This is a genomic window from Streptomyces sp. NBC_01445 (assembly GCF_035918235.1).
Taxonomy (GTDB): Bacteria; Actinomycetota; Actinomycetes; order Streptomycetales; family Streptomycetaceae; genus Streptomyces.
Genome location: NZ_CP109485.1, coordinates 8553137 through 8610807 on the forward strand (window position 1 = coordinate 8553137; position 57671 = coordinate 8610807).

Annotated in this window: 50 protein-coding genes and 2 pseudogenes (2 of these 52 running past the window's edge); 26 read left to right on the forward strand and 26 right to left on the reverse strand. The window is 67.8% G+C overall.

What is annotated here, in order from left to right; genetic code table 11:
* From OG574_RS38935 to OG574_RS38960, 6 genes are all read left to right on the forward strand, one after another.
* Positions 1-972 carry the 3' portion of an MmgE/PrpD family protein gene (locus OG574_RS38935; RefSeq protein ID WP_266667696.1) on the forward strand. It extends 417 nt beyond the left edge of the window, so 972 of the gene's 1389 nt are visible here — the last part of the coding sequence; its start codon lies beyond the left edge, outside the window; it ends in the stop codon at positions 970-972.
* A 1-nt stretch (position 973) separates the two neighbouring features.
* Complete coding sequence (locus tag OG574_RS38940; RefSeq protein ID WP_266667694.1) at positions 974-1795, forward strand: mesaconyl-C4 CoA hydratase; 822 nt, start codon at positions 974-976, stop codon at positions 1793-1795.
* Between the two features lie 3 nt (positions 1796-1798).
* Positions 1799-3004 (forward strand): NAD(P)/FAD-dependent oxidoreductase, encoded by a 1206-nt coding sequence (locus OG574_RS38945; protein WP_266667692.1) that lies wholly within the window; start codon positions 1799-1801, stop codon positions 3002-3004.
* Positions 3005-3057: 53 nt separating this feature from the next.
* Complete coding sequence (locus tag OG574_RS38950) at positions 3058-3852, forward strand: SDR family NAD(P)-dependent oxidoreductase (RefSeq protein ID WP_266667690.1); 795 nt, start codon at positions 3058-3060, stop codon at positions 3850-3852.
* 72 nt (positions 3853-3924) lie between these two features.
* Positions 3925-4644: an alpha/beta fold hydrolase gene (locus tag OG574_RS38955; RefSeq protein WP_266667688.1), complete on the forward strand. Its 720-nt coding sequence runs from the start codon at positions 3925-3927 to the stop codon at positions 4642-4644.
* Positions 4641-5705, forward strand: a complete 1065-nt coding sequence (locus OG574_RS38960) for a maleylacetate reductase (RefSeq protein WP_326777015.1) — start codon at positions 4641-4643, stop codon at positions 5703-5705. The genes OG574_RS38955 and OG574_RS38960 overlap by 4 nt, the downstream gene beginning before the upstream one ends.
* Positions 5706-5785: 80 nt before the next feature.
* Here the strand turns inward: OG574_RS38960 and OG574_RS38965 are convergent, their stop codons facing one another.
* The 11 genes from OG574_RS38965 to OG574_RS39015 form a co-directional block, all read right to left on the reverse strand.
* Positions 5786-6643 carry a bifunctional 5,10-methylenetetrahydrofolate dehydrogenase/5,10-methenyltetrahydrofolate cyclohydrolase gene (locus tag OG574_RS38965; RefSeq protein WP_405602476.1) on the reverse strand — a complete coding sequence of 286 codons (858 nt, stop codon included), beginning with the start codon at positions 6641-6643 and terminating at the stop codon, positions 5786-5788.
* A gap of 64 nt (positions 6644-6707) precedes the next feature.
* Positions 6708-7580, reverse strand: coding sequence for a formyltetrahydrofolate deformylase (purU, locus tag OG574_RS38970; protein ID WP_326777016.1), 873 nt, complete (start codon positions 7578-7580; stop codon positions 6708-6710).
* A gap of 103 nt (positions 7581-7683) precedes the next feature.
* Positions 7684-8982 carry an aminomethyl transferase family protein gene (locus tag OG574_RS38975; protein ID WP_266667680.1) on the reverse strand — a complete coding sequence of 433 codons (1299 nt, stop codon included), beginning with the start codon at positions 8980-8982 and terminating at the stop codon, positions 7684-7686.
* A 128-nt stretch (positions 8983-9110) separates the two neighbouring features.
* Positions 9111-10052 (reverse strand): SDR family oxidoreductase, encoded by a 942-nt coding sequence (locus OG574_RS38980; RefSeq protein WP_326777017.1) that lies wholly within the window; start codon positions 10050-10052, stop codon positions 9111-9113.
* An 85-nt stretch (positions 10053-10137) separates the two neighbouring features.
* Positions 10138-11343 carry a VOC family protein gene (locus OG574_RS38985; protein WP_266667676.1) on the reverse strand — a complete coding sequence of 402 codons (1206 nt, stop codon included), beginning with the start codon at positions 11341-11343 and terminating at the stop codon, positions 10138-10140.
* 11 nt (positions 11344-11354) lie between these two features.
* The gene (locus tag OG574_RS38990; protein WP_266667674.1) at positions 11355-12365 is read right to left on the reverse strand and encodes a fumarylacetoacetate hydrolase family protein; all 1011 of its coding nucleotides are present in this window, start codon (positions 12363-12365) and stop codon (positions 11355-11357) included.
* Between the two features lie 54 nt (positions 12366-12419).
* Positions 12420-12800, reverse strand: coding sequence for a nuclear transport factor 2 family protein (locus OG574_RS38995; RefSeq protein ID WP_266667672.1), 381 nt, complete (start codon positions 12798-12800; stop codon positions 12420-12422).
* 39 nt (positions 12801-12839) lie between these two features.
* Positions 12840-14318 carry an aldehyde dehydrogenase gene (locus OG574_RS39000; RefSeq protein ID WP_326777018.1) on the reverse strand — a complete coding sequence of 493 codons (1479 nt, stop codon included), beginning with the start codon at positions 14316-14318 and terminating at the stop codon, positions 12840-12842.
* Between the two features lie 172 nt (positions 14319-14490).
* Positions 14491-15309, reverse strand: coding sequence for an HpcH/HpaI aldolase/citrate lyase family protein (locus OG574_RS39005; RefSeq protein WP_266667668.1), 819 nt, complete (start codon positions 15307-15309; stop codon positions 14491-14493).
* Positions 15310-15318: 9 nt separating this feature from the next.
* On the reverse strand, positions 15319-16491 hold the full coding sequence (locus tag OG574_RS39010; RefSeq protein WP_266667666.1) for a CaiB/BaiF CoA transferase family protein: 1173 nt from the start codon (positions 16489-16491) through the stop codon (positions 15319-15321).
* Between the two features lie 35 nt (positions 16492-16526).
* Positions 16527-17732 carry an FAD-dependent oxidoreductase gene (locus tag OG574_RS39015; RefSeq protein ID WP_326777019.1) on the reverse strand — a complete coding sequence of 402 codons (1206 nt, stop codon included), beginning with the start codon at positions 17730-17732 and terminating at the stop codon, positions 16527-16529.
* Positions 17733-17849: 117 nt separating this feature from the next.
* Here OG574_RS39015 and OG574_RS39020 point away from each other — a divergent pair, with 117 nt between their 5' ends.
* On the forward strand, positions 17850-18803 hold the full coding sequence (locus tag OG574_RS39020; protein WP_266667662.1) for a LysR family transcriptional regulator: 954 nt from the start codon (positions 17850-17852) through the stop codon (positions 18801-18803).
* A 277-nt stretch (positions 18804-19080) separates the two neighbouring features.
* Here the strand turns inward: OG574_RS39020 and OG574_RS39025 are convergent.
* The 3 genes and pseudogenes from OG574_RS39025 to OG574_RS39035 form a co-directional block, all read right to left on the reverse strand.
* A pseudogene (locus tag OG574_RS39025) lies at positions 19081-20486 on the reverse strand (IS1380 family transposase).
* Between the two features lie 139 nt (positions 20487-20625).
* A complete protein-coding gene (locus OG574_RS39030; RefSeq protein WP_326777020.1) occupies positions 20626-21213 on the reverse strand; it encodes a winged helix-turn-helix transcriptional regulator in 588 nt (195 codons plus the stop codon).
* A 118-nt stretch (positions 21214-21331) separates the two neighbouring features.
* Positions 21332-22687 (reverse strand): oxidoreductase, encoded by a 1356-nt coding sequence (locus OG574_RS39035; RefSeq protein WP_326777021.1) that lies wholly within the window; start codon positions 22685-22687, stop codon positions 21332-21334.
* A 473-nt stretch (positions 22688-23160) separates the two neighbouring features.
* Between OG574_RS39035 and OG574_RS39040 the strand changes: the two genes are divergently transcribed.
* Positions 23161-24114, forward strand: coding sequence for a LysR family transcriptional regulator (locus OG574_RS39040; RefSeq protein WP_266667656.1), 954 nt, complete (start codon positions 23161-23163; stop codon positions 24112-24114).
* Positions 24115-24218: 104 nt separating this feature from the next.
* Positions 24219-26552 carry an ATP-binding protein gene (locus OG574_RS39045; protein ID WP_266667654.1) on the forward strand — a complete coding sequence of 778 codons (2334 nt, stop codon included), beginning with the start codon at positions 24219-24221 and terminating at the stop codon, positions 26550-26552.
* Here the strand turns inward: OG574_RS39045 and OG574_RS39050 are convergent.
* Together OG574_RS39050 and OG574_RS39055 are read right to left on the reverse strand one after the other, a co-directional pair.
* Positions 26538-27443: an intradiol ring-cleavage dioxygenase gene (locus tag OG574_RS39050; RefSeq protein ID WP_266667652.1), complete on the reverse strand. Its 906-nt coding sequence runs from the start codon at positions 27441-27443 to the stop codon at positions 26538-26540. The two genes, OG574_RS39045 and OG574_RS39050, sit on opposite strands and share 15 nt — an antisense overlap.
* Complete coding sequence (locus tag OG574_RS39055; RefSeq protein ID WP_326777022.1) at positions 27427-28731, reverse strand: NAD(P)/FAD-dependent oxidoreductase; 1305 nt, start codon at positions 28729-28731, stop codon at positions 27427-27429. The genes OG574_RS39050 and OG574_RS39055 overlap by 17 nt, the downstream gene beginning before the upstream one ends.
* A 607-nt stretch (positions 28732-29338) precedes the next feature.
* Here OG574_RS39055 and OG574_RS39060 point away from each other — a divergent pair.
* Both OG574_RS39060 and OG574_RS39065 read left to right on the forward strand, forming a co-directional pair.
* On the forward strand, positions 29339-29785 hold the full coding sequence (locus tag OG574_RS39060) for an MBL fold metallo-hydrolase (RefSeq protein ID WP_266667648.1): 447 nt from the start codon (positions 29339-29341) through the stop codon (positions 29783-29785).
* Between the two features lie 45 nt (positions 29786-29830).
* Positions 29831-30292 carry an MBL fold metallo-hydrolase gene (locus OG574_RS39065; protein WP_266667646.1) on the forward strand — a complete coding sequence of 154 codons (462 nt, stop codon included), beginning with the start codon at positions 29831-29833 and terminating at the stop codon, positions 30290-30292.
* A gap of 425 nt (positions 30293-30717) precedes the next feature.
* On the opposite strand, the gene OG574_RS39070 is transcribed toward OG574_RS39065, so the two are convergent.
* Positions 30718-32469 (reverse strand): FAD-dependent oxidoreductase, encoded by a 1752-nt coding sequence (locus OG574_RS39070; RefSeq protein WP_326777023.1) that lies wholly within the window; start codon positions 32467-32469, stop codon positions 30718-30720.
* A 196-nt stretch (positions 32470-32665) separates the two neighbouring features.
* A complete protein-coding gene (locus OG574_RS39075; protein WP_266667642.1) occupies positions 32666-33997 on the reverse strand; it encodes an MFS transporter in 1332 nt (443 codons plus the stop codon).
* 202 nt (positions 33998-34199) lie between these two features.
* Between OG574_RS39075 and OG574_RS39080 the strand changes: the two genes are divergently transcribed.
* Both OG574_RS39080 and OG574_RS39085 read left to right on the forward strand, forming a co-directional pair.
* A complete protein-coding gene (locus OG574_RS39080) occupies positions 34200-35054 on the forward strand; it encodes a sugar phosphate isomerase/epimerase family protein (RefSeq protein ID WP_266667640.1) in 855 nt (284 codons plus the stop codon).
* Positions 35054-35821 (forward strand): SDR family NAD(P)-dependent oxidoreductase, encoded by a 768-nt coding sequence (locus OG574_RS39085; RefSeq protein WP_266667638.1) that lies wholly within the window; start codon positions 35054-35056, stop codon positions 35819-35821. Before OG574_RS39080 ends, OG574_RS39085 begins: the two co-directional genes overlap by 1 nt.
* A 12-nt stretch (positions 35822-35833) precedes the next feature.
* Here OG574_RS39085 and OG574_RS39090 read toward each other — a convergent pair whose 3' ends face one another.
* Together OG574_RS39090 and OG574_RS39095 are read right to left on the reverse strand one after the other, a co-directional pair.
* A complete protein-coding gene (locus OG574_RS39090) occupies positions 35834-36835 on the reverse strand; it encodes a LacI family DNA-binding transcriptional regulator (RefSeq protein WP_266667636.1) in 1002 nt (333 codons plus the stop codon).
* A 405-nt stretch (positions 36836-37240) separates the two neighbouring features.
* Positions 37241-37483, reverse strand: a pseudogene (locus tag OG574_RS39095) (ATP-binding protein); the annotation flags it as partial.
* 245 nt (positions 37484-37728) lie between these two features.
* On the opposite strand from OG574_RS39095, the gene OG574_RS39100 reads away from it, so the two are divergent.
* From OG574_RS39100 to OG574_RS39115, 4 genes are all read left to right on the forward strand, one after another.
* Positions 37729-38919: an acyl-CoA dehydrogenase family protein gene (locus tag OG574_RS39100; RefSeq protein WP_266667634.1), complete on the forward strand. Its 1191-nt coding sequence runs from the start codon at positions 37729-37731 to the stop codon at positions 38917-38919.
* Positions 38916-39485: a flavin reductase family protein gene (locus OG574_RS39105; RefSeq protein ID WP_266667632.1), complete on the forward strand. Its 570-nt coding sequence runs from the start codon at positions 38916-38918 to the stop codon at positions 39483-39485. The genes OG574_RS39100 and OG574_RS39105 overlap by 4 nt, the downstream gene beginning before the upstream one ends.
* Complete coding sequence (locus OG574_RS39110; protein ID WP_266667630.1) at positions 39482-39790, forward strand: antibiotic biosynthesis monooxygenase family protein; 309 nt, start codon at positions 39482-39484, stop codon at positions 39788-39790. Before OG574_RS39105 ends, OG574_RS39110 begins: the two co-directional genes overlap by 4 nt.
* 225 nt (positions 39791-40015) lie before the next feature.
* Positions 40016-40957 carry an NAD(P)H-binding protein gene (locus tag OG574_RS39115; protein ID WP_266667628.1) on the forward strand — a complete coding sequence of 314 codons (942 nt, stop codon included), beginning with the start codon at positions 40016-40018 and terminating at the stop codon, positions 40955-40957.
* On the opposite strand, the gene OG574_RS39120 is transcribed toward OG574_RS39115, so the two are convergent.
* Complete coding sequence (locus tag OG574_RS39120) at positions 40919-41920, reverse strand: hypothetical protein (RefSeq protein ID WP_266676855.1); 1002 nt, start codon at positions 41918-41920, stop codon at positions 40919-40921. The two genes, OG574_RS39115 and OG574_RS39120, sit on opposite strands and share 39 nt — an antisense overlap.
* Positions 41921-42062: 142 nt before the next feature.
* A complete protein-coding gene (locus OG574_RS39125) occupies positions 42063-42662 on the reverse strand; it encodes a TetR/AcrR family transcriptional regulator (RefSeq protein WP_266667626.1) in 600 nt (199 codons plus the stop codon).
* 375 nt (positions 42663-43037) lie between these two features.
* On the opposite strand from OG574_RS39125, the gene OG574_RS39130 reads away from it, so the two are divergent.
* The 5 genes from OG574_RS39130 to OG574_RS39150 all read left to right on the forward strand — a co-directional run bounded on the left by OG574_RS39130 (position 43038) and on the right by OG574_RS39150 (position 48977).
* Positions 43038-43877 (forward strand): ABC transporter substrate-binding protein, encoded by an 840-nt coding sequence (locus OG574_RS39130; protein ID WP_266667624.1) that lies wholly within the window; start codon positions 43038-43040, stop codon positions 43875-43877.
* A gap of 128 nt (positions 43878-44005) precedes the next feature.
* Positions 44006-45532, forward strand: a complete 1527-nt coding sequence (locus tag OG574_RS39135) for a bifunctional 3-(3-hydroxy-phenyl)propionate/3-hydroxycinnamic acid hydroxylase (RefSeq protein WP_266667622.1) — start codon at positions 44006-44008, stop codon at positions 45530-45532.
* Entirely contained in the window at positions 45525-46481 is a 957-nt protein-coding gene (locus OG574_RS39140) for a VOC family protein (protein ID WP_266667620.1), read from the forward strand. The genes OG574_RS39135 and OG574_RS39140 overlap by 8 nt, the downstream gene beginning before the upstream one ends.
* A gap of 165 nt (positions 46482-46646) precedes the next feature.
* A complete protein-coding gene (locus OG574_RS39145) occupies positions 46647-47603 on the forward strand; it encodes a fumarylacetoacetate hydrolase family protein (protein WP_266667618.1) in 957 nt (318 codons plus the stop codon).
* Positions 47604-47684: 81 nt separating this feature from the next.
* Positions 47685-48977, forward strand: coding sequence for an MFS transporter (locus OG574_RS39150; protein WP_266667616.1), 1293 nt, complete (start codon positions 47685-47687; stop codon positions 48975-48977).
* Here OG574_RS39150 and OG574_RS39155 read toward each other — a convergent pair.
* Both OG574_RS39155 and OG574_RS39160 read right to left on the reverse strand, forming a co-directional pair.
* On the reverse strand, positions 48912-50138 hold the full coding sequence (locus OG574_RS39155; RefSeq protein ID WP_326777024.1) for an MFS transporter: 1227 nt from the start codon (positions 50136-50138) through the stop codon (positions 48912-48914). The two genes, OG574_RS39150 and OG574_RS39155, sit on opposite strands and share 66 nt — an antisense overlap.
* Before the next feature lie 305 nt (positions 50139-50443).
* Positions 50444-51379 (reverse strand): LysR family transcriptional regulator, encoded by a 936-nt coding sequence (locus tag OG574_RS39160; protein ID WP_266667612.1) that lies wholly within the window; start codon positions 51377-51379, stop codon positions 50444-50446.
* 130 nt (positions 51380-51509) lie between these two features.
* Between OG574_RS39160 and OG574_RS39165 the strand changes: the two genes are divergently transcribed.
* From OG574_RS39165 to OG574_RS39180, 4 genes are read left to right on the forward strand one after another with little or no spacing between them, the layout of a single operon-like run.
* Entirely contained in the window at positions 51510-52703 is a 1194-nt protein-coding gene (locus tag OG574_RS39165) for a cytochrome P450 (RefSeq protein WP_266667610.1), read from the forward strand.
* Positions 52700-53035 carry a bifunctional 3-phenylpropionate/cinnamic acid dioxygenase ferredoxin subunit gene (locus OG574_RS39170; protein ID WP_266667609.1) on the forward strand — a complete coding sequence of 112 codons (336 nt, stop codon included), beginning with the start codon at positions 52700-52702 and terminating at the stop codon, positions 53033-53035. The genes OG574_RS39165 and OG574_RS39170 overlap by 4 nt, the downstream gene beginning before the upstream one ends.
* Positions 53032-54216 carry an NAD(P)/FAD-dependent oxidoreductase gene (locus OG574_RS39175; RefSeq protein ID WP_266667608.1) on the forward strand — a complete coding sequence of 395 codons (1185 nt, stop codon included), beginning with the start codon at positions 53032-53034 and terminating at the stop codon, positions 54214-54216. Before OG574_RS39170 ends, OG574_RS39175 begins: the two co-directional genes overlap by 4 nt.
* Positions 54217-54241: 25 nt before the next feature.
* Positions 54242-55324 (forward strand): S-(hydroxymethyl)mycothiol dehydrogenase, encoded by a 1083-nt coding sequence (locus OG574_RS39180; RefSeq protein ID WP_266667607.1) that lies wholly within the window; start codon positions 54242-54244, stop codon positions 55322-55324.
* A 193-nt stretch (positions 55325-55517) separates the two neighbouring features.
* On the opposite strand, the gene OG574_RS39185 is transcribed toward OG574_RS39180, so the two are convergent.
* Positions 55518-56222 (reverse strand): TetR/AcrR family transcriptional regulator, encoded by a 705-nt coding sequence (locus tag OG574_RS39185; RefSeq protein WP_266667605.1) that lies wholly within the window; start codon positions 56220-56222, stop codon positions 55518-55520.
* A 239-nt stretch (positions 56223-56461) separates the two neighbouring features.
* Positions 56462-57671 carry the 3' portion of a glycoside hydrolase family 3 protein gene (locus OG574_RS39190; RefSeq protein WP_326777025.1) on the reverse strand. It continues 578 nt past the right edge of the window, so the window shows 1210 of its 1788 coding nt (coding positions 579-1788); the start codon falls outside the window, past its right edge; the stop codon is at positions 56462-56464.

Here is a 57671-nt window from a genome sequence, read left to right on the forward strand (position 1 = left end):
CGCACCCTGCAGTCGCTCGGCGGCTTCGCCGCGCACACCGACCGTGGATGGCACTCCAGCGGCACCATGGGCAGCTTCGCCGCAGCTGCGGCGAGTGCCAAGGTGCTGGGCCTGGATGCCGAGCGCTTCGCCGATGCCCTGGGAATCGCCGGCTCCTTCACCGGCGGCGTCTGGGCGTTCATCGACGACGGGGCCTGGACCAAGCGGATCCACCCCGGCAAGGCGGGGGAGACCGGAGCCGACGCCGCACTTCTCGCCCGGGCCGGGATCACCGGCCCGCGCCGGATCTTCGAGGCCGAATGGGGCGGCCTGTTCGCCCTGTACAACGGCGGCGAGGGCTTTCCCGAGAAGGCGCTGAAGGAACTTGGAGTCGACTTCAACGTGGCGAGCGCGTACATCAAGCCGTACGCCTGCTGCCGAGGCAGCCACTCGACCATCGACGCTGTGCTCGCGATGGTCGACGCGCGGGACATCCGGCCCCAGGATGTGCACCGGATTGTGATCACCGCCGGTGAGACAGCGGTGAACATGCTCTCCGTCGACCCCATCGAGTCGGTCTTCGATGCGCAGTTCAGCCTTCCGTACGCGGTCGCCGTCGCCCTCCATCACCGGCGCGTCGGGCTCGACCAGTTCGACCCGCCCCGTGTCGGCGAGCCTGCCGTCCGCGCAACGCTCGACAAGATCTCGATGCAGGTGGACATCGACATCCAGCTGGAGGACGGGCCGCTGCTGGAGGTCGAGTTCACCAACGGGGAGAAGGTGACCCTGGTCGCCGGCAACCCCACCACCGCCAAGGGGTCGGCCGAGAGCCCGCTCACGCATGCCGAAGTCGTGGGCAAGGCGGAGGAACTGCTCGCACCGTACGGGCCGTCGGTCGCAGACGGCCTGGTGCGTGCAGTGGAGAACCTGGACAACTCTCGGGACCTGACCGAGCTGCTGCGCGCGCTGCGCGCAGGAACACGAGGAGACTGACGTGGCCACGCGCGAAGCGACGCAGACCGTCGAACGGACCGAGGTCATCGCGGCCGAGCAGACGGAATCCCTGGCAGCGGCGCTGGACATCGACGTCCCTCACGCCGCGGGAGACATGGTGCCTCCACTGTGGCACTGGACCTACCTGCTGGAGAGGGGACCGGAACGGGAGCTCGGCGAGGACGGCCATCCCGAGACCGGAGTTCCCGCCCCGCCCGGTCCGGGACGCCGCCGCATGTTCGGCGGGGGGCGGGTGACGACCCATGGCGGGCTGGTGATCGGGGCGCCCGCCACCAAGGTGACCTCGATCGCGCGGTCCGTCGAAAAGGAGGGCAGGACAGGCCCGCTCACCCTCACCACGGTTCGTCAGGACATCCTTCAGCACGGTGAACTGGTGATCCGGGAGGAGCAGGACATCGTCTACCGGGCACCCGGCTCCAGCGCCCTGCCGCGCCCCGCCGTGAAGCCGCCCCGGAACGACGGTCCGAAGCTGGAGCTGGTCGTCGACGAGCGGCTGCTGTTCCGGTTCTCGGCGCTTACGTACAACTCTCACCGCATCCACTACGACGTGGACTGGTGCAAGCAGGAGGGGTACGACGGCCTTGTCATCCATGGCCCGCTGCTGGCCCTCATGATGGGCGAACACTTCCGCCGCCAGGGCATCGACCTGCGGGGCAAGACCTTTGCCTACCGGTTCGTCTCGCCGCTGACCAAGCCGCAGAAGATCACGATCGCCCCTTCTGCCAAGGGACTCGAGCACGGCGCCGAGGCCCGTGGCGCCGATGGCACCGTCGCCGCGGTGAGCACCCTCACGGAGGCATGAGCCGTGAGCCCATCCACCACCACCGACGTCGCCGTCATAGGCGGTTCCACTGCCGGCCTCCGCGCCGCAGAAGCCGTCGCACGCCACGCACCCGAGCTGAGCGTGACCGTGATCAGCGACGAATCCCACCTGCCCTACGAGCTGCCACCGCTGTCCAAGATCCCGCTGCACGACCGCGTCGACATCGACACGCTCGTCTACCCCCTGGCTCGCGACTTGCGGGACAAGGGCGTCGACTTCCGGCTGGGCACCCGTGCCAGGTCGCTCGACACCGGCTCGAACACCGTCCATCTGTCATCAGGTGGAGCACTGACCTACCGCGCTCTGGTCATCGCCACCGGATGCGAGGCCGTTGTTCCGCCGCCGTTCGCAGACCAACGCGGTGTGCACGTACTGCGCCGCTTCGAGGACGCGACGGCCCTGCGCGCCGCGGTCACCGACCCCAAGGCTGCCGTCGCCGTAGTCGGGGCCGGATTCATCGGTGGCGAATTCGCCTCGACACTCGCCAAGGCGGGGCGCACGGTCTCGCTCATCGACCTGGCTGCCAAGCCACTGGGGCGGTTCGGCGAACCTGTCGCCGACGCCTATACGGCGTTGCACCGCGGGGCCGGTGTCGGCCTGCATCTGGGCAGTGCCGTCACCGACGTCGTCGAACGGGACGGACGCCGTTCGTTGCTGCTGACCGACGGCACATGGGTACCGGCCGACGTCATCGTCGTCGGCGTCGGAGTGCGTCCTGCGATCGACTGGCTGAACGGATCAGGGCTGACCTTCGACAACGGCATCCTGGCCGACGCCACCCTGCGTGTCTCGCGCAACGTGTTCGCTGCCGGGGACGCGGTCCGCTGGCCCAACGCACGATTCGGCGCCCCCATGAGGATCGAGCACTGGACGAGTGCCGCCGAACAGGGCCGTGCGGCGGGAATCAACGCGGCGAAACTGATCCACGGCGACACGGGCGACGGTTTCGCCAACGTGCCCTACTTCTGGTCGGACCAGCACGGGGTCCGCATCCAGTTCGCGGGCTGTCTGACCGGAGATGAGGAGATCGAGGAGAGCAGTACCGGGGACGGGACGCTCTTCCTCTACCACCGCGGTGGCGTGGTCAACGGTGTGCTGGCGTTCGATCGCCGTGCCGACTTCGTGAAGCTGCGGGCCCTGCTGCGCCGGGAACTCACCCGGCGGGCAGCAGACGAGTTCCTGCGATGAACAGCCCCGCCAGGATCCGGCGGGCAAGCAACTGGCGAGGAGAAGGACGAGTCATGAGTGACGAGACAGACCGCCGCAGCGCGGTCATCACCGGCGCGGCACAGGGCCTGGGCGCGGACATCGCCCGCCGGCTGGCGGATGGCGGGTTCGACCTCGCCCTGCTGGACCTGAACAAGGAGGGACTGGACCGTACGAAGGAGGAAATCGAGAGCAGCCACGGCGGTGCCAGGATCGAGACGATGCCCCTGGACCTCTCCGAGGACACGAGTGTTGCAGAGGCATTCCGCGACATCGACGCCGCGTTCGGACGCATCGATGTGCTCGTGAACACGGCGGGCGGCAGCGGGACCTTGCAGGTCCGGGACATCGAGGAGCTCTCCCCGCAGGTCTGGCACACGGTGTTGGGCAACAACGTCACCAGCACCTTCCTTTGCTGCAAGTACGCGGTGCCGGTCATGCGCCGCAACGGCTACGGCCGGATCGTCAACTTCTCCTCAGCGGTATCCCGCGGACTGTCCGGCCCGTCCGGGACGATCGGAGCGCGGCTTCCCTACGCCGCGTCAAAGGCGGCGATCAACGGCTTCACCCGGCAGCTCGCCAAGGACCTCACTCGCAGCGGGATAACCGTCAACGCGGTCTCTCCGGGCCTCATCCTGCCCGATGAGGGGCGGGTGCGGTCGGTGTTCGACTCCCTGGCGGCAGCGGACCAGGCCGCCATCCGCGCGGCCATTCCGGCGGGCAGGACCGGCACGGCTCAGGAGATTTCCGCGGCCGTCGCCTACCTCGTCTCAGAGGGAGCCGGCTTCACGTCCGGCACCGTTCTGGACGTCGACGGCGCAGCTTCCTAGCCGTTCCGCCCTCCCGGCGCGGGCCATGGCCGGCGCTTCCGCACCACCAGAGTGAAGAAGGAGAGCGAACCGTTGCTCCAAGATCCGTTGGTCCTCATACCGGCACTTGGTTCGGACGCCCGGCTGTGGCAGCCGGTCATCGACCACCTCCACGAGCGCCTCGAAGTCGAATGCCTGGTCATCCGGGGCGTCGGAGACTCCATTGAGTCCATGGCGGACAGCATCCTGGCCCAGGCGCCGGACCGGTTCTGCCTGGCCGGGATCTCTATGGGCGGCTACGTTGCGCTGGACATCGTGCTGCGCGAGCCCGAGCGAGTCGTCGGGCTCGCGTTGCTGAACACCTCCGCGTTCGCCGCCCCGCCCGACCGGAAGAAGGGTGGCCACCAGGCGATCTCCCTGACGGAGTCCGGCCACTTCGCAGAGGCCGTGCGCAACGTCAGCGGCGCCGTCGCGCCAGGCCGGCCCGAGGTGACGGCCGTCGCCGCCACCATGGCCCATGACCTGGGAGCCGACGTCTTCAAGGCGCAGCAACTCGCCGTCCTCAACCGCGACGACCGCACGATGGAAACGCCGGGGATCAAGGCCCCGACGCTGATCGTCGCCGGAGACGCCGACGCCATCACTCCACTCGCGCTCAGCGAGGAGATGGCCGGCTCGGTACCCAACGCGCAGCTGCACGTACTCGAAGGAGTCGGACACCTGTCTACCCTCGAAGCGCCCGCCCTCGTCGCCTCACATCTGGCGGACTGGCTGCTGCGTACCGACGATCAAGAGCGGAGGCGCAGGTCATGACGATCACCTTCGACCACACGACGCAGGGCCAGCGGGTGCTGTTCGGAACCGGCGACGCAGCCGCCCATACGGTCGCGGCGCTCAACGGTCTGGGTGCCGAGCGCGTCCTGCTCATCGCGGACGCGTTCGTATCGGAACTCTCCGACGCCGTGGCGGAACGGGTCTGTGTGGTGGCACGTATCCACGAGATCGTCCAACACGTCCCTGCCGAGAACGCCGCCAGGGCAGTGGAGGTCGCGCAGACGCACGACGCAGACGCGATCGTCACGATCGGCGGCGGCTCGGCAGTGGGCCTCGCGAAGATCGTCGCCCGCGACGCCGGCCTGCCGATCGTGGCGGTACCCACCACCTTCGCAGGCTCCGAAGCCACGAACGTCTGGGGCATCACCGAGGCCGGACGCAAGACCACCGGCATCGACGACAAGGTGCTGCCGAAGATCGTCGTCTACGACGCCTCCCTGATGGCGAGTCTGCCGGGGCAACTGGCCGTCTCCAGCGGGCTCAACGCCCTGGCCCACGCGGTCGACGGCTTCTGGGCCCCGCGAAGCAACCCGATCAACAAGGCGATGGGCACCGAAGGGCTGCGCGCCCTCGTCCCGGGCCTGCGTGCCCTGCACGCCGACCCGGACGATATCGCGGCTCGCGAACAGACCCTTTACGGCGCCTACCTCGCGGCCGTCGCCTTCGCCTCGGCCGGATCGGGCCTGCACCACAAGATCTGCCACGCCCTCGGCGGCGCTTATGCCATGCCGCACGCCGAGACCCACTCCGTCGTGATCGGCTATGTCACGGCCTTCAACGCCCCGTTTGCCGTCGATGCAGCCGAGCGCGTCGCCGCCGCTGTTGGCGACGGCCTTTCCGCCGCCGCAGGAATCCACGCGCTGGGCCGACAGATCGATGCCCCGAGTTCCCTGAAGGAACTCGGCCTCAAGGAGGAGGACCTGCCGGCAGCGGCGGGCCTCATCCTCCCTGCTGTCCCGCCTTCCAACCCCCGGCCGGTGACCAGGGAAGCGCTGGAGGAATTGCTGCGCGCGGCGTGGGCTGGTGATCCGATCACGTAAGGAAACGCGCAGGGCCTGAAACGCTGTGTGGGCCGGACCTCATCAAGAGGTCCGGCCCACATTCCGTATGTCCGCCGCAGTCAGCCGACCGACACCTTCGTGGCCGACCGCAGCCGGGCCGCGCGGAGGGTCTGTACGAGGAGCGTCGCGATGGTCATCGGGCCTACGCCACCGGGTACCGGGGTGATGAGGGAGGCGTGCTCCGCGGCCGCCTCGAACTCGACATCGCCGCGATTGTCGGCGTAACCCGCGTCGATCACGACAGCCCCCGGCTTGATCCACTCGCCCTTGACCAGACCCGGCGATCCGACCGCCGCCACGACGATGTCGGCCTGCTCGACCTGGGCACGTAGGTCGGTGGTGCGCGAGTGGCAGTACGTCACGGTCGCATCGCGACCCAGCAGGAGCATCCCCATGGGCTTGCCCAAAATGGCGCTGCGGCCGACGACCACCGCGTGCCGGCCGACCAGCGGCACGTCGTAGGCGTCGAGCAAGGCCATGATGCCGCCCGGCGTCGCGGAGGCGAAGCCTTCCTCGGTGAAGGCCATGGCGGCGAACGACGTGCGGGTCACACCGTCGACGTCTTTGGCCGGGGAGATCGCCTCGAACGCGGCGCGCTCGTCGATGTGGCCGGGGACTGGGTGCTGCAGAAGGATGCCGTCGACCTCGGGATCGGCCGAGAGGCCGCTGATGACCCGACACAGGTTCTCGGTGTCGATGTCGGCGTCGAGATCGATCCGCCGGGATTCGATGCCGACATCCCGGCAGCGGTTGACCTTCATGCGCACATAGGTGTGCGAAGCGGGGTCGTCGCCCACGAGTACGGTCGCCAGTACCGGCCGGCGGTCGTGCTCGAGGACGAACTGGTCGACCTGCTTCGTGAGGTCCTGGAGCACCGCCTTCGATGTAGCGCGGCCGTCCAGGAGTTGTGCAGTCACGCGTGTACCTCGCTTCATTCGCGATCGGGGAATGACGGGAGACATTTCAGTGATGGGCGACCGTTCAGAACACGACGGTCTGATTGCCGTTGAGCAGCACCCGGTCCTCGCAGTGCCATGTCACCGCCCGGGACAGGACCTGCCGCTCCACGTCGGCGCCTCGCCGTTGAAGGTCGGGGGTCGTCTCGTGGTGCGAGACCCGTACGACGTCCTGCTCAATGATGGGGCCTTCGTCGAGGTCCTCGGTCACGTAGTGGGCGGTGGCACCGACCAACTTCACACCCCGGTCCCTGGCCTTCTGGTACGGGCCGGCGCCGACGAACGCCGGCAGGAAGGAGTGATGGATGTTGATGACAGGAGCGCCGACCTCCTCGAGGAAGTCGCCGGAAATGATCTGCATGTAGCGGGCCAGCACGAGCAGATCGATGTTGCCCTTGAGCAGCTTCAGGTGCTCCTTCTCGGCGACATCCTTGGCCCCCTTCTCCACGGGAACGTGGATGAACGGGATACCGAAGCCGCGTACGTCCTCGCCCAGGTCGGGGTGGTTGGAGATGACCATGGCGATGTTCATGGGGATCTCGCCGCGGCGCTGTCGCCACAGCAGGTCGAGAAGGCAGTGGTCGGACTTCGAGGCCATGATGGCGACCCGCTTGGGCTTGCGCGCTTCTATGAGGCGGTAGCTGAGGCCCAGCGAGCCCAGCGCTTCATCGAGCTCGGCGGAGAGCGTGGGCAAGTGGCCTGCGAGCCCGTCCAAATGGAAGGCGGTGCGCTGGAAGAACCGGCCGCCGGCGGAGCCGGTCGAGTACTGGTCGAGGGAGACGACGTTTGCGCCGGCCCGGGCGAGTACGGACGACACCGCCGAGACGATGCCCGGCTGGTCCGCGCCCTGGACGATCAGACGGCCGAGGTCCGGGGTGGGTTGATCGGGTGCGGGCATGAAGGTAGATCCTTTCGAGGCATGAGGCCTGGCCTCGGCGGGGGCGTGCGGGGAACGGTCCGCGGCTTCGGAGTTCCCGGCACGCCCCGTGGTACGGCTCCGATCACGGAGCGGCGACGCCGGAGGGGATGGAGCTGAGGTCGAAGTCCTTGTTGGAGGCCAGTTCCAGGTACGGGAACCGCTCGACGGTGGCGCGGATCTGCTTGATCCGGCCGCCGTGGTCGCCCCACTGCACGACGACCTCCGTGCCGATCTCGGCGAGGTCCACATCGATCGTGGAGTGCGAGATCATCTCGCGGTAGTAGTAGGAGTACACCGCCACGGAAGAGATCCCGACCGTCTCGCCGTCCCGGGTGACCAGATCGGCATGGCCGCCGGCCGGAGCCTGCGGTGTGGTGGGGAATTCGAAGTGCTTGTACTCCTCGCCGGACTCGAACTGCGAGGCGAAGACGTCGAGTACGTCTTCCTTGTTCCACCGCAGCACAACCGTCTTGCGACGGCGGTTGGCGGCCTCGGTCTCCAGAGCTTCGCGGCCGATGAAGTCGTGGTCGAACTTGGCCATCCAGCCCCAGTTCACCTCGAACGGGGTGCGCAGCCGAGTGCTCAGGTCGTCGGGCTCGGCGCTGCCCGGCAGCGGCCCCTGCACGTGGCCCGGTGGAAGCCCGGCCCCGAACACCGGGTGCGTGACGAATCCCCGGTCGGCGAACGCGGCCGGTAGGAAGGTGCAGCCCTGCTGCGGAAAGCCGCCCTCGGTGTGATTGACGAGGTAGGTGCGCCAGCCAAGACGCTTGAGCCCGAACTCCTTCCCCGCCCGGTACGTCGCGTCGAACGCCGCGGGGCCGTGCTCGACCGGTCCGCGAAGCTCGTACGCCAGGGTTCCGGCCATGCCGATCCGGGAAAGTTCGATCTCCGCCGTTCCGTCGATCCCCGGGATGGTGATCGGCTTGACGCCGAGGAACTTCAGGTCGCGCAGCGACTCACCGGTCAGCCGCTCCAGGACCTGTAGCGAGGTCGGACCGGCGATCTGGAACAGGAAGATGTCCCGCGTCTCGAAGTCCACGTCCAGCCCCACCGATGGCGCAATGTACTGCGGCCAAGGCATGGCGGCGAACATACGGAAGCGTTCCTCGCCTTGCCTGACCGCCAGCCCGTGGGTGGCGATGTAGCCGCGCTCGTCGAGCATCACGAGGTGCTTGGAGGTGCCGACCGGCCACTTGTAGACGTTGTTGATACTCAGTCGCGAAAGGAACTCCTGCGCGTGCGGACCGCTGAAGATCATCTCGGGCAGCCCGGTCAGGTTCGACGCCAGATAGGAGCTCGTCTTCCACGACATCGACTCCTGCTTCCAGCCGTCCCCCTCCCATATGTGCAGGCCGCCGAAGATGTTCAGGTATGTCGGCACGTCCGCATACGCCGGAACGCCGTGTACGGCCGCCGACCGGAGGTCTGGCGAACCGCCGGGTCCGTCTCCCGCAGTACTTTCTTTGCTGTCCATTCTTCATGCACCTCTCTCTCGAAGCGGATCCGTGGTCAAGCCGACGCGTCGATCTGGTCGTAGCGGACGGACTTGACGCGCTCCATCACCGATCGGAGCGATTCGGGCTGCCGACCGGTGAGCCGCTGTACGTGGTGGGAGAGCAGTGCCTGGTAGCCCTCGGCCTGTGCCACGTCCGCCGACACCAGCTCGTCGCTGGCCCACCGGTGGCCCTCGTCGCTGGCCGGCATGGCCGGGTCGTAGGTGCGGGGGAGGCCGACGGAGTCGAAGTGCGCCAGCCGCTGCTCGCGGGTCAGGGGCGTGTAGGTGATCGGGACCCCGTGCACCTCGGAGCCGATCCGCACGATGTCGCGCATGCTCAGCAGCTCGGGTCCGGTGATCTCGTAGACGGCGCCCGCATGCTCCTCGGGCGCGCGCAGCACAGCGGCGGTGCTGCGGGCCACGTCACTCTTGGCCACGGGGGCGAGGGAGCCCTCGCCGGTCGCCATCTCCAGCCGGCCGCTTTCCGCTGCGGGCGCCATCCAGATGTTGCTGACGATCTCGGCGTACAGATGGTTGCGTAGGAAGGTGTAGGCAAGCCCGGAGGATCGCAGGTCCAGTTCGCTCTGGTAGTGGTCCTGAGCGGACAGGGCGGGGTTCTTGGGGTGCTCGCCACCGCCGACGGAGGTGTAGACGATGTGCTTGACCCCTGCTCCGCGGGCAGCCGCGATCGCGTTGCGGTGCTCTTCGACCCGTCGGCCGAGGTTGAGGCCGCTGATGAGGAAGAGCGTGTCCGCGCCGCGGTAGGCCGCGTCCAGGGACTCCCGGTCGGTGTAGTCGCCCTGCAGTACGGCGAGACCCTCGGCCGCGCGGTCGGCCAGCTTCTCGGGGGTGCGGGTCACCAGCGCCAGTTCGGCGCCGGGGCTCGCAGCGAGCAGCAACTTCGTGACGCGGCGCCCGAGGTCTCCCGAGGCTCCGCTGATGACGATTCGGCTCATGGCAATTCTGCTATCTGTTCGGCCGGCGATGCCGGAAAAAAGGGGGGTGGTGGAGCGGATCAGCGTGTGTGGCCCGGGCGGTACGTCAGCCCAGGGGGCCCCAGAAGGTCTCGCCGCCATAGGTGTCGGACAGGGCGGGCAGCGTTTCGGGCCACACGCCGGTCTCGACCTTCCGGCGCTCCGACTGCGGCCGGACCCGGCCGTCCCAGCCGACCTGTTCCATGTAGTAGTAGAGCTGCATCACGTGACCGTCCGGGGCGACCGCGTGGATCGCGTAGTCGATTCCCGGGTGGATCTCCGCGGGCAGGTCGAGGAGCTTGACGCCCTTCTCCTCCAGGAAGGCCTTTGCCGCCCTGAGTTGCTCGTAGGAGCCCAGCTGCACACCGAAGGAGAGCAGGGTGCTGTCGTCCCGGACACCGAGCACATCGCGCAGTTCGAGCGGGAGCAGCGTCAGGCTGTGATGCTCGGTGTTCGCGCGCAGGAACAGCACGCGGTGCCCGGCGATCTCGCATTCCTCGCTCTTGATCAAGCCGAGGCGCTCGATGTAGAAGCGCTCCGCGGCGGCGAGGTCCTCGACGAAGATGCTCACCGGCCCGACCCGTACCGGCTTGAACGGCCGGGCCAGCAGAACCCCGCCGACGTCGTACGTCTTCGGGAGCTCGTCCACCCAGCGGTGGCCGGAGGCCAGGTCGATGCCCTCGGCGTGGGCCTCGGCGAGTTCCGTCGACTCAGCCTTGTACGGCAGGTCGGGGTGGCCGTTCAGCCACGGCCAGGTCACCTCCGGCTTGCTCACGCCGTCCCAGCCGACCTGCTCGATCCCGTACTCCAGCTCGTTGATGTGGCCGGTCGGGTCCGGGAAGTAGGTATGCCAGTTCGAGCCAGGGTCGCGGCCGTAGCGCTCGATCGGCTGGCCGAGCGAATCGAGCCACTTGCGCGCCTCGACGACCTCGCGAAGGCTGCCTACCTGCCAGGTGATCTGGTTGACCGTGAGGTCGGGGCGGGCCGGCTCCTCCATGTGGTCGGACCATGAGCGGGGCATCAGGACGAAGGTGTGGTGGTCGCTGTTGTGCCGCAGGAAGTAGATGCGCTTGTCCGGGACTTCGTCGAGCCACGGACCCGGGTCGTACTTCTCCAGGTCGAGGGTGTCGGCCACCGCAAAGCCCAGCAGGTCCCGGTAGAAGGCTGCGGCCTTGCCGGTGTCGTCGACGCTGATGCCGAAGTGATTGAGGCGGCGGATCTTGTAGGGGCGGTCGTACAGGACGCCGCCGACCGGGAACTTCTCCGTGGTCATGCGCTGGCCTCTCAGTCGGTCGGCTTGACGACTTCGTTACGGAGGGTGCCGATCAGAGGGGAGGAGACCTCGACGACGTCGCCGGGCTTGAGGAAGCGGTCGCTCAAGAAGGAGCCGTCCGCCTGCTGCCGGCTGGAGTCGACCGCAGTGCCCTTGGGCGTGCCGCTGGCGATCAGGTCACCGGGAAGCAGCGTGGTATCCCGGGAGAGGTGCTCGCCGAGCGCCGCGAACACGTGCACCATGGACTTCGTGTTGCCGCTCTGCCGGACCTCTCCGTTGACCCGGCATTCGATGGGTATGTCCTGGGGATCGATGTCGTCGTTCACCACGATCCAGGGGCCGATCGTCGCCGACGAATCGAAGTTCTTCGAGTAGGCGAAGTCGGGCCCGAAGGACACATTGTCCCGGACCGACCAGTCGTTGAAGAGGGTGTAGCCCCACACATGGTCGGTGAACTCGCCGCCCTTGATGTCTCGGCCGGCCTTGCCGATGACGACGGCGACCTCCGCCTCGTAATCGAGGCGCTCGGTGCGCGCGGGATAGCGCAGCGGGTCACCGTCGGCGGAAACGGCGCGGTGGTCCTTCACGAAGAACTTGGGACCGCCAGCGAGGAGACGGTTGAGGGTCTCCTCGGTGTCCTTGCCCTGTGAATTCTCGGCGGCACTCTGCATATGGTCGGCGAAGTTCGCCAGGGCACACAGGATGCGGGACTGGCCTTCGATCGGAGCGTGCAGCCGGACCTCGTCCAGGGCGAAGCTGAGCTGTACGCCTTCCAGCCCACGAAAGTCCGGTGTCTGGTCCTTCAGGTACGCCAGTGCGCTCCGGGCGCCGTCAAGGGCTCGGTCTCCCTCCTCGATGAACGCGTTGAGTTGGGCCGGCACCGCTGCGGCGGCCTCGGCGAGCGGCCGGGCGGTCGGAGTGGTCTCGGCGAGGTACTTCGCGTAGGCCGCGTTGATATCGATGACGCGGTTCTCCTGGACCACACCTACGCGTCGGTCCGGGCCGAATATTGCGATCTTCATTGCTCTCCTGGTGGCTCTGTATAGGAGGTGGGGATATGTGGAGGCGGCCGATGGTCAGGCGGGCGCGGCACCGGGGTCGATACCGACCTTCTCGAGCAGGGCTCCGCCGGTGGGGGAGAGGCTGTAGATGGCCAGCCGTTGGATCTTTCCGTCGCGGATCGTGAAGAAGTCGCCCAGCAGGACCTCGCGTCCGTCGGTGAGGAGAGAAATCTCCACGGCGACGTGATCGCCATTGACGACGTACTGCGTGGGGGTCGGCTTCATCACGCCGGGTGCCAGGCCGTTCTCATACATGCGCTGGATGGCGTCGGCGCCCGTGAGTGTGCCTGCGGTGTTGTGGAGGACCGCGTCCGGTGCGAAGAGGGCGGCCACGGCGCCGGCGTCGGCGTCCTGGACACCGGCGAAATAGGCTTTGACGACCGATAGGGCATTCATCTTGTCCTGGGGTCCTTTCTCGCTGTTCCGGGAACTCCCTTAGGCCGGGAGGTACTTCGCCGAGGCGTAGACAGACTTGTATTCGAGGTAGGCGGCGATTCCCTCCGGGCCGAGCTCTCTGCCGATACCCGAGTCCTTGAATCCGCCGAAGGGCGCGCCGAGATCGAGGGTGTAGTAATTGAGCCCGATCGTTCCTGTACGGACTCGCCGTGCTACTGCGAGCGCCCGGTCCTCGTCGGCACTCCAGACGGAGCCGCCGAGGCCGAAGTTGCTGTCGTTGGCGATCCGGACTGCGTCCGCATCGTCGTCGAACGGGATGAGGGCCAGGACGGGGCCGAACACCTCCTCGCGGGCGAGGTGTTCGGAGTTGTGGACGTCGGCGAAGACGGTCGGCTGCACGAACCAGCCCCGGCTCAGGTGGTCAGGCCGGCCGCCGCCGGTGACGAGACGGGCGTCCGATCCCTTGGCGATCTCGATGTGACGCAGAACCCGCTCGAGGTGGCCCTGTGTGGCCATCGGGCCCATTGTCACCGAGGGGTCGAGCGGGTCGCCGAGCCGGTACGCGTCGGCGAATCCCGCGATGGCGTCGACGACTTCGTCGTAGCGGGACCGGGCGATGAGGATGCGCGACTGGGTCGTGCAGGTCTGGCTGTTGTTGAGGAAGGCCGCGTTGCCCAGGCCTGCGAGCAGGGTTTCGACGTTCCCGTCCTCAAGGAAGATCGCGGCTGACTTGCCTCCCAGCTCCAGGGTGACCCGGCGCACCAGGCGGCCGCACTCCTGGCCGATGGCCCGGCCGGTCGCGGTGGACCCGGTGAAGGCGATCTTGTCGACCATGGGGTGCGACACCAGCGCGGCTCCGGCATCGCGGTCGCCCAGCACGATGTTCAGCACGCCCGCGGGCAGTCCGGCCTCCTGGGCTGCGTCGGCGAAGACGTAGGCGTCAAGCGCTGTCTCCGGCGACGGCTTCAGGACCACCGTGCAGCCTGCGGCCAGAGCCGGCGCGATCTTGAACATGGCGAGTGCTTGGGGGAAGTTCCACGGCGTTATCGCGCCGACCACACCGACCGGTTCGCGTCGCACGATGGTCGCCCCGGCCTGGCTCGCCCGCACCTCCTCCAGGGGCAGGTTCTCGACGACGTCGGCGTACATCCGCAGCAGACCGGCAGGAGCACCGCCGTTCAGCATCTGGGACAGCGCGATCGGCATGCCGTTCTCCCGGCTGACCAGGGTCGCGGTATCACCGGCGCGCTTGTCCAGCGCATCCGCGAACCTGCGCAGGACCGCCGCACGCTCGGCCGCGGTGGTCCGGCCCCAGGGGCCCTCGTCCAGTGCGTGGCGGGCGGCGCGGACGGCGGCGTCGATGTCCGCCGCGGTGCCGAGCGAGGCGACGCCGATGCGCTCCCCGGTGGCGGCCTCGATCTGTTCCTGTACGCGGTCGCCGCTGGGGGCGGCCCACGTGCCGTCGATGAAGAAGTATTTCCGGTCCAGGTCACCGGTCCGCTCGACGCTGAGGGACATGTTTTCTCCTGCCTGTCACATGACGGACATCGCTGATAAACAAAGGATGTTGGGCGGGGGGTGCAATTGGCGATGCCGGGAATGTTCGGTCGCTCATGCATGCGCTGCATGAGTGCATTCGAGGCTCGGTGGTCGAGGCGGCAGGCCGTCCGAACCGCCCGCGGCGCAGGGGTCAGTCCGTGTACCGCAGGATCGCGTGCGCCCGTGCGAGGACCGGTGCGTCGACCATGTGTCCGTCCACACGCGCGGCATTGCCGCCGCCGGCGGACTCCACGACGCGGCGGGCCCAGCGGAGCGTCTTCTCGTCGGGCCGGAAGGTGTCGTGGGTGACCGGGACTTGACGCGGATGGATGAGGAGCTTGGCCGTGAGGCCGAGCGCCTTGGCCCGTCTCAGGTCGTCGGTGAGAACGACGGCGTCGTCCAGCGCCGTCGTCACCCCGTCGACAGGGCCCGGCAGTGCGGCGGCCCTCGACGCCAGGACGAGCGAGGAGCGGGCGTGGAGCATCGCATCCCACCCGGAGTCGGCACCCAGGTCGAGCGCGAAGTCGAGGTGCCCGAAGGCCAGTCGGTGGACTCCTGGGACGGCGGCGATGTCCTGTGCCCGGACCACCCCGAGAGCTGATTCGATCAAGGCGATGACCGGCACACGGGTGCGCTCGGAGACGGCGGTCAGCGATTCCGGCGATTCGGCCTTCGGACACATCACGGCGATCAGCCCGGGGGCGCCGGCCAGAGCCTCCAGATCCTGGGCGCCCAGGAGCTCCGAAGGCGTATTGATACGCACGCAAGCACATCCGCCGTTCGACAGCCAACTGACCGCCGAGGCACGCGCGGTGTCCTTCTGATCTGCCGCGACAGCGTCCTCGAGGTCCAGCACCACGAGGTCGGCGCCGGACGCGACCGCCTTGTCGAAGCGGGCCGGATGATCGGCGGGTACGAAGAGCAGCGACTTCGCGTGCTGAACGGCTCGTGCCCGGTCCAGGTACGTCATCCCGATCACCTACGCCTGTCCCGCACCCTCGGGTGCCGCCGGCGGCAGCACCCCGAACTCGGCGAGCACGGCGTCCGTGTGCTCGCCGACGTCCGGGACAGGGCCCATCACCGGCTCGGCACCCACGAAGGTCGCCGGGGGAATGAGAGCGCTCAATGTTCCGGCCGGCGATGCGTACTCCTTCCAACGGTCCCGGGCCCGCAGTTGCGGATGGCTCGCCAGGCCGGCCATGTCCCGCAGCAGGGCATTGGCGATGCCCGCGGTCTCCAGCCGCTTTGCGACATCCGGGGCAGTATCGTCACGGAAGGCTTGCTCGATCTCGTCCTGCAGTTGCGCCGCGTTCTCCACGCGAGACGAGTTCCGGGCGAACCGTGGGTCGGCCGCGAGCGCCGGATCGTGGAGTATCTGCTCGCAGAAGGTGGCCCACTCGCGCTCGTTCTGGAGCCCGAGGAAGACCTGCTCGCCGTCGCCGCATTGGAACGGACCGTAGGGTGCGATCGCCGAGTGCCGCGCACCCGTTCGTCGGGGCGGAGTGCCGCCGTACGTGGCGTAGTTGAGCGGAAAGCCCATCCACTCGGCGAGCGCCTCCAGCATGGAGATCTCGATCGTGACGCCCGCGCTGGTGCGCTGTCGCTGCAGGAGCGCGGCAAGGATGCCGGTGTAGGCGTACATGCCGGAGGCGATGTCCGCGATGGAGATCCCGACCTTCGACGGCTCGTCCTCGGTGCCGGTGATCGAGACCAGCCCGGCCTCGCACTGGACCAGCAAGTCGTACGCCTTCTTGTCGGTGTACGGGCCGCCGCTGCCGTAGCCGGAGATCGAGACGTGGATGAGGCCCGGATTTGCCGCCCGGAGCGTGTCGCTGCCCAGGCCGAGCCGCTCGGCCGCGCCGGGAGCGAGGTTCTGCACGAAGACGTCCGCGCGGCTCACCAGGGCTTTGACGGCCGCCCTGCCGTGCTCGGTCTTGAGGTCGAGTGCCACCGACTCCTTCGACCTGTTCAGCCAGACGAAGTGGCTGGCGAGTCCGCGTACGGTCTCGTCGTAGCCGCGGGCGAAGTCGCCGGGGCCAGGGCGTTCGATCTTGATGACCCGGGCGCCGAGATCGGCCAGCTGGCGCGTCGCGAAGGGGGCAGCGACGGCCTGCTCGAGAGAGACGACGGTGAGCCCGTCAAGGGGATTCATTGAGCATGGTTCCTTCGTGTATCGCCGCACCGGGATCAGTCGGCGAGCAGAGACGGGGTCTCCAACGTCTTGGTGAAGTACAGGCGCTCGGCGGCGAACTCGCGGTCACGGGACATCCGCCGGAACACTTCGAGATCCTTGTCGAGCTTGGCCGGATCGGTGGAGTGGAAGAGCAGCCGCTTGTTCGCGGAGGCCCGCGGACTCGCGTGATCGAGGAACGCCCGGCGGCGCATCTGCGCGTAGCCGTCGAGGACGGACTCCCCGGCGCGCCCCTGGACGACGGCCCCGAGAGCTTCCTGTAGGACGTACGAGTCGAAAAGCCCCATCGTCAGGCCGAGCCCGCCGGTGGGATTTGTGGCGTGCGCCGCGTCCCCGGCGAGGAGTACCCGGCCCGCGCGGTAAGAGGCCGCGCTGCGCTGGTGCATGCGGTACGGCGACATCGCCACGAGTTCGGTCTGCTGCGCGATCTCCTTCCCGAAGACATTGGCGAGGAATTCCGGCAGCCGCTCCTCGGCCGACCCCGCGGGCAGTGCGTCGTCCTCCATGTACGAGTAGCGCCAGAGCCCGTGCTCGCCCGACTCGTCGATCTTGGCGATGATCGCGCCGTAGACGTGGTCCACGTAGAACGTCGACTGCGCCCAGCCCGGCCGGTCGTCGGGGAAGCGGACATTGGCCGCGACGAACCGCTCGGGCCACGTCATCCCGTCGAAGCCCAGGGCCGACTCGGCGCGGACCCTGGAACCGGCACCGTCGGCGCCGATGAGCCAGTCGGCTCGGAGCGTCCGGTTCTGCTCCCCGGCGCGCACGGTGACATCGACACCGGCGTCATCCTGGGTCACCGCAGTGACCTCGTGACCCCAGAGCACTCGGACGTTCGCGAACGTTTCCAGGCGCTGAAGGATCACAGCGGCCAGGGCTCCCTGTCCCAGGTGCAGGTTGTGGGGGTACCGCACCTTTCCCTCCAGCGCCGACAGGCCGTACTCGATGACCTCGCCGGTGCGATGGACGCGGTAGGCGTAGTCCTGCTTCAGGAAGCCGGCGCTGCGGGCGTCGTCGAGCAGGTCCAGACGGGCCAGGCCGTCCAGGGTCGCCCAGTGATAGACGATGGCCCGCGGCGCATTCTGCAGAGCCGACGCCCGCTCGAGGATCGTGACGACAACGCCCTGTTGTGCCAGGCCGAGCGCATTGAGGAGTCCGGTCGGCCCGGCCCCCACCACGATCACCTGCTGTTCTGCTGACACCAGTTCTCCCGTCTCGAGTGTCTCCGGCCGCTGTGGACCGTGAGCCGCATCTCACGATGCTGGAGACCGAGCCATAGGTCCAATGTCTGCAATTTGGTGCCCCGATACGCTGGATGCATGGATCTCCGGAACATCAGGTACTTCCTCGCCGTGGCGGACACAGGCTCCATCACGGAAGCGGCGAAGACCCTGCACCTCTCTCAGCCGCCGCTGAGCATGGCAATGGCGAAGTTGGAGACGGAACTTGGCGTGACCCTGCTGAACCGGTTGCCGCGAGGTGTCTCGCTGACGCCTGCCGGCCGCTACCTGCAAGCCGCCGGGCTGCGCCTTGTCACGGAGGAACAGCGGCTCTCCGCGGCCCTGCAGGCGATGGGGCAAGGCCTTGAAGGTGAACTCAGAGTCGGCGCCGAGCCCATGGGCTTGTGGCGGGTCGTCAGCACACGCGTAGCGGAGTTCCTGGCCGAGCATCCCAGGGTGTCGCTCGACCTGACGGACGTGGCGCCCTGGGCCCAACTGGAGAATCTCGCCAACGGCTACCTGGATCTGGCAGTGATCCCCGTGCTGCCGCAGGAACCACTGCCGCACATCAACGACGTTGAATTCGACGTCGACATCGTCGCCACTCTGCCGCTCACCCTCGTCGCCCCGAGCAGCTGGGGACTGAACGCCCAAAAGCCCCTGGCCCTCGCATCGTTGAAGGACAGGACGTGGATTCTTCCCGGGAGAGTGCCTGGTACGCGGAGCCTCTCCCGGCTGATCGACGACCGCTTCACCGCTGCGGGTGGCAGCCCCACGACCGTCATCCCGGTACCGACCATGCAGACCGCGGGGACACTGGTCGCCGCTGGGCTCGGTGTCTCGGTGATGAGCGACGAGATGGCCGCAACCCACCCCGGCGTCGACCGCATCCCGGTCGAGGGAGGCTGGCCCGAACTGCCGCTGGGCCTGGTGCGGCGACAGGGCGGGATCGTCACGCCCGTCGCCGCGAGGTTTGCCGCGCTCTTCGGAGTGGATGTCGTGGACGATCAGCCCGAACGAGCTGGTGAGAGGACCCACGGACGGACTACGTAGACCCTCGATCTACGTGGCGGATACGTACTCCTACGGCTGGTGGCCCTCAGTGGGAGACCCGACCTCGGCGACATCCAAGCGGTGTGCGGGTTTCCGCCTCCGGAAGCCCGCGTGTGATCGGTTACCTAGCCTCGCCGTTTCGGTTGGGCTGAGGCGGCGTCGCTGATCGCCAACTGTTGGGTGGCCGACGTGATTTCGGTGCTTGGGCAGGTCGGAGTCCCGACGCGGTGGTCGGATTCTCCGGGTTCTTTCGGGTCGTGGGACGGGGGTTTGCCAGTCAGCTGGCGGGTCGGGGCAGTGCGGCGAGGCGGTGGAAGGCCGTGGTCAGTTCGTGTCTCCAGGGCCAGGTCGCCGATATTCGCAGGTGGAGGCGTCGGCCGCCGCTGGTGAGGCGGGCGGCGACGTGCAGTAGCCGGTAGCGGAGTTTCTTCGGCTCGGCGGTGGCCAGCTCCCCGTCTAGGAGGAGGACACGGGTCCAGGCGAGCAGGTCGATCGCGGCGAGGCTGAGTTCGAGCCAGACGGCGTTGACGCCGAAGTCTCGGGAGGGGAAGCGGCCGAATCCGGTGGTCTTGCTGCACCGGATGTGGTCCTCGACAGTGGCGTGTCCGCGGTGGCGGACCTCCAGGAACTGGGCGGAACCGTCACCGGAGTACGGAGTGTCGGTGAGGAACACCTGATGCCGTAGGCCCTCGTCCTGGTCGAACAGGGACAGCTGTGCTCCGGGGTGGGGCCGCTCTCGGCGCACGATGATGCGGGTGCCGGCTGGGTAGCCGTCCAGATCGACCATGCCGGTCAGCTCGGCGACTTCGGCGCCATCACGCAGAGTCCCGTCCTGGTCCAGGGCGGGATGCCAGAGACGCTCGGGCATGGCCCGGACAGCGCGGCGGAGCGGCTCGGTGATGGCGTATCCGACCGAGAAGAAGGTACGGATTCCTCGTTTCCGCACGTGGCGGACGTGGGCGAGGAAGGCTTTCGCGGATCCGGCACTGTCGGTGCGGACGAGGATGTCGGTGCCGTGCCGGTGCGCGTCGGGGATTTGCGCGAGTGCCTGGTCGAACACCGTGATGTGGTCGCTCGCGGTGTTGGCACCGGCGTTTCCAGGACGCAGTCGGCCCGACAGTGCCTCGCCGGTGTTGGCCAGGAAGCACAGCAGCGGGTGGAAGCCGAAGCCGCCTTTATAGGTGGGTGCGGCCTGCTCCTTCTCGGAGTGGCAGGTGATCAGCGTGGCGTCGAGGTCCAGGACCAGCCCGGGCAGAATGCGTCCCGCGGCCCGGACTGCGGGTATGCCCTCGCCTTGCTCGGCGGCCTGCATCCAGGCGACTTCCCGAGCTTGGGCACGCGCCGAGCGCAGAGAAGCCAGTGTCCTCTCGTCGGTGTCGGCGAACATTCGCCAGGCCGTCGGTGTCGAGGCGACCGAACCGAACACCCCTGCCTGGTCCCGCAGTACGGCCAGGTCCGCGATGGCCTCACCGCCGTCGGCGAGCATCACCGCCAGGTCGGTGGCGATCCGGCCCGGATCATGCCCAGTCCCGCGCGGCCGAAGCGGCCTGAGCGCGGTGGAGTACGAGGCGGTGAGCCCGGTGGCATCAGCGAGATCAGCCAGTAACCGTGCCCCGGCATGACCGACCACCCCGAACCATCCGCACTGACCTGGATCTTGGGACGCAACCCGATAGCCTGCATAGAGAAAGTGCCCTCCGCCTGGACCGACAGAACCCCTCAGCAAGGTTCATCGTCCCAGGTCAGGAAGGCACTTTCGCGTTTCCGCCCCAACAGCCGCCGTCCCCAAACGAAACGGCGAGGCTAGGAGGGAGACGCTGGCCTACCGTCGCTCATCGAACGCCTCCCTTGCCGCTTCTATCTCGCCTGAATGACGTTCGGCCCAGCCGATCAGCGACATGACTCGGTCCGACAGGTCCATGCCGATAGGTGACAGGGAGTACTCGACGTGCCTGCACTCGTCGTCGAAGACGTGTCGGACAATCAGGCCGTCACGCTCCAGCATCCGGAGGTTGAGCGTCAGCATCCTCTGCGAGATGGGACGTTCAGGGACCAGGGCGGCGATGATTCTCCTGATCGTGGACGGCCGGTACGGTCCAGTCCGAGCGATCACCAGCAGCCAGTTTCGCCAGTAGTTCCCGAGGTGGTCTACGACGTTCACAATCGGGTTGTCCTGAGTCGAGTTGAACCGGGACAGTTGCGCGGAGACGTGCTCGAAGAGCTCCTCCTCGGCTGCGTCGATCCAGTGGCTGTCGGTCGGGGCGAGAGCAGCCCGTAACCTCGCCATGGTCTGTGCGCCGCCGTCACTCTCGTCCGAGTTCGCCGTTACCGCCGGACTCTGATCAGCACGACGGCTGTGTGAACGGTCGGTGCACGCGTCGATGGATGCGGATCGGGTGTCGGAGATCATCGGCCCATCTTCCCTACAGGTGCCGTCGAAGAGCGAGATGAGAAGCTGCCGGCACCGAGGACGCCGTGGTACGGATCGCTCTCGCCCAACTTCCTCGCGTTCGCAGCGCAGTTCGTCATCACTCGGTCTTTCTCGACTGATCCACGAGCTGGCCCTCGTGGGCGTAGCTTTCGTATGCGTCCGCGAGGTCCACGTATTTGCGGAAGTTCCGCATGTCCGCGAAGTCGCTGCTGCGTACCCGGTTGACGAAGTCGTTGTTCGCGATCTGTGCCCTGCCGACCCCGATCAGGTCGAAGTCCCCGGCCTCCAGGCCCAGGCGAACCCGGGCGATGTCGTCCTCGACCTGCAGCTCGGAGTCTTCGTTGTCGAACATGTCACGGGCGAGGTCGGTGGTCAGCCCCACGCTGCCGATCGCGACGACGGGGAGGTCCGTCATCGTCTTCACCCAGGAGGCCAAGCTGCGCCGCGCATCGAGCTCCGGCCATGCCACTGCGTCGAAGCGGCGGGTGGAGACATGGAACATGTCGGCGCCTGCATCCTGGATACGAGCGAGGAAGGGGCCCAGGGCGTCGGGGTGCTCCGCGATGCGCGCCCCGTAGTCCACCTCCTTCCACTGCGAGAAACGGAACGAGATGATGAAGTCCGGTCCCGTCGCCTCACGTATCGCCGACACGATCTCGGCGGGGTACCGCGCACGGTCCGCGAGGGTGGCGCCTCCGTACTTGTCCTGGCGCTTGTTGGTCTCGTGCCAGAGGAACAGATCGAGAAGGTAGCCGTGGGCACAGTGCACTTCGATCCCGTGCGCGCCGACCTCCTGTGCGATGAGCGCACTCTGGACGTATGCGGCCTTGGTGTCCTCGAGGTCCTGTGCCGTCATCGCCACGCCGTTCGGACGGCCCTCCTGGACGAGCCCCGACGGGCTGAGTGCGGGCTGGTCGGGGAACGGGTTGGGAACCCCGTCGACGATCAGCCGCAATGCGCCGGGATGCCACAGTTGCATGAGGAACGTGTTGTTGCCGGCCCCGGTCACAGCGCGAGCGACGCGCCGCCACTCCTCCGCGGAGTCGTGGCCGATGATGCCGAACAGCGGTTGCCAGTAGGCCGCCGGGTGATCTGGCGCCGCACCTTCGGAGATGATGATCCCCGAGCCACCCTGGCCGCATCGACGCAAGGTCTCGATCATGTTCTCTGTCGGCGTGTAGTCGCGCATTCCGCGCTGCATGGCCGGCATGACGAAGCGGTTTTGTACCGTGGTTGTATTCACGCGCAGAGGTGTGAACAACGGGTCCGAATTGGACTGAAAATGCATCTTCTGCCCCCAGCGCATGGAAGTTTGAAGGAACGGCCGAGAGGCTAGGCGGCGTGTTGGTGCACGACAAGTGGGTACTTTTTTGTTCGCGTGACGGTCGAATGTCCGGCATGCGCCAGGTGAATCGCTGGACGAAAATTCTGGCTGCTGTCCTCTCGAACTCATAGAAGTTTCTTCCGATTACGGTGATGTCGGCGACGTAGCCAGAAGAGGGCAACCTGCCCCTGGTCGTGGAGGGGCCCAGCTACCTGGACCGAAAGCGATCGATGTTCTTGACATCGAGGACGGGCCGACGCATCCGGTGGACGATCGCGGCACGGAGCCGCTTCGCCGACAGCCTGCCAGTAGGTGATGAGCGACGAGAGGGCGGGATCGTCACCCCCCCCCGTCGGCGCGAGGTATGCGGCGCTCCTCGGAGTGGAGGTCGTGGACGATCAGCCCGAACGAGCTGCTCGGGGGACCCGCGGAGGGACTACGTAGACCCGTGATCTACGTGGTGGATACGTACTCCTACGGATGGAGCACGCGCTGCAGGCGGCGGAGGGTGAAACCCGCCAGCCAGCCGGGCTCGGTCACGTGCACGAGCCCGGACGTGGCGATGGACCGGGTGCCGCCCCTACCTGCCAGGGAGAACAATCATGCTGCTGCGCGAACTCGAATGGTTCACGACCCTGGCCGAGACCCAACACATGACGGAAGCCTCGCTGCGCCTCAGCATCAGCCAGCCGACGCTGTCGCGCGCCCTGGCCAGACTCGAGCGCAAACTGGGCGTCCAGCTCTTCGACCGTCACCACAGCGGACTGCGTCTGAACAAGTACGGGGAGATCTTCCACGCGCACGCCGTCCGGGCGATGAGTGAGGTCGACAGGGGCGAGGAACGGATCGCCACCCTGGTCGACCCGCAGCGAGGGTCCGTATCGCTGGGATTCATCCATTCCTTCGGCGGCTGGCTGGTTCCCGACCTCCTGAACGGTTACCGAAAGCTCGCCCCCAGAACCTCTTTCGAGCTGCACGGAGCGGCCTGCGATGCCGTGGTGGACGAGGTGCGTGACGGAACGGTCGACATCGGATTCGTCGCGCCCCAACCTGGCGCCGACGACGTGCAGTGGACCCCTCTCGGGCGCGAACGGCTGTGTCTGTCGGTTCCGCCGGGCCATGCCCTCGAAGGACGCGATCAGGTGGCGATCGCCGAGCTGGCCGCGGAGCCGATGGTGGTCCTCAAGACCGGGTTCGGCTTGCGGCAGATCACTGACAGCCTGTGCGGGCAGGCAGGATTCCGAGCCTGCATCGCCATCGAGGTGACAGAACTGTCCACCCTGCACGCCCTGGTGGCAGCGGGGATGGGCGTGGCAGTCGTACCCGCCTCGTGGCCCGAGGGCATGCCCGGCTCCACCGCCATCACCGTCCCGTTCAGCGATCCGACCGCCTTCCGGGACTACGGGGCGGTCACCAGGCGAGGGGGGCCGGGCAGCAGGGCTGCACAACGATTCCTCGGATACGTCGCGGGCCGTGCCCATCCGGCAGCCACACCGTGCCGAGCGGCAGACGAGGGGACAGGGGCGGTCGCGCTCGCCCCGGCAATCAGCGTCTGATCCGTACCGGACGGCAGCGACGCGGCATCCGGCCGGGACGGGACGGCCATTGATATCTGCAGGAGTCTTGGCCCAGAAGGCCAGGTCGGCAGAGAATGGCCCGCATGAGCTGGCACGCAGTCCCCTCTGGCCCCCCGGCGTCATGGCCGACCCAGTTGTTCGGACGGGACCGCGAGCTCGCCGATGCCCGTGGCCTGATGGCGTCCAGTCGCCTCGTGACGCTCACCGGCCCCGGTGGTGTCGGCAAGACCTCCCTTGCCGCCGCGATGGCCGGCACGCTCGAGCGGGCGTTCAAGGACGGGGTCTGGTTCGTGGAGCTGGGTGCTCAGCGCAGCTCGGAGACCGTCGCCGAATGGGTGGCCACCGGCCTCGGGCTGAGCACGGCACCCGTCGAGGATGCCGAGGAGCAGCTCCGTCGGCATCTGACCGGCCGGTCGGCTCTGCTGGTCCTGGACAACTGCGAGCACGTACTGCCCGGTTGCCAGCGCCTGGTGGCCAGGCTTCTCGGCGCCTGCGACGAGTTGCGCGTGCTGACGACCAGCCGGGAGCCGTTGCGGTTGCGGGGCGAACGCGCCGTCGTCGTCCGTCCGCTGCCCGTACCGCCGGTCGGCGGGGAGAGTACCGTGGGCGAACTGCGCGGGTTTCCGGCCGTCGCTCTGCTCGAGGCCCGGGCCAAGTCCGTCAACGACCAGTTCGAGATCACCGAGCGGGAGCTGCCGTCGGTGGTGGAACTGGTGGCCCGCCTGGACGGTATGCCGCTGGCCATCGAGCTGGCTGCGGCGAGGTTGAGGTCGCTGTCGGTCCGCGAACTGCTCGACCGCATCAACGACCGGTTTACGCTCCTCAACCGCGGCGACCCGACCGCCTCGCCGCACCACCGCTCGCTCGACGCCATGGTGCGGTGGAGTTACGACCTGTGTACACCGCAGGAGCAGAGGTTGTGGACCCGGCTGGCAGCCTTCACCGGGGGCCCCGACCTCGCCAGCATCCAAGCGGTGTGCGGGTTTCCGCCGCTGGAAGCCACCGAGCTGCTCGACGCACTCGACGGGCTGGTCGCCAAATCGATCCTCCTGCCCGAAATCCGGAACGGGGAAATGCGCTACCGGCTCCTGGAGACCCTGCGGGAGTTCGCCCTGGTGCACGGTCGGCCGAGCGAGGACCACGACCGTGCCCGCCGTGCTCACGTCGATCACTACCGATCCTGGGCCACCCGGACCGCACAGAGCTTCTTCGGACCCGACCAGACCGAGTCTCTCGAGCGACTGGCATCGGACTTCGCCAATCTTGAACTGGCCTTCGAGGGCTCGCTCGGGGAACCGGGCCGTACGCGCGAAGCGCTCCAGCTCGCTTCCAGCCTCAGCGTCTACTGGATCACCGGCCACCTGCGTGAGGGCCGTCGTTGGCTGGCGCAGGCACTTCAGGCGGACACCGCGCCTTCCGTCGAGCGCGGCAACGCACTCTGGGTGGCCGCCGCCGTAGCGGCACTCCACGGAGAACTGCCCCTGGCCAAGGAGCACCTCCTCGCCGCCGGCGACATCGTACGGTCGACCGGCGACCCCCGACTGACGGCTCACGTCGCCACTTGGAGCGGCCAAGTAGCCCTGACCTCAGGCGACTTGCCGACAGCCCGGCATGCCTTCGAAACCGCACGGGTGGGCCATGCAGATCTCGCCGACCCGGAGGGGCTGCTGATGACGCTCTTCCTGCGCGCATTCCTCAAGAGCGCAGAGGGTGACCAAGAAGGCGCCGCGGAGTCGTGCCGCGAGGCCATCGACCGCAGCGAAGACCTCGGCGAGACCTGGGGCCGCTCCTACGCCGTGTGGGTCCTTGCCTATGACGCCTGGACACGCCATGACCTGGCCGCGGCCGAGGAGTGGGCCAAGCAGAGCCTGGAACTCAAGCTCGCCTTCCGGGACGACGTCGGCACAGCGCTCGTCATCAACCTGATGGCCGGCATCGCCCTGGAAAGGGGCGAGGCCACGAAGGCGGCCCAACTCCTCGGCGGCGTCGAAGCCCTGTGGTCCCGGCTCGACACCAGGACCGCGGCTTTCGGTCCCGTACTCGGCTCCCAGTACAAAGCGATCGAGAGCACCGTCGAGGAAAAGCTCGGCCATGCCACCTTTCAGCGCCTGTACGAGGAGGGGCGCCGCCTCGACCCGGACGGGCGAACAAGGCTGGCGCTCGACCACATCACCGAGCCTGACAAGGACCGAAGCGAAGCCGCTCCCGCACCCGACCTGCTCACCGCTCGGGAGAAGGAGGTCGCGTCGTACTTGGCTGATGGCCTCAGCAACCGTGCGATCGCCGCCGCGTTGGTGATCTCCCCGCGTACGGCCGAGGTTCACGTGGAGCACATTCTCGCCAAGCTCGAGGTCCGCTCACGGGCCGAGGCCGGCATGTGGGCTGCCCGGACGCTCGGACGGTCACCGCACGCCTGACGGCGCGGAAGGTGCGAGGACAATGTCGAACCTCACCCGTGTCCAGTCTCCGTCCAGCAGACGGCCGTCGGGCGCCGGTGTGCCGGCCGGCTGCCTTACGAACTCCTTGACCAGCGACTCCTTCACGCCGAAGACCGCGTCCGAGGCGAGCAACCCGTCCCCGCGCACGAAGATATGAGTCACCAGCCGACGGGCACCCGGCGCGGTCACCATGAAGTGCAGGTGCGACGCGCGCATGGGTGACCGGCCGGCGGCCGCCAGCATCCGGCCTACCGGACCGTCGTGCGGAATCGGATACGGCGTGGGCGTGACCGCCCAGAAGCGGTAGGTGCCGTCCTTGTCTGTGGACAGCTGGGCCCTTCCTGCCCGGTGGTCCTCGGCGTACTGCACATCGTAGAACCCGTCGTCATCGGCCTCCCACACGTCGAGGCGCGCGTCCGAAACGGGATTGCCATCCGCGTCGGTGACAGTGCCCTCCACCCAGCACGGCTGTCCTTTGGCGCCGAAGGTGATGTCACCCCCGTTGTCGATGCGCGGCGCGTCCTCGACGAAGAACGGCCCAAAGACGGTGGCCTCAGTGGCATTGCCGTGCGCTTCGTTGTTCATGGCGATGGTCTGCATCGATGCGCCGAGCACGTCGGACAGCAGGACGAACTCCTGCCGTGTGGCGTCGGTGATGTGTCCCACGGCGGTCAGGAAGTCGATGCCCGACTGCCACTCCGCCTCGGTGAGCCGGACCTCGCGCAAGAAGCCGTGCAGATGCCGTACGAGCGAACGCAGTACCTGGTCAAGCCGAGGGTCCTGGCACCCGTCGAAGGAGCGCAGCACACGCTCGACGAGTTCGTCCTCGCGGGTCCGCTGTTCGTCGGAGATGTCAGGGGAGAACGTCATGGCAGATCGCATTCCTTATACCGATGTCGTGGAGTCGGGGACCGGAGCGCGCCGGGACACGGCCGGTACTGACTGCGGCACCGACGTGTGCCAGTGCGGCGTCCCACGCCACCCCGTCCGTCAGCATCGCGCGCACCTCGTCGAAGAGGTACTGGTGCTCAAAGGCAAGGGCGCCGTGCAGAACGTTCTCGCGGCCGAACAGAGCGACCTCGCCCTCGCCCGTCCGCTGGGTGACGACCCGCTCGTCCCCATTGAGGAACCCGGTGAGTTGAATGCGCACTCCGTGTTGGTAGGAGCGCCGGTACGGAATGCCGGCATACGAATCGGGGGCTCCGCGGGTGATCGACCGCGCGGCGTTGAGGCCTGCGATGCGGCCCTGGTCGGCGGCGTTCGTCCATTGCTCGCCCCGCATGCGGGTGCCGTAGCGAGGGTTGGACCAACGGGCGGCGTCCCCGGCCGCAAAGACATGGTTGTACGCCTGTAGCCCCGCGTCGCAGACGATGCCGTCCCGGAGAGCAAGTCCGGACGACTCCAGCCATTCAGTTGCGGGCCGGTGCCCATCGGCGATGACGATCACGTCGGCCGGCACCAGCGTCCCGCTGCTCAGCCGCAGGCGTCGGCGCAGGCCGTCCTTGACGACCTCGACGACTCCGTCACCGAAGCAGGGCGCGACTCCGGCCCGATGGTGCAGCGCGGCATAAGAGTTCACCGCGACGGCGCCGAAACGTCCCATCGGCTCGGGCGAGCCATCGACAAGCGACACCGTGCGGCCCGCGCGCCGGAGCCGCGACGCCGTCTCGCCACCGGCCAGTCCCGCTCCGATGACGGCGACGGCCAGGGAGGGGTCGGCCAGCACGGCGCGCAACGCCGACACTTCTTCGCGTTGCCCGACCGTGTAGACCCGTGACTCTTCGGTGAGGAGTGCCGGGATCGTGGGTGCGCAGCCGCAGGCGATGACCAGCGCGCGGTAGGAGACGCTGCCGTTTCCGACCAGAATCCGCTGGTTGGCGAGGTCGAGTTCGCTCGCCCGGGCTCCCAACCGAAGGTCCACGCCCTGGCTGCCGAGCTGACTCAAGGCACGCAGTGTGGTCGAGTCGAGGTCGGTCGGGCCGGTGAGTCCCGTCCTGTCAGCCAGCGGCAGGTTGTAGCGGGGCCGTACACGTTCACCGATCACCATGACCGAGAGCCCTCGGCCCATCTTCGCGACCGCATGAGCCGCGTGCAGCCCGGCCACGGAGGCGCCCACGACGACGATGTCCCGGGACAGAGCCCCGGACACCTCAGCCATCTGCCTCACACCTCCGCGGCGCGGTCAGGGCCCCTTCATCATGGGCATTGCGGGAGTCGGGCACGGTTCTCCTCCGGTGAGCGAGCGAGGTAGACCAATCGTGCGGTGACGGACTCGCGATGTGAATCACCGGAAACTTCCGTCGCTTCATGCACCTGCTGCATAGGTGCAGGTAGTGGATCCGACGGACATCCCGGCGGGTAACGCCCCGATCACGAAGCCGAGTTGCTCCCTATGCCTGGCTGGCCGCGACGGCTTACGTTCCCCGCGAAAACCAGCCGCGTGACATGAGTTGAGTGTCCGTTGCGGCTCCGAAGAATCTGTCCTGCCTTCCGGGCCCTCTGCGTGCCGCTCTCTGTGGTCGCGCCATGACTGCCCCGACCTTGGAAGAGGAACTGTGTGCACCGTCCCGGGAAGATCCCAGACGGCCGGGGCAACCCGGCGTTCGCTGCTCATCGGCGGGGCTGCCGTCAGCGCAGGTAGTGTTTTCGCCGCCGGCCCGGCAGTCGCTCAGGCTGATCCCCGTTCTGCATCGGACCACCGAACACGACTTGTCCTTCTGGGCACGGGAGGCGGTCCGACCTGGTGGGGAGGCCGCTCCCCGCGGATGGGGATCGCCTCTGCGGTGGCCGTGGGAGACCGGTACTACCTTGTTGATGCGGGATCGGGTGTCGGCGGACGACTGCACGATTCCGGGCTCGGGGAACCGGGTGTCCTCGATACGCTCGCCGCGGTCTTCCTCACCCACCTCCACTCCGACCACGTCGTCGACTTGAACAACCTGCTGTCCTTCGGGGCCTTCAACGGCCTGGAGAGTTCCGGCCGTTCTGTGCCGGTGTGGGGCCCCGGCAACAGAGGTTCCCTGCCCCCGCTGTACGGTCAACCGCCCGCACCGGAACCAGTCGCCCCGGACAATCCCACACCGGGCACCCGCGAGATGCTCGAGCTGATGGCCCGTACGTATGCCACGGACTTCAACGACCGCGCGTTCGACAACCGCAAGCCGCTCCCTTCACAGCTCGTCGAGGGCAGGGACGTTCCCATACCGCAGTAATACCTGACGGATCCCAACGGGCAGCCGCACCCCCGCGTGAGCCCGGTGACCTTCTATGAGGACGACAGGGTCCGGGTTTCCGCGACGCTGGTGCAGCACGCGCCGGTCTTTCCCGCCCTGGCCTACCGGTTCGACACCGACGATGGTTCGGTGGCCTTCTCCGGAGACACCGGCCCTTCGGCCAACCTCGTCGAACTCGCCTCGGGCGCAGATGTCTTGGTGCATGAGGTCATTGCCCGCGCGTACGTGGAGCAGCAGTACCCGCCGCCGCGCAGCGAGTCCGAGGAGGGGCTCGTCGCCCACCTGCTGGCTTCCCATACCGCGGACGATGAGGTCGGTACGGTCGCAGAGCAGGCAGGCGTGGCCACTCTGGTGCTCTCGCACCTCGTCCCTGCTGACTGGCCTGAAAGCCGGTGGAAGCGAGAGGTGCAGGGATTCTCCGGGCGCCTGATCGTCGGCCATGACCTCGACCAGTTCGGGATCGGACCGAGGGCGTCGGGCCGCTGACTGCGTGGCCGGTACTGCCGTTGCGGAGTGAGTGCTGCATTGGGGACGGAGACGCTCTTCGGGCCGGCGAAGGGAGTCGGGGCTACTTAGTGACATACGCAAGTGACTGTGCGCCCCGGCTCTTGATGTAGGCGTACTCGGGGCTCAAGCGGCCGTATCGGGTCAGGCCCGTGCTTCAAGGGAGTGTGGGCGGGACGCGGAGAACTCACCGGGAGGGATGCCCGGGCTTCGTGGTCAAGGCCCTGACTATCCGCACGGCCTCCGTCGCTCACCTTGAAGGAGGTATCGGCGCGGGCCTCCTCGCGGTGCCCGTCTGCTCGAACCTCCCTCGCTCGGAAGGGGGTCGAAGCAGAAAGCCGGGTGTGTACGGCATGTGTGCCGGCCAGGCGGCGAGGGCGCCTGACCGGGGGTTCTCAGCGGGGGCTCTACTCGGTCTCGTATGCGGTGGCGTTGGCGGCGTGACGGGCGGCGATGTAGCCGAAGGTCATGGCGGGGCCGATGTTGATGCCACCGGACGGGTAGTGGCCACGCATCACGTTGGCCTGGTCGCAACCCGCCGCGTACAGGCCGGGGATCGCCTCGCCGGTCGCGTTCAGCACCCGCGCCCGGTCGTCGGTGTTCAGGCCGGCGAAGGTTCCGAAGCTGCCGGGCAGCACCTTGATCGCGTAGAAGGGGCCCTTCTCCAGTGGAGCCAGGGACGGGTTGGGGCCGTGCGCGTAGTCACCGGAGCCGCGGTTGAAGGGGGTGGTGCCCCGCTGGAACTCGGGGTCCTCTCCCTGGCGTGCGTGCTGGTTGAACTCGTCGACGGTGCGCCGGAGTTGGACCGGGTCGATGCCGCAGGTCTGCGCGAGTTCCTCCAGGGTGCGTCCGCGCGTCATGTATCCATTGCGCAGGTAGGGCCACTGCGGGACCGGGAACGGCTTGGCCATGCCGAAGGGGTAGCGGCGCTGGAACCGGTGGTCGCAGATGAGCCAGGAGATCACTTCTTCTCCCTGCGGGGTGGCGTCGATCATGGCGGTGACGTAGTCGTAGTAGCCGTTCGCTTCGTTGACGAAGCGTCGGCCGTCGCGCATCACCGCGAGAAGTCCGGGCTTTGCGCGGTCGACGATGTGGGGGAACCTGCCGGTACGGCCGTTGGGAAGCTTGATGGGGGAGACCGGGCACCAGGCGGCGGGGGAGGCGCCGGTGGTGTCGAGGACTCCGCCGACCTCCTCGGCGAGGCGAATGCCGTCGCCGGTGGTGGCGGCGGGGGCCAGGGCCTGGTGGTCCACGCCGGTGCCCTTGGGGAAGAGGGCGCGGCGCCGCTCGTCGTCGTGCGGGAAGCCGCCGGTGGCCAGGACCGTGCCGCGGCGGGCGTGGATGGTGACGTCGCCCCGCGGGGTGGAGACCACGGCTCCGTTGACCTTGCCGTGTTCGGTGAGCAGGCGTGTGGCGGGGGCGTTGACATAGAGCTTCACGCCCAGGTCCTCGGCGGACTTCGCCAGTCGGGCCACGAGCGCCGGCCCGTTGACCAGGTGCATACCGCGCCGATGCGTGGAGAGGTCCAGTGTGTGGAGGGCGACGCGCCGGGCGGCGTGGAGGAAGCCCTTGACCGAGGTGGTGGCGTGCAGGAAGTGCTGCAGGTCCGGGCCGGCCATGATGCCCATTCCGAGGAACGAGGTCTCGTACATCTGCGGGCGCAGTTTGCGGCGCAGGGACTTGCTCAGGCGGCGTGCGTTGATCGGCTTGGGCCCCACCTGACGGCCGCCGCTGCTCGCTCCGGGCTGCCACGCCTGGATGTCGGCGATCTTGGCGCCGTTGACGAAGCGCAGGCTGGTGTGGTCGTGGAAGAAGCCGACCATCTGGGGAGCGGCCTCGAGGAAGGCGTTCACCCGTGTCTCGTCGAAGTCCTTGCCCAAGACGTTCTTGAGGTAGGTGCGTGGCTGGTCGATGTCCTCGACGGGGCCTTCGGCCTGGGCGAGGGGGTGGCGTGGTGTCCACATCCAGCCGCCGGACCAGGCGGTGGCGCCGCCACAGACCGGGTCCTTCTCGACCACGACCACCTTCAGGCCGTGCCAGGCGGCGGTGACCGCGGCCGACAGGCCGCCGGCGCCCGACCCGATGACCAACAGGTCGCAGTCCATCTCCCTTGTTTTCGCCTGTTCGGGGTTGGTCGTGGTGGTGGCTTGGGCACTCATCGGTTCTCTCTTCCCGCCGGTGTGTTGTCCCGGCGTATTGCTTGCTCGCGTGCCGTGTTGTCGAGCTGCCGTGCCTTCGGGCCAGGGCTGTTGCGGCACGGTGAGCTGGGGCAGAAAAGGGGGGTCGTCGCGGCGACCGGCGGCGAGCCCTTGCTGAGCTGCCGCACGCCGTGCGGACGTCACCTTCCCGGGTGGGTCATACGGGCTCGTGCCGTTGGTCCGTGGCGGCCGCGGACGTCCATCGGTAGGCGAACAGGCCGGTGACCAGGGCGGCGAGGGCGAGTCCTGCCAGGAGCAGGGCCACGCCGAGCCAGTCGCCGTCGTGTCCGGCGAGAGCGGTGGCGACCAGCGGGATGAAGCCGCCGACCGCGCCGGCCAGGGCGTAGCCGAATCCGGCGCCGCTGTAGCGCACGGAGATGTCGAACATGCCGGTGAACCAGGTCTGTTGCACCGCGGTGGAGATGTTGTGGCCGAGGTTGATCAGGGCGAAGAAGGCCAGTGTCATCAGCACCAGGGAGCCCGAGCGCAGGGACAGGAAGAACGGGACCGCGGCCGCGGCGGCGCAGAGGGGGCCGGCGACGTAGAACCAGCGGACTCCCACGCGGTCGGCGAGCTTGCCGTAGACGGGGGTGAGGAACGAGGCGAGGGCCAGCGCGATCATCGACGCGGCCAGCACCGTGCTCGTCGGGTGGTCGGTGTAGTTCTCCACGTAGACGAGGGAGAAGGTGAAGGCGATGTAGAAGCAGCCCTGATCGACGAGGCGCATGCCGATCACCGCGAGGATCCGCAGGGGCGAGGTCTTCAGCGCCACCCAGAGCGGTGCCCTGGTCTGCTCCCGCTTCTCCTTGGCCTCGGCGAACTCGGTGGACTCCGCCACGCCCGTGCGGATGAGGAGGCCGGCGACGGCGAAGACGAGGCTGATCAGGAAGGGGATGCGCCAGCCCCAGGACTCGAACTGGGCCTGTGTGGTGAGCGCCTGCATCAGGGAGAAGACGGCGGTGCCGAGCAGCAGGCCGATGAAGGAGCCGACCTGGACGCCGCTGGCGAGGAAGTTCTTCTTCCCCGGCGGGGCGCTTTCCACGGCCATCAGGGCGGCGCCGCCCCACTCTCCGCCGACCGCCACGCCCTGGATCGCACGCAGCAGCACCAGGCAGATGGGGGCTGCGATGCCCATCGCCGCGTAGGTGGGAAGTGCGCCGATCGCGGCGCTGGCCAGACCCATGATGAGCACGGTGAGGAACAGCATCTGCCTGCGCCCGATGCGGTCACCGAAGTGGCCGAAGATGGCGCCGCCCAGCGGCCTGAAGACGAATCCGACGGCGAACGAGGCCATGGAGGCGAGAAGCCCGACGAACTCGTCGTGCGAGGGGAAGTACTGCGGCCCGAAGATCGTCGCGGCGGCGATGCCGTAGAGGAAGAAGTCGTACCAGTCGATCACGGCACCGGCCATGCTGGCCGCCGCCCGGCGTCGCGGTGAGGCGCCACCAGGGGGGTGCGGGCTGTCCATGGAGACAACTGTGGTCTCCATGGGCCCTGCGTGAGAGTTGTTGTGGGGCATCGTTGCTCCAAACCTGGGCGGCCATCGATCACTGCACGGGCCGTGAGAGTCGAGTCCTGCTGGGCAGGAAGTCATTGACACTGAGATGACTACGTAGTCATTCTGGTTCGGGCAGCGTAGGAACGTCATCTGCGCCGCGTCAATACCCGCACTCGATTGGTGGTTCAAATACGTGGACGTCACGTTCGGGCTCGCTCACTTGTCGGCCCTGCATCTGGATCCGCCCTCCATGGTCACCGCGGCGAGCGAGGCCGGCTTTGCCGCGGTCGGTGTGCGGGTCTTCCCCGCCACCGGGACCGAGGCCCGCTATCCGATCGCGGCGGGGGCGCCGATGACAGCCGAGACGGTTCGGCGTTGTCGCAGCACCGGTGTCTCGGTCCTGGACGTCGAGGCCTTCACCCTCGACGGAGCGCGCGGGCCCGCCGAGTGGATGCCCGCGCTGGAGGCCGGGGCAGAACTCGGCGCGCGCATCCTGAACGTCATCGGGGGAGACCCCGATTCGTCCCGACTGCAAGACACACTTGCCGTGTTGGCGGCCGACGCGTCCCGCTTCGGTATCCGCCCCTGCCTCGAACCGATCTCCTACCAGTGCGTCGACACCGTCGCGAAGGCCGCGCGGCTGGCCGAGGGGACAGGGGCCGGGATCATGCTCGATGTCCTGCACTTCGTGCGCGCGGGCGGCGCGGTCGCCGACCTCGAAGCGCTGCCCACCGGGGTCGTCGAGGTGATCCAGCTCTGCGACGGCCCGGCCACGGTCCCCGACCTGCCCACACCGACGGAACTCCCGCTCGGGCAGAGCGTCGACGGTTCCTCGCGGCAGATCGAGTCCCGGGCGCATCGCCTGACACCCGGATCGGGGGTCTTCCCTCTGAGCGACATTCTGCGCGCGCTACCGAATGTGCCGATCAGCGTCGAGGTACCCAGCGTCGCCCGGGTCGCGCGCGAAGGCGCCGGAGCGCACCTCAAGGATCTCCACCGGGCCACCACCACACTGCTCACCTCCCCCGACACTGCAGGAGTCCGCTGATGACCGAGCTCGTCGACACCTCGGCCCCCACAACCGACTACTGGCCTGGCCGCTACCGCGACCAGGTCGTCCTGGTCACCGGCGCGGCGGGCGGACTCGCCGCACCCACCTGCCGGCGCCTCGCCCGTGAAGGTGCCACCGTGATCTGCACGGACGTGGCGGGCGACGGGGACGGCTCCTCTCCCGAGACATGCCTGTCCCTTGATGTCACCGACCCGGAAGCCTGGTGCCGGGTCGTCGCCGACATCATGCGCACACACGGGCGGCTCGACGGCGCGCTCCTGGCCCACGGAGTGCAAGGCCCCGAGACACCGATCGACGAGACACCCAGGGACGGCTGGCAGCACACCCTCGCCATCAACCTCGACGGCTGTCTGCACGGCCTCAGCGCCGCCCTGCCGGCGATGCGCGCACGCGGCTACGGACGTGTCACCATCCTGTCCTCCATAGCCGGCCGCGAAGGCAACCCGCACCAGGCCGCCTACTCCGCGTCGAAGGCCGCTGTCATCTCCCTGGTGAAGACCGCGGCAAAGGAGTACGCACGCGACGGCATCACCGTCAACGCCGTCGCCCCCTCGATGATGCGGACCCGCATGCTCGAGGACCTCAGCGAGGAACGCAATGCCGCGCTGCTCGCCCGGGTACCGATGGGCAGGGTCGGCACACCGGAGGAATTCGCCGCGCTCGCGGCCTGGCTGCTCTCGCCCGAGGCCAGCTACACCACAGGACAGACCCTCGACCTGAGCGGCGGGCGCAACACCGCCTGATCCTCTGTTCGTTCACGCCGGCGCGGCGGTCGTGCCCCGCTCGATCAGTCGCACCGGGAAGACCGTCTGGGAGAACTCGCTGTCTGCCCGGCCCTCGAGCCGGTCGATGAGCACGTCCACCGCCTTCGTCGCCATCTCCGTGAACGGCTGGTGCACCGTGGTGAGGTTGATCATCGACCACCGAGCCGGTTCCGAGTCGTCGAACCCGACCACGGACAACTCCTCGGGGACCCGGATCCCGAGCTGCGACGCCGCATCCAGCGCCGCGAACGCGAAAGAGTCCGTCGAGCAGAAAATCGCGGTCGGTCGCGGCTCCACCGCCAACAACGAACGGGCCATCTCCAACCCGCTCTCGTGATCGATGGGCCCTCGCCGCACGTACTCCTCCGGGAGATCCAGGCCACGTTCCCGGAGCGCGTCCCGCATGCCGTCCTCGCGCTCACGGCCATTGCTCACCGTGCGCGGGACCGACAGCATCGCGATCCTGTGGTGTCCCAGCTCGCCCAGGTGATGTGCGACCAGTGCACCGCCCGCTCGGTCCTCGCTCATGACGGTGTCCGCGCGCAGGTCCGAGAAGTCGCGACTGAGAAGCACCATCGGCATGTGACGTGCCGCCACCTGGGCCACTCCCGGGGAGTCGTCCGTCGCGGACATGAAGATCAGCCCGTCGACGATCGCCTCGTTCAGGACCTCCAGGGCGTCCGCGTCGTGCGTTTCCTCAGGGTCGCGGATGAGGGCCATCCGATAGCCGCGCGCCGCCGACCGCTCCTGGATCGCCGCGATCGCCGGCGGGTACAGGGGGCTCCTCAGGTCGGCCACAACCACGCCGAGCGCCTTCGCTCGACGCGTGACCAGCATCCGGGCCGCGGCATCGGGCCGGTATCCGAGCGCCTGCGCCGCGTCGATCACGCGTCGACGGGTCTTCTCCGTCACGGAGGGATGTCCGCGCAGCGCCCGGGACACCGTCGTCTGGGAAAGACCCAGCTGCCGTGCCAGGTCGACACTCGTCACCATGGTATGAGGATACGGCTCCACCTGCACGCCCCTGCAGCCCGCTCTCCGAAGTCGGTCTCACCGCGTGTTGTGGTCGGCGCGTGAGGCTGATGCGAACCATGCGGTGTGCGACAGGTGTCACCGACAGCCTCTCCGTCCCCGACGAGCTGCTTACCACCATGTGCACACCGGCAGTGCACTCACGTTCAGGTGGCCGGCGCCACTATGGGCCGGGAGACCGTGTTGAAGGCCGAGACTGAGGCACCCTCTTCCGGGGCCCTCGATGGCGGGACGTGCCCGAGTCGCCTGATCCCGCCCGGGTGTCCACGGACAGTGTGACGTCCGGGTGAGCGGACAGTTCGGATCTTGGTGGGCGGACAACTCATCTCCCGTTGCGGTATGACTTTTCGTCGCCCGGTTGGCGGGTCAGCCGTTCGGGGCGAGGGGCTCGACTCCCTGCCCGCTGGTGGCCTGCGTCAGTCGCAGCGAGGAGCCTTCGGTGAGCACGATGTGAGCGTGGTGCAGGAGCCGGTCGACGGCGGCGGTGGCCAAGGTCTTGGGCATGATCGAATCGAAGCCTGAGGGATGAAGGTTGCTCGTCACGATCACCGAGCGGCGCTCGTAGGCGGCATCGATCACGCGGTAGAACGCCTCGGCGGCGGCTTGCCCGCAGGGCAGCATGCGGGTTCGTCTCGTCGTTCTCGCAAGCGGCCCCCAGATCGGCGTGGACGTCATGGTCCGGCCCTCCGACCTCGCGGAAGCGGCGTCATGCGTCTGATGCATCACAGGCACGAACTTCTGGTGAAGTCCCTGGCCTATACGCCCCTCGAAGCGCATCCGCATGATGGCTGCCATCACTCCGTGACGTCGGTTATGACATCCATCGGCTCACGAAACTCTATGAGAGAGGCACCATGACAATGTCGTCCAGCGCCACAGTGTCGGATCTCGAAACCTCTGACGCCGAGCTGGTGGGCCGCGCCACCGGCCTGGTCCCGCTGATCCGTGAGTACGCCGCGCAAGGTTCCGAGGCGCGGCGAGTGGTCCCCGAGGTGGTCAAGGCGCTGGAGGACGCGGACATCTTCCGTCTGCTCGTGCCCAAGCGGTACGGCGGCCACGGGACGACGCTGCGCACCGCCGTCGACGCCGTGGCCGAGGTGGCCCGTGGTGATGGTTCGACCGGATGGATCGCCGCGCTGATGACCGTCGCCACGGGATTCGCCTCGACTGCCTCCGCTCAGGCACAGGAGGAGATCTTCGGTGCGCATCCGAAGGCGAAGCTGTGCGGCATCTTCTCCCTGGGAGGCAAGTCGGAGCGGGTCGACGGCGGCTACCTGATCAGTGGCCGCTGGCCTTACGCCTCGGGTTCCTTCGCTGCCGACTGGGGGAGCCTGGGAATCTCCCTCGAGAGCGGCGAGGCCGCGATGGCGTTGGTCCCGGCGGAAACATGGACGATCGAGCCGACCTGGTTCGTCACCGGGATGAAGGGCACGGGCAGCGACACCATCGTGATCGAAGACCACTTCGTTCCCGATCACCGGATTCATTCGGTCAAAGACCGCTCCGAGGAACGCTACCGAACGCCCCACCCTGATGACCGGATGGCTTCGATGGCCCTCAACGCGGTCGCCGCCGCCATTCTCGTCGCACCGCAGATCGGTCTGGGCCGGCACGCGCTGGAGATCACCCGGGCCAAGCTGCCCCACAAGCCGGTGGCCTACACCGGCTACCAGGAGGCAAGGCTCTCCCCCACCCACCAGATCGGCGTGGCGAACGCGGCCACCAAGCTGCACCTGGCCGAGCTGACGATGTACCGCATGTGCCTCGACCTCGACCGGGCCGCGGACGAACGCCGGCTGCCCGACCTGGAGACTCGCGCTCGGATCCGCAACGACACCGGCGTGGTCGCCGAACTGGTCAAGGACGCGATCGACATGCTGCTGACCGCCAACGGTGCCGGCTCCTTCGCCGAGGTCAACGTGCTCAACCGCATCTGGCGGGACTCCGGGACCGCCGCCCGGCATGCCCTCGTCACCCCCGAGATCGGCAAGGAGGCCTACGGCCGACTGCTGCTCGGCAACGAAGAACCGACGATCGCGCTGTGAAGACAGCGACCATGCAGACGACCACACCTGTTCCCACCACGAAACAGAGCGGCCTGGCCGCCGACGCCACCGACTACCGACGCGTCCTCGGACACGTCCCGACCAGCGTGGCCGTCGTCACCGCAAGCGCCAGGTCCGGGCCCGTCGGGATGACCGTCGGCTCGTTCACCTCGGTCTCGCTGGACCCGCCACTCATCGCCTTCTTCGTCGACCGGTCCTCCAGCACGTGGCCGCGCCTGTACGAGGCAAGCCACTTCGGCGTCAACATCCTCGGCCACAACCACAGCGAGCTGTGCAAGGCGTTCTCCCGGCGCGGCCAGGACCGCTTCCTCGACTTGGACTGGCATATGTCGGCTCGCGGCTTGCCTCTCCTGGACGAGGCGATCGTCACCCTGGAATGCACGAGGTTCAAGGTCGATCTCATTGGCGATCACTACCAGGTGGTCGGCCGCGTCGAGTCACTGGAGCTGCGCGCCACCGATCCCCCGCTGATCTTCCTGCGCGGCGGCTTCCTGGATCTGAGTGCCTCGGGCGCAGCGTCCGGACGCGACGAAGGGGACGGATGATCTACGAGCACGCCGAACTGCATGTCCACCCGAGGGGAGGCGTTCGGCTCGAAACGGACTTCGCGGCGGTCCGGCATCTGCTGTTGGAGGCTCCCGGGTGCCGATCCGCCGAACTGCTGCGCAGCGTCGACCACCCTGACACCTACCTGCTGCGCGTCGGTTGGGAACGGCTCGAGGACCACACCGACGTCTTCCCCGGAACCCCGCAGGCGAAGGCCTTTGCCGAGGCAGTCGCACCACACTGTGTCGCCCGGCCCCGGGTCGTCCACTACGCGGCCCAGGGAGACAGTACAACCGCCGCGTGACAACCCGCAGACCGGGGGCTTCCAATGGCCTCCGCCCTCCCTCACTTTCCCTGGAGCGGTGCCCTACGACGGGCCGGCCACACCGCTCGGCCGCGGCATCAAATGGCCGGCTGGCGTCGCTTCCAAGGAGCCTGAGCGTGGAGGCACTCGGGCGCTCTGAGGTCAACTCCGTTCGCGCGCATGTGCCCTGACGAGGTTGCGAGAGACAGGAACAGGAGACACAGCATGGGTCGGATTGTCATCAGCGGCGCCTCGGGAGACTTGGGGCGCCGTGTCACGGACTTGCTTCTCAACGCGGATCCCCATCTCGAACTGACGCTTGTAACGCGCACGCCGGAGAATCTCCGCCAGCGCGAGGCGCAAGGGCTCCGGATCTGTCGAGGCGACTACCGGGAGGCCGTTTCCCTGGATGCCGCGTACGGCGGCGGGGAGATACTCTTCTTGATCAGCGGACTGAATCTCGGCCGACGAGTTTCCGAGCACCGGACTGCGATTGCTGCAGCGCAGCGGGCTGGCATTCGCCATATCGTGTACACCTCGGTGGGAGGCGTACAGCCGAATAATCCGGCCCTGTCGGCCAAGGACCACTATCAGACTGAGCTTGATCTGCGAGCGTCAGGTCTGACATATACAATTCTCAGGAATTCTCTCTATTCTGAGATTGTAAGCAACGTTCTTCTTGCGCCTGCAGTAGCAAGTGGGTTGATGGTGCAGGCAACGGGCTATGGCTTCCTTGCGCCAGTCGCGAAGCAGGATGTGGTACGTAGCGCTGCTACTTGTCTGCTACAGGCCGAGCGACATGCCGGTGCCGTTTACGAGATCACCGGCACCGAATTGCTGAACTTCCATGACATCGCGGTGATCGGTTCGGAAGTGCACCGTACCCCTGTCAGGTATGTCCCGGTGTCGGCCGAAGACCGTCTCGCCTTCTTCGATTCCGTGGGGATTCCTCGAACCTATGACCCGAACATGCCGCCGAGCGCGGACGGGCACATGTGGGCCAGCGACGAATTGGTATCAGCTGAAGTTGCCATCGCCGAGGGGTACCAAGCCATCCTGTCTCACCACGTGGAGCACATCACGGGGCAAGACGCCGAGTCGCTGCGATCTGTGACGGAGCGTTGCAAGTCATTGCGCTACGACGAGACGGATGCGGCTGTTTCGTAGCCGGTCCGATCCCCCGTTTAGCCTCGATCTTTCGTGACGGCTCACTTGTTCAACGACCCTGTTGGCGAATTCATGGCGCGTAGCATTGTCGGCTCCTGGGACTGGTCCTCGGGGGCCGATGCCGTGGCGGGTTGGAGGTCGACGACGTCGTTGTGGCTCAGGAATACGGGAGACGTGCCGGTGGAGACGGCTCGAGTCGCGAAGACCGCGTTCCCCAAGGGGAGTCTGGTGATCCGCGTCCGCGATGAGCTGGGGGTTCTGTTCGCCGACGAGGAGTTCGCGGACCCGTTTCCCGTGCGTGGCCAGATCGCCGGGTCGCCAGGGAGTGATGCGGATTCTTGAATCAGATATCGCCATCAAGGTGTCGTCCAACTGCAGGTAACGGCAGCCGAGTTCGTGCACGCCGCGGATCTGGGCCGCGTAGGCGTCAGTGAGGTCGGACCAGAGGTCATCGAGGTCGGGGTAGACGGACGCGTCGATCGCGGAGCGCCCGCCTCGGTAGTGGACCATGCTCGGCGAGAGGATGGTCAGTTTCGGTGTGACACCGTCGGCGACGGCGTCACGGAGGAAGGCGAAGGCGTCGCCGAAGATCGTGTGGTCGAGTCGTACGGTGCCGTCGATGCGCGTGGAGGGCGGCGCGAACTCGATGTCGCCGTCCTCGTTGTGGAAGCGGACGTGCAGCGACTCGTCCTCGACGCGGCTGATGCCGCCGAGGGCGTAGATGAAGTCCATGTGCCAGGAGGCGCGGCGGAATTCGCTGTCGGTCGCACTGCGCAGCCCGGCTTCCCGCTGCATCGCGACGACCTCACGGACCGCCTCGTCCTCGGCCGCGGTGAGTGCGGTACCGTCGATCTTCCCTGCGGCATGCTCCTCCCTGGCCTGGAGGAGCGCGGACGGACGGAGCAGGCTGCCGACGTGATCGGCGCGGAACGGGGCTTGCGCGGTGGCGGTCATGGCTGACATCCCTTCCTCGGCTCCTCGACTACAGCCCACACCCTCACCCGGAACGGTGGGCGGCTCAACCGCCTGACGCGAGGTTGCAAGAACTCCGACAGCGGGAGCGGTACCGTCTTCGGCGCACAACGATGAGTCGCGCGCGGAGAAGTCAGGCGCACCCGACCTCGACCGAGTGGGCTGCCAGGCCGCGGGTCCCCATGTCGACGAGCTGCTCAGCGAGCGCGTCGTCGAGCGGGCTGGTTCCGAAGAGGAGGTGGAAGTAGACCGGTGCGTAGAACAGTTGGGCTGCCGCGCTCGGGTCGAGGTCGGACCGGAAGACGCCTTCGTCGATGCCGCGCCGCATCAACTTCTCGACCGCTGCTGCGCGTTCGTTCCAGAATCTGCCGCGGAAGTCGGCGATCGTCTCGGGGTCGTACTGTCCTTCGGCGACGATCTGGGCGACGAGTGTGCCCATGGGCCCGGCGTAGTGGGAGATCAGTGCCTTGAGGTGCGCGAGGAGCGCCTCTCGTACCGGCACCCCTTCGGGGATGCGGGTGTGCGCGAGGTGGTTCTCCATGAAGGCGTCGATGACGACGGCTGCCTTGTTGGGCCACCACCGGTAGATCGTCGCCTTGCTGACCTTGGCCCGCTTGGCGATCGCCTCCATGGTCAGCTTCTGCACCGTGATGGCGCGTCGGCCATCACGGACGAGCAGGTCCATGGTCGCGTCGAGGATTGCTCGACGACTCGATTCGCTTCGTACAGCCACAGGGGAAATTTACCTCGGACGCGACCGTAGTTCTCGCGTCAGCGCGCGACTGGCCCTCCCATGTTACCCCACAAATGATACGAGACGTATCGAATGTGTAGTGGTGGTGCAGGAAGTCGAAGTGGTGGGACGCCCCCAATGAGCCGAACGCCTGCGGCGGAGGCCACTCTTCCGGAGTGGAATGGGGGGCGAAATAGGGATTAATCGCATGTATTGAGCGCCTTGCGGGCGGGGGCTGCGGTCCGCCTGTCCTCCTTCGTGGGGGTGAGGTGAGACTCGTCGGATGCGAAACGTATCGTTTCGAATGTAGAGTCACGTCACCTCTTGTAGGGAAGGAGCGCCCCAATGACGGTGTGCTTTCGACAGGCGGTTTTCGTGCCGCCTTCTGTCTCTGTCGTCGCCGAGGAGCTGGGGTTCTACGCCGACGTGGGCGTGGACGTCGAGACCGTGCTCATCGAGTCGTCCACGGATCAGCGGGACCGGTTGCTGAGCGGGAACGTCGACGTGGGTGTGACGGCCATGGACAACCTCGTGGTCTGGAATGCCGGCGGCGGGGGTCTTCGGATCGTGGCCCAGGTGGAGTCGACGACACCGCTGGAACTGGTCGCCCGGCCATCGGTGGACGGAATAGAGGGGCTGCGCGGTGCGGTGCTGGGCGTCGACGCCGTGGACAACGGGTTCGCGGTGGTGCTGCGCCATCTGCTTGCCCGGCGTGGACTGTCCACCGCCGACTACACGCTGCTGCCCGTAGGCGGTGTGCGTGAGCGCTGGGAAGCACTGCGTACGGAATCGATCGATGCGACCTTGCTGGGGCCGCCGTTGGATGAGCTGGCGGCCGAGGCGGGCTTCGTGTCACTGGCCGCCGTGGAGGCGGAGGTACCTGACTACCCCGGACAGGGTGTGGTCGCGGGACCGGCAGCACGGAAGGCGGGCGGCGACGGGCTTCCGCGGTATCTGGCGGCACTGGAAGCGGCGCGGCAATGGCTCTGCGACGCCTCCGACGAGCGGGTACGGGAGCTGTTGTCGCGGGGCGGTCACGGGCCCGCCTCGGTGCGAGCGGCATTGCGCACGCGCCCGAAGTCACTGGTTCCCTCACGTGCGGGACTGGAGCGGATCCTGGCGATGCGCGACGGGCTCGGCCTGCTGCCCCAGCCTGCGCCGGGTCTCAGCGATCTGTACGACGACGAGCTCCTCGGTGCCGAGCTGAACCGGTGACATCGGCCCGCGATGTGGCCGTCGCCGCACATTCCCGCGGACACGGCAACGGATCCGGCGCGCGTCGGCGGAGTGCACAAGTAAGAGCGGTACTTCCAACAAGTACCGGAGAAGAACAGGGAGATTTGGTGTCCCAAGACTGCGAAGTCCTGGTCGTCGGCGGTGGCCCGGTAGGGGTGAAGATGCTGGCCGAGTTGGGCCATGCCGGCGTGCGGACCGTGGGTATCGAGATGTGGCCCGAGATGTGGAAGCAGGCTCGGGCGGTGCACTTCGACGCCGAGGCGATGCGCTCGTTCCAGTCGATCGGCCTCGCCGCGCAGGTTTCCGAACTGACAAGTCCGATGCGGCATTACCGGATGGAGAACGAGGCCGGGGACACCCTCCTGTCCTTCGCGACCGGGCAGTGGGAGCCGCAGGCGTGGCACGGTCAGAACCTCTTCCATCAGCCGGAGATCGACGCTCTGCTGCGTGCCGAGGTCGAACGGCTCCCCAGTGTGGAGCTCCGACTCGGAACGACGCTCCTGGAGATCGACCAGGACGATGACGGTGTCCACTGCCACGTCGAAACGGTCGACGGGACGCGTCAGACGATCACAGCGCGCTGGGTTGTCGCCTGCGACGGCGCCAACTCCACGGTCCGGGAGGCACTCGGAATCCCCGTCGAGAACCTCGGCGTGGACGATCCGTGGCTCGTCGCCGACGGGCAGCTGCACGGAGCGCTGGACATGGAGGGCGACATGGTGCTGCTGGGCCGGCACACGCGGCCGGCCCTGTTCATCCGGCTCCCCGGCGACCGTGCCCGCATCGAGCTCAAAGTGCTGCCGGGAGACGATCCGGACGAGATCATCACGCCCGCGGGAATCGCCCGGCTGAGCAAGGGCCTTCTCACGCCCGAGAACTTCACCCCCGACCGTCGCTCGATCTACACCTTCCGCGCTCGTATCGCGGAGAGGTGGCGCGTGGGCAACGTGTTCCTCGCGGGTGACGCCGCCCACCAGGCGCCGCCGCTGTTCGGCCAGGGTCTGTGTGCGGGAATGCGGGACGTGTCGAACCTCGTGTGGAAGCTCCGGCTGGTCGCCGACGGCAGGGCGCCTGAATCCCTGCTCGACACCTATGAGTCCGAGCGCCGCCCACACGCCTGGTACTGGGTCAACGAGGCAGCCATGATGGCCAATCTCGTCCAGACCACCGACCCCGAGGTCGCCGCCCGACGAGATGCCTTCGTTCTCGCCGAACCCGAGAAGGGCTTCCCGGCCGACCCGGCTCTCGGCCCCGGCCTGCACGCCGGGTCCGTCGACCGAGAGGCCGGTCGCCTGTCGATCCAGCCGATGCTGGCGGACGGGACCCGTCTCGATGATCTCGTCGGGCGCCGGTTCCTGTTGGCTGCGTCGCCTCAACTCCTGGCGGAACTGCCCGAGTTCGTGCGTACCGCGCTGGAGAACGACCCCGAGATCGCAGTGGTCAGCTCTCCAGAACACGTCGGCGTGCTGCTCGACAGCGTGGTGTCGTCGGCTGTCCTGGTTCGTCCCGACCGATACGTACTCGGGACTGCGCAGACAACGCGGAGCCTCGAAGATCTGCTGCGCCTGCTGCCGTTCGGGTCCGGGCTCCCGGATTCACCCCTTACCGCTACTACTGGAGTTCGTCATGTCTGAGAGTCCGATCAGTTCGGTGAGTCCGATCACGCATTTGCGGCATGTGGATATCGCGGTGCAGGACTATGAGAAGCAGGTGGCTTTCTATGAGGAGAAGTGGGGGTTGGTCAAGGCGGGGTCGGATGGTGATGTCACGTATTTCGCGGCGGAGGGGTCGCCGGAGCAGTATGTGATCCGGGTGCGTCGGGCGCAGGACAAGCGGCTGGACCTGGTGTCCTACGGTGCCGCGGACCGGGAGACGGTGGATGCGCTCGCGGTGCGGCTGGCCCGCGGGGGTGTGCGGTTGGTGGGGGAGCCGGATGTGTTGCAGACGCCGGGGGGTGGTTATGGTTTCCGGTTCTTCGATGTGGAGGGCCGCACGATCGAGGTGTCGACGGAGGTGGCGGCGCGCAGGCATCGGCGGATCGAGGAGCGTGAGGACATTCCGGTGCGGCTGTCGCATGTGGTGTTGAACTCGCCGGAGCCGGAGAAGCTGCAGGCGTTTTATGAGAAGTTTCTGGATTTCCGGCTGACGGATACGAATGTGCATCCGGAGCTGGGCGGGATCATGTGGTTCATGCGGTGCAATCCGCAGCATCACTCGATGGCGATCGCGCGGTGTCCGCATGTGTCGTTGCATCATGCGTCGTTCGAGATGCGTGGGCTGGATGAGTACATGCGGGGCAGTGGCCGGCTGATGCGGGACGGTGTGCACAAGGTGTGGGGTCCGGGCCGGCACCGGGCGGGGGACAACACGTTCACGTACTTCCATGACCCGAACGGGAACACGATGGAGTACACGACGGAGCTGGAGACGCTGGACGAGGACTCCTGGCATCCGCACCTGTATTCCACGGACGATCCGGAGACGTCGGATCAGTGGGGTACCTCGAACCCGATGAACGATTTCGTGTCCCGGGAGATGTTCAACGATCCCGACCGCGGCCTGTTCACCCCACCGCCCGTATGAGACCAGGGTGGGCCGCTGCCCTCGCGTCGGCAGCCCGCCCCCCCACGACGTCGCCGGCCGCCTTCGGTCGGCGACGACCTTGGACGGGACCGTGCCGCACACCCTGCGAGCCGCGCCGATGCGCAGAGTCCCGTCGCCCGCCATCATCAAGAAGTCGAGGACACCATGAGCACCACACCCTTCTCCTTGGGCACCTTCGCCGAAGCAACCGGCAGTCCGTTCCCCGGCATTGTCGTGGACGGAAAGGTGTACGACACCCGGACCGTTCTGCCCGAAGCCGCCACCACCCGGGACCTGCTCGCCGACTGGGAGGCGGCGCTCGAAGCGCTTCAGTCTCTCGCTGACGCGCCCGAGGCCGGCCTGGGGCGGCCGGTCGGCGACCTGCGGGTGCTGGCACCGGTCCAGCCGCCCGGGCAGATCATCGCCGCCGGCGCCAACTACCGCGAGCACGTCATCCAGATCACCGTGGCACACCGCCTGGGCAAGGCCGACGCCACCCCGGAGGAACTGCGCGAGCAGGCCGCCCGCGAGGTCGACGAGCGCCGGGCGAACGGTGATCCCTATGTGTGGGTCGGCGCCCCCTCGGCCATCAACGGCCCCTACGACGACGTCGTTCTGCCCTCCCTCGGCGAGAACCACGACTGGGAACTCGAACTGGGCGTGATCATCGGTCGCGAGGCGCGAGAGGTGAGCCCCGCCGAGGCACTCGACCACGTCGCGGGCTACACCATCTGTAATGACATGACGACGCGCAGTCTTGTGCCCCGCCCGGAGATCCCCATGATGGGCACGGACTGGATGCGCTCCAAGAACCAGCCCGGCTTCTACCCCACGGGGCCGTACGTGGTGCCCGCGCGCTTCGTGTCCGACCCGCAGGACCTGGACATCACGCTGAAGCTCAACGGCAAGGTCATGCAGAAGGGCAACACGGGCGACATGATCTTCGACATCGCCTCGCTCATCTCGTACGCCTCCCACCGCCTGGTCCTGCAGCCGGGCGACATGCTCATCACCGGCTCGCCGGAGGGCAACGGCTCCCACTACGGGCGGTTCCTGCGTGCGGGCGACGTGATGGAGAGCGAGATCACCGGCCTCGGTACGCAGCGCACCGTGTGCAGCTAGGCATCGCCTATGACGTCCCTGCGGGGCCACCCCTCGGTGGCCCCGCAGGGACGGCTCGATCAACAACTGCAAAGGAGAATCATGTCTGTTGGTGCCAAGACCGACTCCCTCCAGTCACCCGCAGGCCGGTCGACGGGCGGCATCGTCGGGCTCCTGGCCACGGCCACCGGACTGTGCGTGGCCAACCTCTACTACGGGCAACCGCTTCTCGACGCCATCGGGCGAGGGCTGCACACCTCCTCGTCCACCGCGGCTCTCCTCATCACGCTGACACAGGCGGGTTACGCGGCAGGGCTGCTCCTGCTGTTGCCCCTCGGTGATCTCGTCAACCGGGCGAGATTCGTGCCGCTGATGGCACTGACGACCGCGGTCGCCCTGGCCGCGATGGCGCTCGCCCCTTCCGCCCCGTTGTTCCTGACCGCTGCCACCGTCGCCGGCGTCGGCGCGTCGACCGCGCAGGTCCTCGTCCCGTTCGCCACCGAACTCGCGCCGCCGCACCACCGCGGGCGAGTGGTCGGAACGATCGCGATGGGATTGCTGCTCGGTTCCGTCCTGGCCCGCACCGTGGCCGGCTACCTCGCCGATTTCGCCGGCTGGCGCACCGTCTACGGCGCGGCCGCCGTGGCGATGGCCCTTCTCGCACTGGTCCTGCGGCTACGGATGCCGGTCGTGACGTCATCCTCCGAACGGATCGGCTATGGAGCACTGCTGGCTTCCACGTTCCGCATCATTGGACGGGAGCCGGTGCTCCGCGTACGCATGATGCTCGGTGGTCTCAGTTTCGCCGGGTTCTCGGTGCTGTGGACCGCACTGACGATGCTGCTGAGCGGAGCGCCGTACCACTACTCGGTCGGCACCATCGGCCTGTTCGGACTGCTCGGCGCCGTGGGCAGTCTCGTGGCCCGGCCCGTAGGCACGCTCACCGACCAGGGCCGCGGAGGCTTGTTGACCACGCTCAGCTGCCTGCTGCTCGCCGTGTCCTGGGTAGTCCTGTTCTTCGGGGACCACCACATCGTGCCGATCATCATCGGAGCAGCGGTCTTCACTTTGGCCGTGCAAGGACTTCAGGTCGCCAATCAGAGCCGCATCTACCAGTTGAACACCGGTGCGCTGAGCCGCGTCAACTCGGCCTACATGACGGCGTACTTCATCGGTGGCGCCATCGGCTCCGCACTCACCAGCGCGGTGTACGCGGCGGGAGAATGGTCCGGGGTGTGCGTGCTGGGTCTGGCACTTGGCGTACTGACGGTGCTGGTCTGGGCATTCGGCAGTCGCGCCGAACGGCGCCGCCCCGCACCACCGACCACATCAGGTGCCACCGCGCGCCGGAGCAACTCGAGGCGCCACCGCGCGGGTGACGGCGGTGGGCGGTAGCCCGATCAGCGTGGTAGCGGCCAGCAGGAAGAAGCCCGCGCACACCAGCAACCCGGTGCCGAGGCTTCCGGCGGATGCCAATGAACCGAGCAGGAACGGCGCGCAGGCTGATACGCCGCGTCCCACGTTGAAGCAGAGACCCGCTCCGGTGGCTCGCACCTCGGTGGGGAAGAGGCCGGCGAGGTAGCCGCCGAAGAGGCCGAAGAAGGAGGTGCAGATCCCGAAAGCCGCTACTGATCCGAGCAAGAAGGCGCCTGGGGACTGCGTCACGGTCACAGCGAGGAGAACTCCGCTTCCGAGGAGCGCGGTCGCCACGACGCGCCGGTGCCCGTGACGGTCCGCCAGGTACCCGGAGACATTGCACCCCGCGAAGTTCCCCAGATTCAGAACGATCATGAATGTGGCGATCTCGGAGACACTGAGCCCATGGTCTGCCCCCAGGAAGGTGGGCAGCCAGGTCGAGGTCCCCCACCATCCGATCAGAGCGAAGGTGGCCAGCAGCGTTCCGAACAGGGTGACCCGTAGGAGAGCGCGATCGAACACCTGGCGCGGGCCGCCCTTTTCGGCCGCACGCACGGGAAGCCGACGATGTGCGATCCACTCCTTGGACTCGTCGAAGGCGAATCCGACGACGAGCAGGGGCAGCACGGCGCCGAGGCCGCTGACGAAGAACAACATGCGCCAGTCGGGCAGGAGCGCAGGGGCCAGCACGGCGGCGAGCAGGCCACCGACCGGCGACGAACTCAAGGCGAAGCACGTGGCGCGGCCACGCAGCCGCTGCGGCCAGGTCTCCACCACGTAGGCCGACACAGCGCTCCAGACGCCACCGAGGCCGAGGCCCGACAGGAACCTCAGCAGCAGAATCGTCCAGAATCCCGGAGCTGCGGCGATGGCCGTGGTGAACATGCCGAAGACGGCCAGTGACATCATCAGTGCCCGCTTGCGGCCGTACCTGTCAGCGATCCGTCCCAAGGTGATGCTGCTGACGCCTATGCCGATCAGCGTGGCCGTGGCCAGCAGTCCGCCCTCGGCGAGCGACAGCCCGAGGTCCTCCCGGATGTGAGGTAGCGCGAGGGCGAGGATCGCCAACTCCAGCGCGTCGAACATGTAGGCCAGGAATGAACCGCCGAGCACAGTCCAGCGCTCGGATGTTGATGACATGTCAGTCCCCTCGTGGTGCAACGTCGTAGGTGCCGGGCAGGTCGTCCTGCCGCTGTGTGCAGGTGTCGGCCGCCCGGCGTCGGCTCGGCGACCGGGCAGGCGGGCATGGCAGGGCAGCGATCACGTGCGGGCAGGACCAGGTACGGACGGCGGCGGGCGCGGGCGACGGTGGTTGCACCGTCGCCCGCGCAGTCGTGCGTCGATGGGTCACACCGGGAGGCCGCCGGGAGAAGTGCGTTGTGTCGGCAAGATAAGCACCGTCGAAACGGTACGTCTAGTATCGGTGCAGCCCCGATTGGGCGGACTCATCGAATACTGAAGTCTCCGTCTGCCGGGTGCGTCGGTCCGTCCGCGAGCGTGCGGCGGCAGTAATCGGCGAAAGCCTGAGCCCGGCGCGTGAGTTTCGCGCGGGTCGGCCTGGCGAGGAGTACGGGCATCTCCGGCACCTCCTCCTGGATCGCGCATTCGGCCAGTGGGATTCCCTCGTAGCTGATGCCGGAAGGCGGCCGTTGAATCAGAAGCGAGTAGCCGAGCCCCCGCGCGACCAGGGACCGCACGGTCTCGAAGCTGCTGGTCGTGTGCCGGACCGTGGGCCGCACGCCGAGCGATGCGAGCAACTGAGTGAAGTAGTGACGGCTCGGCGGATAGTCGAGAAGGACCATGGGCTCGTCCGCGAGGTCGTGCAGGCTCACTGCCCCCTGCCCGGCCAGCGGGTGCGTGTGGGGGAGCAGTACGTGAGGGCGGGTTCGGTAGAGCGTCTCGTGGTGCACGCCCGGTTGCAGGTCGAGTTCGTAGAGCAGTGCCATCTCGCACGTTCCGTCCAACAACCGCTCCTGCAGCTCCACTTGTGAGCCCTCGACGAAGTTCAGCTCGACCGTCGGGTGTTCCGCGGCGAAGCCCTGCAACAAGCCCGGCATCAGGAACGGGGCCAAGGTCGTGTAGCAGCCGACGGTGAGGTCACCCGAGAGCTGTCCGCCCAAGTGGCGTGCGCTGGAAACCAGTTCGTCCGCGTGGGCGAGCAGCGGGCGTGCATCGGCGAGCACCGCCAGGCCGGCCTGAGTGATGGTCAGCCCCTTGGCCTGTTGCCGGAGGAACAACTGGACGCCGAGCGTGCGCTCCAGCTCACTGATGGCCAGCGCGACGGTCGACTGCGAGATGTGCTCGCGTGCCGCGGCACCCGAGATGGTGCGCATCTCCGCTGCCGCCACGAAGTACCGAAGCTGTCGCAGGGAGAGCGTCATCGTCCATACCTCAGGATTCCTGTGGTTGTTTCCGATCATTTAATGGATTCCAGGGTATTCCCTGCTCGCGGCCCTGTGCAGGACAGTCACAGCATCCCGATGTGGCACACATCCCATGTGAGGAGCCGCTATGCCCATCGCAACGAATCTCACCAACAGGGACCTGTACGCCGATCCGTACCCCGTGTACCGCGAGCTCAGGAAGAACGAGCCATGGGCCTGGTCGGACGGACTCAACATGTGGCTCGTCAGCCGTTACGAGGACGTCGTCTTCGTGGACGAGCACCCCGAGATCTTCAGCGCACACCAGCACAACTCCCTTGCGGAGCGCACCATGGGACGAGTCATGATCCGGACCGACGGGGACGCCCACCGCCGGCTGCGCTCCGCCGTGGACGGCCCGCTGAAGCGCCGCACCGTACGCCAGCACTGGTCGGCGGGGCTCACCGCGCACGCACGAAAACTCGCCGAAGCACTGCGGGACAAGCCGGAGTTCGATCTGGTGTCAGACTTCGCGGCACCCTTCGCCGCGCAGGCGCTGGCGAACACCGCGGGGTTGTCGGACGTGACGACCGCGCAGGTGGTCGAGTGGTCCGGTGCCTTCATCGCCGGTCTGGCCAACCATGAGGACGACCCGGCCGTCTGGGAGCGTGCCGGGCGCGCAAGGGACGAGGTGGGGGAACGGGTGCGGGAGACGATCACGCGCGTGACGGCCGCACCGGACCACAGCGTCATCTCCGCCATGGTCCACGCCGACCTCGCCGAACCGCTGTCGGCCGAGGAGATCGCCGACCAGGTGCGCCTGATGATCTCCGGTGGCTTCAACGAGCCGTGGCATGCGCTGGCCACGCTCGTCTGGCAGTTGAGCATGCGGCCCGAACTGCGCGACCGCGTTCTCGCCGAATCCGCGGCCCTCGACGCCGCCATCGAGGAGACCATGCGCTGGCTCAGCCCCATCGGCGCCCTTCCACGGCAGCTCGCCGTCGACCACACCGTCGAAGGTGTGACCCTGCGAGCAGGGGACAAACTGCTCGCACTCGCCGGGTCGGCCAACCGCGACGAGCGGAAGTTCCCCGACCCGGACGCGTTCGACATCGACCGCCCCGATCTTCAGGACCATCTGGCCTTCTCCCTCGGCGCCCACTACTGCCTCGGCACCTATCTGGCGCGCGAGCAGCTGCGCACCGCCGTACCTGTGCTGTTCGAGACGCTCACGGGTCTGCGCGTCAACGGAACGCCGAACCTGACCGGTTGGATGTTCCGTGGCCCGGACTCGGTCCGGATGCAGCACGACACACAGCAGGGAAAGGCAGCGGTTCAGTGATTCAGCTCTGCTCCGTCGAGGAACTCACTCCGGGCACGGTCACCCGCATCGCCAGGCCCGATCTTCCGGCCCCTCTGGCACTCGTCAAGGTCGGCGACCGCGTCTTCTGCATCGACGACACCTGCTCTCACGAAACGGCCTCACTCTCCGACGGCTGGCTCGACGGACACGAGGTCGAGTGTCCCCTCCACGAGTCCCGTTTCGACGTGCGGACCGGCAGGCCCGACTGCCCGCCCGCCCGGCGCTCCATCCGCACCCATGCCGTCCAACTCGTCGACGGCATCGTGTACGTGGAGGAGTCCTCCGTGGCGGCCGAGGAGCCGGCACGATGAGCACGATCGCTGTCGTCGGCGTCGGCCTGGCCGGGGTCAGGGCTGGCGAGGCGCTGCGCGCTCAAGGGCACGACGGGCGCCTCGTGATGATCGGTGAGGAGGCCGTCGAGCCTTACGACCGACCGCCGTTGTCCAAGCAAGTTCTCCTGGGAACGTACGAGGCCTGCGACATCGCGCTGACGGACACGGCGTCGCGTGCCGAGCTCGACGCCGAGTGGCTGCTCGGGACGCGCGCCACAGCCTTCGATCCGGTGACGCGTCACCTCACGCTGTCCGACGGGCAAAGCCTTCACGCGGAAGGTGTCGTCATCGCGACCGGAGCCCGCGCCCGCACGCTCTCCGGCGTGCCGGAGCTGGACTCGGTACACACCCTGCGGACGCTCGACGACGCGCGCAGGCTGCGCGACGACCTGTCCCGCCCGGGCCGGGTCGCCGTGGTGGGAGGCGGATTCATCGGCGCGGAGGTCGCCTCTGCGGCGCGTGCTCTCGGACACGAGGTGACCATCGTCGAGTTCGAGCAGATGCCGCTTCTGCGGCAGCTGGGTTCTGCCGCCGCCGGAGTCCTGCGCCGCCTGCACACGGACCACGGCGTCGCGCTGGTGACCGGCGTCAGCGTCACGGGGCTCGTCGGCCGGGACAGGGTGCAGGCGGTGTCCCTGTCCGACGGCCGCTCGCTGCCCGCGGACGTGGTCGTCGTCGGCATCGGCGCCGTACCCAACACCGAGTGGCTGGCGGGTTCCGGGGTCGCCCTGGACAACGGCGTCCTCACGGACGAGTGGTGCCGAACCACTGTGCCCGGAGTCGTCGCGGCGGGAGATGTGGCCGCGTATCGCTGTCGGGGTGGCCGGCGGTTGCGTATCGAACACTGGACCAACGCGCGCGACATGCCGGCCACCGCGGCCAGGTCGCTGCTGGCCACGCTGCGCGGGGAGGACCCCGTGGAGCAGCCCGCCCACGACCCGCTTCCCTACGTTTGGTCCGACCAGTACGACTCCCATCTGCAGATCGCTGGCCGGCCCGATGCAGACGACGCCCTGGAACTGGTCTCCGGCTCGTTCGACAGCGGCTTCGTGGCCGTGTACCGACGCGACGGCGCTGTCACCGGGGTGCTCGCCGTCGACAGCCCCAAGGAGTTCGGGCGGCTGCGGCGGGAACTCCGCGGCACCTGGGCCACTCGGTGAACCGACCTTCGAAAGGAACACAGACATGACGCATGAGGTCCGAGGTGTGGTGGCGCTCGAGAAGGGCGCTCCCGTATCGGTCGAGACCATCCTGGTGCCCGACCCGGGTCCGGGAGAGGCTCTTGTGCGGGTACAGGCCTGCGGGGTGTGTCATACCGACCTCCACTACCGGCAGGGCTCGATCGGCGAGAACTTCCCCTTCCTGCTCGGTCATGAGGCCGCGGGAGTCGTGGAAGCGGTCGGCGAAGACGTCACCGACGTCGCCCCGGGGGACTTCGTCATCCTCAACTGGCGTGCGGTATGCGGGCGTTGCCGTGCCTGCAGGCGGGGACAGCCCTGGTACTGCTTCGACACGCACAACGCGCGGCAGAAGATGACGCTCGCCGACGGAACGGAACTGGCCCCCGCCCTCGGCATCGGCGCCTTCGCGGAGAAGACGCTCGTGGCCGCGGGGCAGTGCACGAAGGTCGCCCCGGCCCGCCCCGAAGCGGTGGGGCTCCTCGGGTGCGGGCTCATGGCCGGGCTGGGAGCCGCCCTCAACACGGCCGCGATCACGCTTGGTCAGAGCGTCGCTGTGATCGGCTGCGGGGGAGTCGGCGACGCCGCGATCGCCGGAGCACGCCTCGCCGGAGCCGCTCGGATCATCGCCGTGGACATCGACGACCGGAAACTGGCCACGGCCGAGACCTTCGGCGCCACCCACACGGTCAACTCCCGCCGAACCGAGCCCGTGACGGCGATACGCGAGCTGACCGACGGGTTCGGCACGGATGTCGTCATCGAGGCCGTGGGGCGACCGGAGACCTACCTTCAGGCATTCCAGGCCCGGGACCTGGCCGGCGTCGTCGTGCTGGTCGGGGTGCCGACGCCGGAGATGAAGGTGGAACTGCCACTGCTGGACGTCTTCGGTCACGGCGGGGCGCTGAAGTCCTCCTGGTACGGCGACTGCCTCCCCTCGAGGGACTTCCCCATGCTGGTGGATCTGTACCGGCAGGGGCGTCTGGACCTGGACGCCTTCGTCACCGAGACGATCTCTCTGGACGATGTGGAGAAGGCCTTCGAGAAGATGCACACGGGTGAGGTGCTGCGGTCCGTGGTGGCGTTCTGAACGATGGGGTGTTCGCGGCGGCGTCGCTTGCCTCGGCCAGGAGTTGCGTCTCGGTCTTCGGAGCGGGAGTGCGGGACGTTTGCTGCCCTACGAGTGGCGACGGCCGTCGTCAGCGTGAGGGCGCTTGGTTCATCGGCAGATGGCTCCTCGTCTTCTGATGGGAACGGACTGCTGATGGGAATGACGCCGGTGATCAGCCCCCGGACGGTTCGGTCGGTTCGGGCGCGTGGGCGTCCTCCACTGCTGCCGCGTCACCGATCACCGCCATGATGCGGGCGACCTGGTCGGCGTAGTGGTCGATGAACTCCTCGGAGCCCGGATCCTGCTGGGTGAACTCGCGGGTGATCGAACGCAGGGCGACGGGGGCGACCGAGGCGGCGAAGAAGACGAGGAACAGAACGCCGACGTCGATGTCGCCTCGGAGCTCGCCGCGTGCCTGGCGCGCGCGGAGTTCCTCCACGCACTTCAACAGCTCGGCGGCCCGTTCGTCCCCGGCTGGCGACGGGACGTCGGGCTGCTCGCGTGCCAGTCTGTGCACCCACCCCGGGTCGTCGTGCGCCAAGTGCACGTACCGCCGTGCGACCTTGTCGAAAGACAGGTCGCGGTTGACCGGCATGGCCGTCGACGGCCATCGGTCGCTCAGCGCCTCGTGCAACCCGCGCTTACCGCCGAAGTAGTAGGTGATCAGCTGGTGGCTGACTCCGGCGGCCTCGGCGATCCGCACCACCCGGGCCCCTTCGAACCCGTGGGTGCCGAACTCTGCACCGGCAGCGGCCAGAATGGACCGCCGTGTCCCCACCGGGTCGCGCTGCCGGCCGGGATCACTGGGCTGCCTGCGCTGCTGCCGCTTGCCGGACCGTGCCGCCTGCCTGCCCGCTGCCTTCTCCTGCGCTGCCACGCCGTCGACCCTATCCGGCGGCTGTTTCCGTCACCGAGCAACGATCCTGTTGACCAGGAGTCCGCGCCGCTCGGCCAGATCGAGAACGAGACGGTCCCCGCGTGGCCGACACACGCAGGCGAACGTGCACTCATTCGCAGCCCGTTGGTGACGTGAGAGGTTGGTCCCGGTGGCCCAGCTGCTGTGCGGTGACCGGTGGCGGGAAGGTCCCGCCGGTGCCCCTGCTCGGACACCCTCGCCTACAAGGTCAGGCCCGCCCTGTACGGGAACAGCGGGTTCTCCGTGTCGTTGGGGACATCGGGACGGGAGGCCGCCACGGCCTCCATGGAGCGCGGGAGCTCAAAGGGCAGCCGTCCTTCCGGCTTGGCCTTGCCGAAGGCGATATCCAGGAGTGCGGTGTCGCTCGCCCCGTAGTCGGCGACGAGGGCTGCGGCGCGTTCGGCGATCTCCGGGATGACGGCCGCCCGCTCCAGGTTGATGCAGACGACCGTCGGGACCGTGGCAAGGAGGTCGAGGATCGGCTTCAGTTCCTCGGGCGTGAAGGCGAGCGTGCCGGAGTGGAAGAACGACTCGAAGGTGTTGGGACGAGGTTCGTACGGCGTGCGCAGGCGTAGTACCGCGAGATCGGCCTGCTCGGGCGCGTCCACCAACTTGCCGTACTGCGCGGCTGTTTTGGCTGTCACGTTCTCGACGTACAACTTCGGGCGACCGGTGACGGGCAGAGTGCCGCCCGGGTTGGTAAGCAGCGTCAGCGAGCGGCGCTGTGCCTTCGCACCTGCTTCGGTGAAGTCGGTGCGGCCCACCGTCTCGGCAGCCGCGTCGGCATCGACGTACGGGGCGTCGAAGAGTCCGAGGACGAACTTGTCGCGCAGGATGCGCCGCAGGGACTGGTCCAGGCGGTACTCGGGGATCCGCCCAGACTCGACGAGCTCGATGATCAGGTCCGTGCGGGATTCGCCGCCGAACTGGTCGCAGCCCGCGTCCAGGACCCGCGCCGCCTTCTCCAGTTCGGTGAGCGATTCGAGGCCCCAGGCGCGCGCCTCGTGCATCTCACCGAAGATCTCCGCGTCGCTGATCAGGCCCCAGTCGGTGCAGACGATGCCGTCGAAACCGAGGCGGTCACGCAACAGACCTTGCACGACGCCCTTGTTGAAGCCGAAGCCGACTTCCTCCCAGTCGGTGCCGATGGGCTGGCCGTAGTACGGCATCATCTGCGCGCACCCGGCTGCGATGGCCGCCTTGAAGGGTTCGAGGTGCAGGTCGCGCATGCCGCCGGGGTAGATCTGCTCCTTGCCCCAGGGGAAGTGCGGGTCCTCGCCGTCCAGTTGGGGGCCACCGCCGGGGAAGTGCTTGACCATCGCGGACACCGACTGCTTGCCGAGCGTGTCGCCCTGGAGGCCGTGAACGTAGGCGCGGACCAGCTGCGAGGTGAGGGCCGCGTCCGAGCCG

Bases quoted from the DNA above. Each gene is read 5' to 3' on its own strand.
- OG574_RS38950 (WP_266667690.1), top strand. From the start codon at position 3,058: ATGAGTGACGAGACAGACCGCCGCAGCGCGGTCATCACCGGCGCGGCA.
- OG574_RS38960 (WP_326777015.1), top strand. From the start codon at position 4,641: ATGACGATCACCTTCGACCACACGACGCAGGGCCAGCGGGTGCTGTTC.
- purU (WP_326777016.1), bottom strand. From the start codon at position 7,580: ATGCCCGCACCCGATCAACCCACCCCGGACCTCGGCCGTCTGATCGTC.
- OG574_RS38980 (WP_326777017.1), bottom strand. From the start codon at position 10,052: ATGAGCCGAATCGTCATCAGCGGAGCCTCGGGAGACCTCGGGCGCCGC.
- OG574_RS38985 (WP_266667676.1), bottom strand. From the start codon at position 11,343: ATGACCACGGAGAAGTTCCCGGTCGGCGGCGTCCTGTACGACCGCCCC.
- OG574_RS38990 (WP_266667674.1), bottom strand. From the start codon at position 12,365: ATGAAGATCGCAATATTCGGCCCGGACCGACGCGTAGGTGTGGTCCAG.
- OG574_RS38995 (WP_266667672.1), bottom strand. From the start codon at position 12,800: ATGAATGCCCTATCGGTCGTCAAAGCCTATTTCGCCGGTGTCCAGGAC.
- OG574_RS39000 (WP_326777018.1), bottom strand. From the start codon at position 14,318: ATGTCCCTCAGCGTCGAGCGGACCGGTGACCTGGACCGGAAATACTTC.
- OG574_RS39005 (WP_266667668.1), bottom strand. From the start codon at position 15,309: ATGACGTACCTGGACCGGGCACGAGCCGTTCAGCACGCGAAGTCGCTG.
- OG574_RS39010 (WP_266667666.1), bottom strand. From the start codon at position 16,491: ATGAATCCCCTTGACGGGCTCACCGTCGTCTCTCTCGAGCAGGCCGTC.
- OG574_RS39020 (WP_266667662.1), top strand. From the start codon at position 17,850: ATGGATCTCCGGAACATCAGGTACTTCCTCGCCGTGGCGGACACAGGC.
- OG574_RS39030 (WP_326777020.1), bottom strand. From the start codon at position 21,213: ATGATCTCCGACACCCGATCCGCATCCATCGACGCGTGCACCGACCGT.
- OG574_RS39035 (WP_326777021.1), bottom strand. From the start codon at position 22,687: ATGAGTTCGAGAGGACAGCAGCCAGAATTTTCGTCCAGCGATTCACCT.
- OG574_RS39040 (WP_266667656.1), top strand. From the start codon at position 23,161: ATGCTGCTGCGCGAACTCGAATGGTTCACGACCCTGGCCGAGACCCAA.
- OG574_RS39045 (WP_266667654.1), top strand. From the start codon at position 24,219: ATGAGCTGGCACGCAGTCCCCTCTGGCCCCCCGGCGTCATGGCCGACC.
- OG574_RS39050 (WP_266667652.1), bottom strand. From the start codon at position 27,443: ATGACGTTCTCCCCTGACATCTCCGACGAACAGCGGACCCGCGAGGAC.
- OG574_RS39055 (WP_326777022.1), bottom strand. From the start codon at position 28,731: ATGGCTGAGGTGTCCGGGGCTCTGTCCCGGGACATCGTCGTCGTGGGC.
- OG574_RS39060 (WP_266667648.1), top strand. From the start codon at position 29,339: ATGGGGATCGCCTCTGCGGTGGCCGTGGGAGACCGGTACTACCTTGTT.
- OG574_RS39070 (WP_326777023.1), bottom strand. From the start codon at position 32,469: ATGAGTGCCCAAGCCACCACCACGACCAACCCCGAACAGGCGAAAACA.
- OG574_RS39075 (WP_266667642.1), bottom strand. From the start codon at position 33,997: ATGGAGACCACAGTTGTCTCCATGGACAGCCCGCACCCCCCTGGTGGC.
- OG574_RS39085 (WP_266667638.1), top strand. From the start codon at position 35,054: ATGACCGAGCTCGTCGACACCTCGGCCCCCACAACCGACTACTGGCCT.
- OG574_RS39090 (WP_266667636.1), bottom strand. From the start codon at position 36,835: ATGGTGACGAGTGTCGACCTGGCACGGCAGCTGGGTCTTTCCCAGACG.
- OG574_RS39100 (WP_266667634.1), top strand. From the start codon at position 37,729: ATGACAATGTCGTCCAGCGCCACAGTGTCGGATCTCGAAACCTCTGAC.
- OG574_RS39110 (WP_266667630.1), top strand. From the start codon at position 39,482: ATGATCTACGAGCACGCCGAACTGCATGTCCACCCGAGGGGAGGCGTT.
- OG574_RS39115 (WP_266667628.1), top strand. From the start codon at position 40,016: ATGGGTCGGATTGTCATCAGCGGCGCCTCGGGAGACTTGGGGCGCCGT.
- OG574_RS39120 (WP_266676855.1), bottom strand. From the start codon at position 41,920: ATGTCAGCCATGACCGCCACCGCGCAAGCCCCGTTCCGCGCCGATCAC.
- OG574_RS39140 (WP_266667620.1), top strand. From the start codon at position 45,525: ATGTCTGAGAGTCCGATCAGTTCGGTGAGTCCGATCACGCATTTGCGG.
- OG574_RS39145 (WP_266667618.1), top strand. From the start codon at position 46,647: ATGAGCACCACACCCTTCTCCTTGGGCACCTTCGCCGAAGCAACCGGC.
- OG574_RS39150 (WP_266667616.1), top strand. From the start codon at position 47,685: ATGTCTGTTGGTGCCAAGACCGACTCCCTCCAGTCACCCGCAGGCCGG.
- OG574_RS39155 (WP_326777024.1), bottom strand. From the start codon at position 50,138: ATGTCATCAACATCCGAGCGCTGGACTGTGCTCGGCGGTTCATTCCTG.
- OG574_RS39160 (WP_266667612.1), bottom strand. From the start codon at position 51,379: ATGACGCTCTCCCTGCGACAGCTTCGGTACTTCGTGGCGGCAGCGGAG.
- OG574_RS39165 (WP_266667610.1), top strand. From the start codon at position 51,510: ATGCCCATCGCAACGAATCTCACCAACAGGGACCTGTACGCCGATCCG.
- OG574_RS39175 (WP_266667608.1), top strand. From the start codon at position 53,032: ATGAGCACGATCGCTGTCGTCGGCGTCGGCCTGGCCGGGGTCAGGGCT.
- OG574_RS39180 (WP_266667607.1), top strand. From the start codon at position 54,242: ATGACGCATGAGGTCCGAGGTGTGGTGGCGCTCGAGAAGGGCGCTCCC.